Source organism: Streptomyces sp. NPDC033221 (genome assembly GCF_055577005.1).
This window is the reverse complement of record NZ_JBVIQN010000042.1, coordinates 1-56758: the sequence shown is the minus strand read 5'-3', so window position 1 is coordinate 56758 and position 56758 is coordinate 1. Positions and strand designations below refer to the sequence as shown.

The following is a 56758-nucleotide window of genomic DNA, read 5'->3' as shown; positions in this document are numbered from 1 at the left end:
CGCGGCACCGACGGCAAATTCGACCGCGTCAAGATGGTCGAGTACGCGCTGCAGAACTGGGACCAGGAAGACGATGTCGACTTCGGCAACAACTGCACCAACTTCGTCTCCGAATCCCTCGCGCACGCGGGGATGAAGGAGAAGGAGTCCATCTGGGGCACCCGGGCCGACGACACGTGGATGAAGGGCATCCCGACCGGGATCGACCTGCCCGGTTTCCGTGACGTCGACCGGCCCCTGGGTTTCTCCAAAACCTGGGCGGGTGCGGAGAACCAGCAGAATTTCATGCTCGATCCCGGTGGCGAGGAAGTCAGCCGCGAGCACGTACGTCCCGGCGACATCATCTACTACGAGCAGTCCGGCGACAACGACGCGATCGGCAAGGGGAACACCCACCACGCGGCCATCGTCACCGGCGTGATGCCGGACGGCGAGATCAAGTACACCCAGCACAGTGACCCGTACCGCAACGTCAGCCTCGACGGACGCCTGCCCGACACGGAAAAGGCCGAAGGCCGGCAGAACGTACGGATCGTCCGGCCCCACCCGGATTGGTACTGATGAGCGAGCCGACACCCCACACGACAACGCTCCCCGCCGTCGCCCGCCCAGCCCGTACCGCCTTGTGGGTGCCGGCCCTGGTCATCCTCGGCATCGTGGGGATCGTCGCCCATGACGCGGCGGAGAAAGCCCACTGGAAGGCCGAATGGGCCCACTGCGGGGACCTGCCGCTGACCTGGCAGATGTACGCCTCCGCCTACGGGGCACTGGCATGCGGCCTGGGCGCCTTCGTCCTCCTCGTCCTGTTGGTCCTGCGAGGAGAACGACACGACACCACACCGCTGAAGGGCTGGCGCGGCGGTCTCGCGCTTGCCTCCGTACTCCTGGCCTGCTGCCGCTGCTCGCCGAGGCCATCATCGTGTGGAACCTGTATCAGCCGGCTCCCGGCGGCCCCATCAGCTGCGTTTGACCTGTGAGCCGTCCGCCTCATGAGAACGCCTGGTTCCAGCGGTACGACCTGACCTCACCGGACACCAAGGTGCGGGGTGGCAAGACGGAACAGCGAACCGCCCTGTGCGCCGCGCTTCCGAGCCGCGCGCTGCTGTTCTGCACCGCCCATTTCAATGCGGGCGGACCCGCGTACGATGACGCGGACGAAAGTTACCGCAGCGCCCAGGCGAGCGAACTGCTGCACATCGTCGAGCAGCCCACGGATACCGCGCGGTGTTCGGCGGGGACTTCAACGTGGTCCCGCCGGACGCCACCAACGGCGAATCCCGCGGCGTACTGGAATCTGTCTACGCCCCCGAGCGGCTGCACCACGGCGCCTTCACCGTGGACGCGGTCGCAAGCGGCCGCATCGGCCTGACCGGCAAGTCCGGCGGTGGCCTCCGCAAAGGAGACACCGGCAGGCCCGCTTTCCGCGATAGGACGGCCAGTACCAACTCCTCGCCGTCAACAGCAGGTCCTGGCAGGGAGGCCGCTTCGGCGCCGACGACAGCGAAACCCGTAACGGCGCGGTCGCGTTCCGTGTCGACGACATCAACGGGCCCGCTGGATGTGGCCGACCCGTGCGAAGTCCAGCCAGAGGTCCTGGGGGACTCCTGCGGCGGCAGCGCGGGCGGCAACGAAGATGGTCGCGTGCAGCGCGTTGATCTTAGGCGGCTGGGCCGGGTGCCCATGGGTGCGGCTCATCTCGAGTGAGCTGAGTGCGCTGTCGCGCGGGTTGGTGCTGCTAGGCGGAACCGGTGGCGTTGGCCGGCAGAGCCTGCTGATAGAGCGTCACCAACACGCCGTGCACCGGCTGGTCCTCCGCACTCTCCTCGGCCTCGTCGACCAGTTTGGTGAGTACCTCGCCGAGTTCTCTTGCCTTGGCAGGGCTGAGGCGCAGGTGGCGCAGTGTCAGGTGGGTCTCGGCGGGGGAGAGGTCCAGCTCCTGGGCGACCGCGGCGAGCATCGCGGCGGTGCCTGCCGCTTGGGGGTCGGCGACGACCATGTGGCGGGCCGTGCGTTGGTGGTACTGCTCGGTGCCGCCGCGGACCTGGCGGGTCTCGGCGACATGGACCAGCCCGGCTTCGCGGAGCACTTTGAGGTGGTGGGCCACATTGCCCTTCTTCGCGTCGAGCTGCGCGGCAAGCTGGTTGATGGTGGCAGGCCGGTGGCCCAGGACGAAGAGCAACCGCTGACGCAACGGGTGAGAGAGCGCCGCGAACTGCTCAGGCGCACCGAGCTCCAGGACGTCATCAGGAGGCGGCAGGTAGGAAGGCTGATCGCGCATACCGAAAGTGTCTAAACTCTTTGACGCTTTCGCAAGGGTAGTGCTCTACTCCCTGCCATGACCACTCTGACGAAGCTTCCGCCTGTCCCTGTCATAGACGAGATGGCCCGGCTACTGACCGAGCACTACGTTTTCCCCGAGATAGCCGAACAGCTCACCGACTTGCTGCAACGACGTCTCGCCGAGGGGGCCTATCACGTCGACGACGCCGAGGAGCTCGCTCGTCTGGTCACCGCAGACCTGCAGTCCGTCAACGGCGACCGACACCTGAGACTGAAGCACCACACCGACCCGCTCTCCCCGAAGCAGGGGGCGGCCACCCGGGACTCCATGCGCCGCGACTTCGACACCTCGCTGGGCGGTGTACCCCGGGTGGAGTTGCTCGGCGGAGGGGTCGCCGTGGTGGAGCTGGCACCGATGCTGTTTCCGCTGGAGTGGGCCGCCGAACCGCTGACCGCCGCGCTCACTCTGGCCTCCCGCGCCCAGGCGCTGATCGTGGACCTTCGCGCCAACCGGGGCGGCGACCCGGACACGGTCGCCTTCGTCTGCAGTTACCTACTCGACGAGCGCACCCACCTCAACACCATGTACTGGCACGGCGGTCGGCAAAGCGAGCAGTCCTGGAGCCTGCCGCACGTTCCCGGCACGCGCTTCGGCGGCAGCAAGCCGCTGTACGTGCTGTCCAGCAACATCACCTTCTCTGCCGCCGAGGAGCTGGCCTACAACCTCCAGCAGCTCGGCCGCGCGGCAATCGTCGGCGAGAGTACCCGCGGCGGCGCACATCCATGCCAGGGCTGGACCGTGCACCCACACCTGGAAGCCACCGTCCCCGTTGGCCGCGCCATCAACCCTGTCTCCGGCACGAACTGGGAGGGCACCGGCGTGCAGCCGGACATCCCTTGCGCCGCTGCTGACTCGCTCGACCACGCGCACACGCTGGCCCTCGCCCGACTCGCAGACTGACCCGGCCCAGCTCGCCGACAGCACCGTACGCCGTGCCTCCGGTGCCCCCTTCGACGGTTGACTTCGGCGGCGGAGGACCCAGCCTCCGGCGGCCCCGGCGTGCTCACACATCGCACGGCCAGGTTCACCGTCATAGAAACCGAAAGGGCTGGCTTCGCTGTCAAACACCTTGACCGGATGACAGGGGGCAGTTTGACGCTGTAGTCAGCGGTCACACGGCTCTACGTGTCGCTGAAACCCAGCAACGCTGCTGACGCCTTTCACGCGGCCGCAGTCGTACTGGGTGCCGCCCCGCCCGAGAAAAAGCCGACGGCAAGAGCTGCCCCAGGGGGAGGTGTTCAGCGCAGCTCAACGCCAAGGTCGAGCACTTCCCAAAGGTGCACTTACGGTGATCGGATGGCTACACCTTTGTAGCCAATCGGTCATCCAAGGGGCATCGTGCGCGCACATTCCCGGCCTGAACTTTCCTTATGGCCTCCAATCCCACACATCTCCCAAGCGCTCGCCCCGCCGATACCCCCACCCCCGTGCCCCCTCTCGTCCGGTCCGGCTCCCCGCTCCCGAAGGGGCTGCTCCGGACCGTCACCACCGCCGCCATCGGCGCCGTCGCAGGTGCCCTGTCCGCCTACATCGCCATCGTCGGCGACGGGGACGGGAAGACCATCGATGCCGCTTCCCGTCTGGCTTCCGGCTATCTTCCGTACGCAGTGATCGTCTTCGTACTCGGTGTCACCGCCCCCAGCGCCGTACATGCCGTGGCCCGGGCGACGCTCTCCCAGGTGATCATGGTTTTGGCCTACTACACATGGAAGCCGATGATCTCTTTCAGCAGGACCCCCACCATGGCCACGCACTACGCCCAGCAGTGGCTTCTCGTGGCAATCACTGCCGTCCCGCTGGCCGCAATCGCGGCCTACGCCCTCCGCAGAGCACTGAAAACCCTTACCTGAGAGAGGCCGGCCTCGTAGCTGGCCGCGCCTGAGCTGTGACGGGAACAGGACAGACTGCCAGGAGTGCGGTGTCCTGGCCGGCGGGCATTCGTGGCGACCGCTCGGTGCGGCCACTCGTCGCTCGGCGTGCACCAAGACGGGGACTGCCTGCGGCTACTCCTGCTCCTTGAGGAGGGGCAGAACTTCGACCTGCGAGTCTCCGGTCAGTGATCGACCCCAATGGCAGGAGCCCCCCGTCGACCGGTACGCGCCGCCAACCGTCACCGAGCCTGCCGTCACTGCTCGTCCAGCTCTACGGCTGCCCGGTCGGGGGCCCGCTGGACCACGAAGATCGCCAGACCCTGCGCCTCGGCGACCCTTTCTGCGCGAGAAGCCCACTGCGGTCTTTCACGACACCCACACGCCGCGCGCCCGCCCCGCCTCACGGCCGGGGATGATGCGCACCCGAACCGGGTGCCACTCGCGGATACGTACGCGACTTCGGCGCGATCTTCACCCACTGCCTCCGACTCAGCTGCCGCTTCCCGCATGGACCGACGCCGTCGTCGCCCCCCATTGCTCGGCCTCGCCAACTTCGTCCTCGGCCTGCTCCGTGACCTTGGCGCGGTGACAACCGCCCTCGCCCCTCCACTAGAGCTCATGAAATCACCTGCTTCAGTGACCATCGTTGCCATCGTCTCCAACAAAAGCCTTTGCGGGTGCCGGCGTCCGGATGATGAGGTGGCACGGTGATCAACCATGACGAGGCGGCGACTCTCCGACCGTTGACCCTGGCCTGGGTGAGCCGGCACCTGGGGGCCGGCGAGCGGATCCTCAAAACAGAGGCGCTGCACGGCGGCATCACTGCCGAAATGCGGCGGCTGACCATCGGCGCGCGGGACGGAGGTACCCGTGACTTGGTGCTGCGGACCTTCGTCGACCCGTTCTACGTGGAGCGCGCCGAGGACTCGCTGAACCGGGAGGCCGGCGCCCTGACCCAGCTCGCGGGGACCGACGTGTCGGCTCCCGAACTGGTCGCGGTGGATCCGACCGCCGCGCAGTGCGAGTATCCGTCGCTCCTGATGACGCATCTGGCGGGCCGGACAGCCCTCGATGATGAGGGGCTGGAGACACGTATTCACCTGCTGGCCCAGCAACTCGTGGCGATCCACGCGTTGCGACCCACCGAACGGCCCCGGGAGTATGAGGCGCTGACGACCGCCGACACCGTCGTGGTTCCGAAGGGCGCCAACGCGGCGGCATGGGCCGCGGCGATCAACATGATTCGCAAGCCGGCGCCGCCTTATGAAGGGCGGTTCCTGCACCGGGATTTCCAGCCCGGCAACGTACTGTTCGACGTGCCGTCGTCAAGACCGGAGGGTGCCCGGATCACGGGGGTCGTCGACTGGGCGGCGACCTCCTGGGGCCCGGCAGATCTCGATGTGGCGCACTGCTCGACCACCCTCGCGCTGTTGCACGGCCCGGCATGGGGCCTGCGGTTCTCTGAGGCGTACGAGGAGGCCGGCGGCCAGCTGGCCACGGCCGCGAGCGAGCGGTTGTACTGGCAGGTGCGGGACGGACTGGCGTGCTCAGAAGAAGTGCAGCAGGTGGCGCAGCCATGGCGGGAGGCAGGAAGGGCCGAGCTGACGACGCGAGTTGTGGAGGAGCGGCTGGACGCCTATGTCACCGCCCTGATGACCGCGCTGGGCTGAACCAGAGCGGTCTGGAGCTCGGGGGTGGTAGCGAGCGCCGGGCCTGTTGCCATATCCAGTAGCGGAACCGACCGCACATTCGCATTGGGGCGCCGCCGAGTACGAGCTGGCCCGGCCGACAGCTCATCAACACCTATTCTCAAACGACCCAATCGCTAAACGCTGCCCGAAACCATCGATGCACACTGCCCGCTCTCGCTTGCGAAACCGTCCACCTGCTGCAATAGGACAATGGCGACCCGACGCTATCGATGGGAGCCCGCGCGTACTCTACTAGCGTGACCGGAACCGACATGGCCCTGGATTAATCTCTCCAGAACCTCGAATGCTGCACAAGTGGTTCCAAATCCGAAGTCGATGTCCGCCGCGCCTACCAGCCCGGCGCAGCCGTCGACGCCAAGTACGCCGGTCAGCAGAGCGGCTGCCGCTCCCCGCTACGCCTGAACAAGGTCGACAACGTCCCGAGCTATGTCGACGCCTTCACAGAGAAGGGCCAGGCCCGACGAAGTGGTCCGGCACGGGGCGGTGGCCGAGGGCCCGTGGAACAAGGCGCTGGTGGTGTCTTCCGGGTCGGCGGTCTGCGCTTCGGTGGAGGTGCCGCAACCGGATGGACTGCTAGGTTGCGGGCAGGCGAACGTGCGTACGGGGGGGATTGCTGTGATCGGGCTGGGAGCAATAGCAGGGATCGCGGTGGTGGAGCTCGGCATGGTGCTGACTCCGGGCCCGAACATGATCTACCTGGTATCCCGCTCGATCGCCCAGGGCCGCCGGGCGGGTCTGATCTCGCTGGCCGGGGTCGCCCTCGGCTTCCTGGTCTACCTCTTCGCGGTGTCCGCCGGTATCGCCACCGTCTTCGCGCTGGTGCCGCAGATCTATCTGGTGATCAAGCTGGCCGGTGCGGGTTACCTGCTCTGGCTGGCCTGGAAGGCCGTCCGGCCGGGCGGCCGGTCCCCGGTTGAGCCCCGAGAGTTGGCGCAGGACGGCCCCCGCAAGCTCTTCCTGATGGGATTGCTGACCTGCCTGCTCAATCCCAAGGTGGCCATCCTCTACATCTCGCTGCTGCCGCAGTTCGTCGACCCGGAGCGCGGTCATGTCGGCCTGCAGGGAATCCTTCTGGGGCTGACCCAGATCGCGGTGGGGGTCGCGGGCAATGCGTTCTTCATTGTGACGGCCGGCTCCGTCGCCGGGTTCTTCGCCCGGCACCCGCTCTGGCAGCGCCTGCACCGTTATGCGATGGGCACCGCGCTGGCGGGCTTCGCCATCAGGATCGCCACTGAACGAACGGGCGCGACGGTCGCTCTGCGCTGACAGATGGTTGTTGAGGCCGATCGTTGCAGGTGAGCTGGTCGTGGATCATGCGGGTCGTCGACACTGCCGTACTGAGCGGCTGGGCAACCCCGCCGATCCTCCCGGCCTTCCGCGCACGGAGCCGGTGCCGCGAAGCCGCATCCCGGAACGGGTGCTGGAGCTGTCTCGCCTGATCTTCGCCCCCCCCATCGCTGCACGCCCGCTATATCGACAATCGGCTGCGCCGGCAGACCGAACTCTGGGCAGCGAGCGAAGGACGACTCGACCTGGCAGAGCTCCACGATCAGTGCCTCACTGCGGTCCGCGCGGCGGCTGGGAGTCGCCGCTCCATGTGCCCGGACGCATTCGGTCCTTCGCGTTGCCGACGGGGCGCCGCTCGTATGGCCGGTGGCAAGAAAGTCAACGAAGCGCGAAGTGGTCCTCGTTGCCGGCTTCTGGCACGGGAGCTGGTGCTGGAGCCGCGTGGTCGGACAACTCGCCAGCCGTAGCGTCACGTCCGTGCCCGGGGCCTACAGCTCGATCCCTGAGAATCAGAACGAACCGGTGCTCCGCCTTCTGAGGACCACCCGGCCATCCGCGAGACCTTCCACTGCGTCAGCGGCGATCAGCCTCCTGGGCACCGTCAGTCCGCTGGGCCTACCCGCCGAAGCCTTCACCGTGACGGCCGACCGGTACGGCATGGTGCCGCACGCCTACGTGGTCTGCACGAAGGTCAACGTGATCCCGGCAGCCCTGCAACGTCGCTTCATACGCGAGATCGGCACCGTCTCCAATGCGCCGACCACAATCCCCGAACTCGCTCTCGCACTCGCCGTTCCTGGCACAGCCAGCCGACCTCGCAACCGCAATCGCGGACTCTGCGGGCACGTCTGGCACCTGATCTTGAGCCAGGTCAAAGCGGGTACGGACGCGCCTGAGAGCAGACCGCCGCAGCCGCCCGCTCTTCGATGCGCGAGGACCTGACCGTCGACGAGCTTTCCGTCACCTTTCGAGACGGCTATTGACGGAAAGTGATCAGGTGAACCTGGCTGCGGTGTCGGGCCACCGCCGTGCGCTGCGAGGTGCAGTCTGAGGCCTTCGCGTTTTCCCCGGCACAGAGGGGGGCTGGCGACACCATCGACCGTCCCGTTGCCCGGATGGTCCGACAGCCCTCAGGCGACGAGGCTGACTGCATACGGATCCACCAAGCAAAAAGGAAAATCCTCTGTGTTCAGCTCGAAGCCGTCGCGCCGCCGTACCGCCCGCACCGTTGCCGTCGGCGCTCTCGCCGCTGTGGTCTGCGCCACCGTTATGACCGGCAGCGCCGGAGCCATCGTCAACGGGTCGGACTCCGCCGAGAGCTACCCGTTCATGGCGTCCATACCGGAGTCGGCCCCGAAGGCCGGTGTGCACGACGCGAACTGCGGGGCCTCGCTGATCGATCGGCAGTGGGTGCTGACGGCGGCACACTGCGTGAAGGCCGAGGGCCTCAAGCTGGACGGCATCGTGCGTGTCGGCAGCGGCCACCGCAAGTCCGGCGGCACCGTCCGCAAGATTGACCGGGCCTTTGTCCACCCCGGCTATGTGAACGGCGACGACAAGACCGCCAACCACAACGACATCGCGCTGATACGCCTGGACCGCCCGGTCGCCCAGCAGCCCATCGAGATCGCCGAGCAGGCAGGGCCGCCCGGCACACCGACTCGGCTCCTGGGATTCGGTACCACCGTCGACACCGCGTTCACGTTCCCGGACCGGCTGCAGGAGCTGAACACCCGCAGGGGCGCCGAGTCCGAGTGCGCGCCCGGTTACGCGGACCGGACCCGGCTGTGCACGATCACCACCGTGCCCCAGGCCATGGCGTGCTTCGGGGACTCCGGCGGACCGCAGATCCAAAGAGGCCGGAACGGCCGCTGGGAGCTGATCGGCGTCACCTCGGGGCCCGGCGCCCCAGGGGTGCCCTGCTCGCAGGGCCCCGGCCTCTACACCAGCGCGCCCGCCTATGGCGGCTGGATCGACAAGACCATGAAGACCAACAGCGCACCCTCGACTGAGGCCAAGGGACCCGACCTCGCCGAGACCGGCACGAGCGACAACACGCCGACGATCGCCGGTGTGGCCGTCGCGCTGATTGCCGCCGGCGGCGGCACCGCCCTCGCAGTACGCCGCCGCAAGACCCGCCACGCCGTTTGAGCGTAACCGCCGAAACTGTCACCCAACAGTCGGGCCGGGCGAGTGCGAAACTTTCCCCCTTCCCTTGCATGTTTGTGGCTCTGTTCAGTGGCCCCTGCGCGTCGGCCTTTGGCGGTACCGCTGGAATTCGATTCGGACGTATTGAAGTGGCCCCGGCGTTTGGCTTGGGTCGGGGGCACTCCCGCTGCCTGTCGCTGTGGTTCAGGTCGGATGGTCTGTCCGTGCGGGTTGGTCCATCGGCTCCTGGTGGTCTCCCGCGTCCGGATGGACCTGTCGAAGGCAGCGCTGATGACCAAGGTCGGGCCGGCGTCGGGCAGCCGCAGACAGGTGACCGCAGTGATCGGAACGGTGTGAAGGCCGTAGTTTCGCGGCGTGGGCGCGTATGCGGTCAGGGACCGCAGGCGGACGGCTCGCTGGTGTCACCGATGGTGGCGTGAGAGAGGACTGCCCACAGGAGCCGACAGCCATGGGCTGTATGCAGTCGAAAGGCAGGAGGCCCGGGGCGTGGTGGGCGACGTTGCACCCGAGCGCCGTGGCGGCCGCCCCTTCCGTATCGACTGTCACCGCTCGCAAAGCGCCGTCATCGCCGAATACCGGTAGCGCGTCAGCGCCGAACCCGACCAAGCCCGTGGGACGAACGCCGGTCAACCAGGTCAGCGGACCTGTGCGTCGCCCTGTTTCTGAGGGAAAGGCGCAGTCGTCCCAGCAGATCAGAGACCAGCAGCTGACTGTCGGCCCCTAACGGGTTCGTTCCCCCTTACCACCGGCGAAGAGGAGGACAGAGAGCGCCGATGCCGGTTTGTGACCGCAGCCGGCGGCAGCAGCGCCCAGCCGTCAGGTGCCGCGGTCGGCATGAGCGACGTCTGCCGTCTTCGCGCCCGCGTCGATGCCCTGGCCCACCACGGCGATGTCGTCGCGTACCAGTGGCAGGCAGTCATCGATGCGCTGCCCTCCTGTACGAAGCGTCGAGGGGCCCTGTGGTCAGTCCGCCGATGACGCGCTGCCCCCGGTCATAGACTTCCCCTGAGGGCGGGCCCTGGCCGGTGGGATGCCAAGGCCGATCGGTGAACATGGATACGTTCGGGCAGCGACTGGTCGGCCACGGTGATGTCCTGGCTCTGCTGTCGGCCCTGGAGACCAGCCAGCGTCACCTCGACGAGACCGGCACCGAGGTGTTGTGCCACCTCAGCAGCCAGTTCGATGAGGAATGTGAAAGGCATCCCCAGATCCGTCTGGAACCGATCACGCATGGCGAGCCGGGGTTCGAGATCAGGCTCGACAACCACTTCTACGGCGAGCTGTATGTACGGAGCAACGGTCGGCCATCGGTGGTTGCGGTGTGCGGCAAGACAGGTGTGCCCGGTGAGCGGGTCGAACTCGGCGTGCGCCCTCATCACCGCACGCAGCTCCTGCACGCTGTCCACCCGGCGCCCCTCCCCGGCGTGCCGTACTGTCCAGCCCACCACGGTATGAGGCGCCCGCCCAGCCTCCGGGCGAAGCGATTGCGGAAGTATGCACACGGGCCGTGGTGCGATCGCCGGTGCTCCGCGGCCACCAGGGCTCGCACGGGCGGTACGGCGCCCCACCGTCCAGCATCCGCCGCGCCCGCTGACCCGGGCCGGGCGGCGGGGGAGAGGCGCGCGCCGCGGTGTCGGCGGGCCGGGACAGTCCGCCACCGGCGTCCGGCCGCCGCCGGCCCGGGCCCGCCGTACCTCGTACGTCTTCCTCGAGAGCAGGATCTGTACGTCACGGAGCCCCGGACCAGGAGGTCCGGGGCCTCGTCGTCTTTTGGATCAGATCAGGAGGAATGCCGCGGCGGTCATCGCGCCGCAGGATGCGCCGGCCACGGTCTGGGCGATGGTGTGGTAGGTCAGCGCGACCCGGGACCAGCACACCGCGATGGTGAGCAGGTAGGCCAGCAGCCACCAGGGCGAGTGCACGACGGCGAGCAGGGCGGGGACGGCGGAGGCGACGGCGGAGTCCACGGAGATCTTCCAGACCGTGTTGACGGCCAGGAGGACGACGGTCATGGCCCACAGGGCGAGCATGGCGACGAGGATGCCGGTCGGGGCGCGGCCGAGGACCATGACGAGCACCCCGAGTCCGACGGACGCCAGGATCACCAGGAAGATGGGGCCGCGTTTCGTACGGTCGACGACGTGCCGGTCACCCCAGGTGCCGCGCTTACGCTGCCACTCGATGTACCCGGCCGGGACGAGTCCGGCGCACAGTGCGCCGAGCAGGCCCCACGGCAGGCCGGTCCAGTCTCCTGCGGCCGCCAGGCCGATGCCCGACATGCCCACCACGAGGACGTTGCGGGGCTGGAATATGTCGGTCACGGCGCGCGCGGCCGGCGTGGTCGAGGTGGTGGTCGTCATACGGCTGTCTCCGCGGTGTTAAGCAGTTCCTGCACCGAATCGGTCTGCCTGCACGCCTTGGCGACGCGCAGGTCCGGCTGGAGCCACCAGCACGCTCGGTGCCCGGCGCCCCGGTCACGGCCGCCCTGGTACTCGGTGCGACCGTCGGCGTGGTCCGGGCGCGCCATCACCGGCACGTACGTCCTGGCGCCGCCGTCGTAGACGTACAGGACCGGCTGGTCGCCGGGCGGCCGGCACCACTCCCGCGGCTCGGGTCTGTGTTCGGGCCGCCAGGGCGGGACCTGCTTGGGGTCGTTGATGTGCTCACTCACGTGTCCATTGTGCGAGGAGCCCCGAAAGTGGGTGTCTGCCGGTCTACAAGGCGGGGGCCTGGTGCCGTCCGCGATGTCGACAGGGGGCGACCGATACTTCTCCTTCGGGACCGAAGGGGCCTGGCCCAAGGGATTGACTGAGCATAACCTGGTCGGTCACTACGATCGGCTCGCCCTCCGGGCAACTGGAATTGAAGGCAGACGGCACGACCCGAGCCATTGACTGGCCGAAGTACAACGCCTTGGGCGACCACCTCAAGCCCGACCAGCAAGAGAGCCAGAAGGGCACCCGGCGAATCCGGCCCGGCTCGCACAAGGCGCCGCATGGAAGTCTCGCTGAGGATGATTTTGAGCTACCAGGCGGAGATTTCGCCGTCTCAGAAAGCCGAGAGAACCCCCACTTGTACAGGAGCGTCGGCGACCCCGACAGCTGCCACTCGGACCTACAGTTCGGTCCTCTGAAGAATCGGCCGGTTCCCCGGGGCGGTGGAGAGCCATGCCTGCTGATGTCGGCGGCCTCGCCGCCTGGGGCGGCGAGGCGCCGTGGCATCAGTCTCAAAGACGGTCGAGTGGAAGCCGCAGGGCGTACAGACCGCCGGGGCCTCCGATGGCCAACTGACCATTCGGCGTCAGGGAGAGGCTGCTGCACCGGTACAGCAGGGGCAAGGGATGGGCTTCTCCGCTGAGCAGGTGCCCGACGTGCACCTTTGCGTCGTTCCACGCAGCGGCGAGGATCGGGCTGGCGGGCGTGCTGGCGGCAGCCAGCGTGGTGACGAGAGCGGGACGGGGGCCGGCGGGGTTCTCCATCGGTTCCTGAGTGGTCTCCCACATCCGGATGGACCCGTCGAAGGCGGCGCTGATGACCAAGGTCGGGCCTTCGCCGGGCAGCCGCAGGCAGGTGAGGGCCGTGATCGGAACGGTGTGCAGGCGGGAGCTTCGCGGCGTGGGCGCGTATGCGGTCGAGAACCACAGATGGACGGCTCCGCTGGTGTCACCGACGGCGGCCTGGAATCACTGCGCACAGGACCCGAAAGCTGTGGGCTGTATGCCGTCGGAAGACGGGAGAGTCCGGGAGTGGTGGGCGGCGATGTGCCCGAGCACCGTGGCGGCTGCCCCTTCCGTATCGGCCGTCACCGCTTGCAGAGCACCGCCATCGCCGAGTACCAGTAGCGCCTCAGCGGCGGCCCCGGCCATGCCCGCGGGGCGAATGCCAATCAGCGCGGGCTGCGACATGCAGCCGTCGCCATCTCGCGACTCACCTTCTGAGGTGGCCGATCATGCCGCTGGCGCGGACCTCGTCCCGTAATGAGAGCAGGTGATCCACCAGCGCATCGTACGCGCCAAGTTGTGGTCACCGGCGGTGGCACAGCGGGTCTGGCCGAGTGCCTCGGGGCTCCGGCGCCCGGCCTGCTTCGGTGACGAAGCGACGGCCTCGGCACCACTTCGACGCGGGGTGGGTGATGGTCACGCGTCGAGCCCCTTCGACTCGCGATGAGCCTTGAAGGCGGCTTCCCTTACATCAGTTGAGCGCTGGCGGTGCAGGACGCTACGGTTGGCACCTGCGCGCTGTCAACTGGCGGGTTTGTCTCCACAGTTGCCCATCGCACCAAAGTGCAGCTCAAACGCCAGAACGGAGATGGCTATGGACAGCGACGGCAGTCCGGCGGGGCGCACCCTGGCCAACAAGTTGGAGCACTTGTTCCGGACAGTCATCCCGCCTGGGCACGGGCCGTACAGCACAGAGGAAGTAGCCCAGGCCATCACGGCAAGTGGAGTGCCGATCTCCGGCAGCTACGTCTGGCTGCTGCGCAAAGGCCAGCGGGACAATCCCACCATGCGGCATCTGCAAGGGATCGCGGATTTTTTCGGAGTGCCTGCGGCGTATTTTTTCGATGACCAGGTGGCAGCGGACGTCGACGCGGATTTGGGGCTGCTTGTCGCGCTCAAGGACGCAGGCGTACAGAACGTCGCACTACGAGCGGCCGGCCTGTCGTCCAAGAGTTTGCACTCGATCAGCGAGGTGATTGAGCGGGTCCGCGAACTGGAGGGATTGCTGAAGGACGCGCCGGGTCACCGCGCCGCGGAACGGGGCGACCAAAAAAGAAGGTGGCCATCCCCGTCTGGCGGCGCAGTGCCCGATGAGAGAAATGGGGAGGGCGCGTGAGCCTGAGTACCTTACAGCGGCGGTGCAAGGCTCTCATCAGTCTGAGTACCCTGCATCGGCGGTGCAAGGCTCTCATCAGTAGCTTGGACGTACCGAGCCCGTTCGACGTGCATGTGTTGTGCCGAAGCATCGCACAACAGCAGGGGCGACCTATCCAGTTGAAGGCTATCGCGATGCCGGCGGGTAGTCCCTGTGGACTGTGGGTGGCCACGGCCCATGCCGATTACATCTTCTATGAGGAAAAGGCCAGTCCGCTCCATCAGGAGCACATCATCGTCCATGAGCTCGGCCATCTGCTGTGCGGCCACACCACTGCGACAGCAATGAGTGACGCGACATCGCGCTTGCTCATGCCAACCCTGAATCCGAATATGGTTGAGCGAATGTTGCAGCGCACCCACTACAGCACCCCAGAAGAACGAGAAGCGGAAACGATCGCGACATTGCTTCTCCAAGGCGCCGACCGGGATCCGTCAGGTCTGAACAAACCTGAGCGAGAAGCCGACGAGGCCGTCAGAAGAGTGGAAAGCTCGCTGGTACACCGTCATGGGCGCCGACCATGAACTCGATACTGCATCCCGTCTTTGCATCCCGCGCATGTGTCGAATTGATCGGCAAGTTGGGTAATTCACGTCGCGTGACTCGTGGGGTGTGCTCAAGTTGCTGCTGAGCGGAGCAGTTGAAGTATGCACGACGCGATTATTGCCCGGGATAGCCGGTGGCTGTCGTGGAAGCGGCTCCAGCGGTCTTCCATGATGGATTTCGGGTGGGAAGAGTGAGTGACGGCAGACCATGGCCAGATCACTCGACGCGTTTGCCGGGTGCAGCGCAAGCGGTCGGCACAGCTGCTGGAGAACTGCCTGCAGAGGCCGGCGAGCTCAGGGCGCCCAAGGGCAGTTGACAGCAGGCGTTGATTCCCCAACCAGCACATCATGAAGGCGACCCGGTCGCTGACCTACCTGCCCTTGGAGTTGCTGTGACCGGAGCCAAAAGCATCGTCTTCCCTCTGCTTGCCGCGCTATGTTGGGCGGCGTTCCTCTACACGTCCCGCGGCCTGAGGTCGGAGCGGCGTGCCCCAGCGTTGCTCGCACTATTGGCCGCTTTCGCCCTGAAGGGCACGGCGTTCGTGCTCGCAACCCCCGCAGTGGCTCTGGCCGTTGATCGGCAACTTGCTATACCTGACATAGCGGCACTGGCCATACATCTCCTCGGCGGCGTGGCTTTCAGTGTTGCGGTGCTCGTAGTGCTCGTGTTCTGGACGTATACGCCCGAACAGGCGTGGCCGAGAGCTCGGTGGCGACTTGTTGTCGCCATGGCCACGATGCTGGCAATGCTGTGCCTGTGGCTCGTGGGTGCATCCGAATCGTCGGGGCGTTCAACGCACTACCTCATGCAGAATGTACATCGCCCCGTGGTAGCCGCGTATTCGCTCCTGTACGTGGCAGCCTTGCTGGTGGCACTTGCCGAGACCGCCCGTCTGTGTTGGAGGTACGCCGGAGCTGCTGGGTATCCTTGGCTGCGCCGCGGCTTGCGTATCACCGCAGTGGGCGCGCTGGTCTATTCGATCAACTTTTTGAACCGGGCTTCTGCTGTCGTCAGCGTGCAGTTCGACCTTCACCCGCTGAAGCGGGAGGCATTGACATTGCTGGGCGCGGGAATTGGAATACCGCTCATTGTCGGCGGCCTCACCATGCCTTCCTGGGGTCCCCGGCTGTCTGCCCTGGTTACCTGGTGGAACAACTACCGCACCTACCGAAGCCTTGCACCCTTATGGCTCGCGTTGTACCAAGAACTGCCCGAGGTCGTATTGCATTCCCCAGTTTCGACCTTCTCGAATCTGAACTATCGCTTGTACCGTCGGATCATCGAGATCCGTGACGGGCAGTTCGCGCTGCGTCCCTACATGAGCTCTGAGGTGGCAGTGAGGGCGGCCGAACTGGGGGAGGCGGCCGGACTGACCGGCAACGACCTTCGAGCAGTAGTCGAAGCGGCCCAGCTCAAGGTGGCGTTGCGGGTCAAGATGAACGGAACTGCCCCTCCGATTGAGTCAAGCGCCGGTTGTGACCGTCCCGTTTTACCTGAACTGTCCGGTGGTGACGATCTGGTCAGTGAGGCTGTTTGGCTGTTGCGGATCGCGAGAGCCTTCGCACATTCACTGATTGTCGCGGCATCGGTGAACGACTACCGAAGTGAGCGGTTACCGAGTGGTGAGGAGGAACAGTCGAGTGGTTGTCAGCAGTGAACCACAACACGAGCAGAGTCGGGGGATCTGGGCGGTACGCGCGGCGCGGCTTTTCGACGGGCACGCATGGCGATCGGGGCGCCCACTTGTCCTCATCGATGGATCGCGCATTGTAGGTGTCGACATGACGGGAGCGTTACCTTCCGCAGATCTGCGCGTTCTGGATCTCGGTGACGCTACGCTGCTGCCCGGGCTCATCGACTCCCATGTACACCTTGCCTTCGACCCCGACGACAAGTCGAAGCAGGCGATGGTCGATGAAGAGGCCCACACCATCCTGGCACGTATGCGCATCCACGCCGGGCAACAGCTGCGGGCGGGGGTCACCACCGTACGGGACCTCGGCGATCGTGATTTTCTTGCCGTATCGCTGCGTGACCACTACACGGCAGGGACGGAGGTGGGTCCGGAGATTCTCGCCGCTGGACCACCCATCACGCGAACTCGCGGACATTGCTGGTTCTTGGGCGGCGAAGCCGATGGCATCCCGGCCATGGAGGCCGCGGTCAAGGAGCGCATTGCACGCGGCGCCGACGTAGTCAAGATCATGGCAACCGGTGGCGTAATCACCCCTGGGTGGGGGCCGCATCAGTCGCAGTACACACTCGACGAACTTGCAGCGGTGGTCCGGGCGACCCATGCACACGGCAGACCGGTCACCGTACATGCTCACGGGCGGCAGGGAATGGCTGATGCCGTCGCAGCTGGAGTCGATGGCATCGAGCATGCCTCCTTTTTTACCGAGGACGGTGTCGAACCCGACTGGCGGACCGTTGCTGCCGTGGTGGAGGCCGGCACCTTCATCGGCGCCACCGAAGCATGGCTCCCGACAGGCTCGATGGTTGCGCCACACATGGCCGAGCGCGTAGAGCAGCGAAGTGCGAATTTCGCACGGATGCACCGCGAAGGAGCGCGGCTGGTCTGCTGCTCCGATGCTGGTGCAGGCCCCCGCAAACCCCACGGCGTGCTCCCTTACGGGATCATCCGGTTGGGCTCTCTCGGCCTCACCAACACCGAAGCCCTGACTTCGGCCACCGGCCTCGCCGCCCAAGCCTGTGGGTTGGCTGACCGCAAAGGAAGGATCGCCATCGGCTACGACGCCGACCTCATCGCTGTAGCCGGCGATCCCCTCCACCGTCTGGACACCCTGCTCGACACCAGAACGGTGATCCGCGCTGGGAGGATCTACAAGAACTGATGCGACATCGGAGGGGGAGTCCAAGTCGACAGGCCGGTCAGCGGGCGTCACCGAGATCGACACTCCTCACCCAACGAACTTTCATGGTCGATGCGTCGGCGCGCTCTCAGCCGAACCACGCGCGTCGGCCACGGAGCCCCTCCATCCCACACGTGATCTACACTCCCGTGGCATGTCGAACTCCCATGGGTCCCATATCAGTTGACGCCGTGAGTCAAACGGAAGTAGCATCCAGCGCGATCAGGCTATCAACTGGTATGTGAACGCTAGCCTTCAATCCTCGCCACAAGTTGATGCGCGTCGGTGCATGGACCCCCACTGTCTCGACCGGAGGCTGCATGCGGACGGAGAGCCGACCGAATCCGCTCGCTCCTCCCAGGAGTGGCCGAAGGGCTGGGTGGTGACGCGGCGGATCACGTTGGGAGGGGTTTTCGATGCGCCCTGTTCGCTGACTTCGTGCGCCCGAACCGGGGTGGGCAGTATCTCGTTGTGTGCGCGAATCGGATCACTGGGGCCGGTTCGAGCGACGCGCGGCACGGTGGATGAGCACTGTTCGGGACCAGCAGGAAGGTACGTCCGAGAGCGTGATCGACATCGAACAGCTACCGACGGAATCTCTACTTCTTGACGACCTGAATGTCTCGTGGGAGTCCCCCCGTCTGTCGGGACGGAACGACGAACACGCGCGCATGCTCTACGAGTTACAGGTCGAGCTGCCTCCCATCATCGTCCACCGGACCACGATGAGAGTCATCGACGGTGTACATCGTGTGCACGCTGCCAGACTCCGAGGCGACACGGTGGTCCGAGCCCGTGTGTTCGACGGCGCCGAGCGGGATGCGTTCGTCCTCGCCGTGCGTGCGAACATCTCCCACGGACTTCCCTTGACCCTTGCCGAGCGCATGAACGCTGCCGCGCGGATCGTCGACTCCCATCCGCACTGGTCCGACCGGGCCATCGGGAGCGAGGCCGGGGTCTCCGAGCACACGGTGGCCACGCTGCGCACACGTGCAACTGCGCGTGAACCGCAGTTGCACACCCGTTTGCCGTCCGCACGGGCTTCGGCCGCCAGACTGGGGCGGGATGGACGGTTACGGCCTACCGATGGCGCCCGTCGCAGAAGGCTGGCCGGTCAGCTCTTCACGGAACGGCCTGACGCGACGCTCCGCGAAGTGGCACGGCTCGCGGGCATCTCGCCGGCGACCGCGCGGGATGTGCGTGTGCGCATCAACCGGGGTGAGGATCCTGTGCCGCCGCGGCAGCGCAGAAGCCAGGACGCAAAGGGGGCCGGGTCCATCCCGGACGGGGCGCCCTCGGCAGACGAAGACGACCAGGGTGCCATCAGGGCCGACGGGATCGTCGAGCAGTTGATGAGAGATCCCACGATCAGACTCAGCGGATCGGGCCGTTCGTTGCTCTCCTGGCTCGGGAAGCATCTGGTGAAGCACACCGACTGCGTCGAGGTCGTGGCCCACGTGCCGCCTCACCGCAGCGCCCAGGTGGCTCAGCTCGCGCGCGAATGCGCGCAGAATTGGCGTCGGATCGCCAATCGGCTGGAGGAGCTCTCCGCCTCGGCCGAATGAGTCGGAGTTCGCCCTGGTGCGACGTGTGAAGGATTCCCGGAAAACGGCACGAGGCTCCTGTGCAGGTGACGCGTCTTGTCTCCTTGCCGTATCCGGGAAACAGATTTCGCGAGTGAGTGCGAGGATCTGGTTCCGCAGGTGATGAAAAAATACTTCTTGCGGCCCCAGTGGAGGATTCGTAACCTGAAGTGGTCCTGATCGAGACGAGAAAGGAATTCTCATGAACTCTCAGTTCACCGACCCGTCGACCACGCAGATCAACCAGCTTGCCGCGGACGTGGAGAACCTGGACGCGTCGCTCTTCGAGATCGACATCGAGGAGGTCGAAATGGTTCCGACTCTCCTCAAGCAGGGTTGCATCTGCTAACCATGAAAAATGGGTGCCCGGCGGAGTGTTCCGTCGGGCACCCGCCCAGCTCCGGACAGAGTGGATCTACTGCACATGGATCGATATGACTGGGTCTCGTCCAGTGACCGGCAGGCTCAGGAGGACGACGCCGGACGGATCGCGGAGATTCAAGTTGCCGCATGGCGCAAGGCGTACGCCGGTATTCTGCCGGCAGTGGAGCTCGCCGGTCTCGATACCGCGGCCCTCGCTGATTTTTGGCGGGCCCAGATCGCGACGGCGGCCCGGTCGGGTGCCCATGTACTCGTCCACGACGACGGAGAGGGCCCGGTGGGTTTCTCCGCCTTCGGCCCTGCCCGTGATGAAGACCTTCAGCGGCCGGACATCGAGGAAATCTACGCCTTTTACGCCCGGCCTCAGCGGTGGGGCAGCGGAGTCGGACGCAGCCTGATGCGCTCGACCCTGTCCGTCTGGTCCGCCCAGGGCACCCGTTACGCCTACCTGTGGGTGTTGGAGCGCAACGGGCTGGGGCGTTCCTTCTACGAGAAGTGCGGTTGGCGGCCGGACGCCGAGGTCGCCCCTGCCGGGTCTCATTCCGATGCCCTGGAGATCCGTTACGCACTGTCCGAGCCGCTCTCGCCCCACGTGGACGGCACCGGATCCAACCCCCGGACGAAAGGACGGTGACGCTGTGCGCGTCCGCTGTGCGATGGACCTTCAGTTACGGCGCGTGGGCAACGACATGTACGTCCAGAGCCCTTGTGGGCTGCGGTCGTACAGTGCGCGTCTCGTGCGGGACCACCGTCTGCTCACTCTCCTGACGCGGCTGGACGAGTGGACGCCGAGTGCCGAGGTGGTGCGTTGGATCGCGGACGAGGGCGAGGTGTCCGGCGAGGTGGCCCAGCGGGAGCTGACACGCCTGCTGGATCTGGGTGTCCTCGTGGGTGACGACGCGCCGGGCCAACGGGACCTGTTCGCCGGACGGGAACTGTGGCATCGGTATGGCTGGGCGGATGCCTTCAGCTATCAGGCTGCCACGGACGCCATCCCACGGGTGGACTACGGTGATCAGAACGGTCAACGGCACGATGTCGCGCTCATGCGGGAGTACCTGCGTGAGGAGGAGCAGCCGCCGGTCCACATGCCGCCGGTCTCCGCCCGCGTCATCCCCCTGCCCCCGCCGCGTACGACCACAGGCCTCTCGGTCGCGGATGTGCTCGAAGGCCCGGGGCACGGTACGGGCGGCGGTACGGCCCGGCACACTCTCCAGGATCTGGTCCAGGTTCTCTGGTTCGGTGCGGGGAAGACCGGCACGAAGAGACTTCCGGTGACGGGCGAGCACGTCCGCAAGGCCAGTCCTTCCGGTGGGAGCCGGCACCCTACCGAGGCATATGTAATTTCCTTGGACATCGAGGGTCTCGACAGCGGGATCTACCACTACTCGGTCAAGGATCACGTTCTGGAATGCATTCCTGGCGGAACGGATCGGGAATGGGTCGAGAAGAAGATCGTCGGGGTGGCCCGCTGGAACATGGCGGCACCTTCGGTGGTGCTTGTTTTGACGAGCCGCGTCGAACTCAGCATGTACCGCTATCGGGAGAGTCATTCCTATCGGGTTTTGCATTACGACGCCGGGCACGTTCTGGAGACAATGGCGTTGGTTGCCTCAGGTATGGGATGGCGGTCACTGCGGGCCTTCTCAATGGATGAGGGGGCGGTCGCCCAGGCTCTGCGGAACGAGCGATTGCTCAATCCTTCCCTCGCCTTCATGGCGCTCGCCTAGAAACAGGAAAGGTGGAAGTCGTGGCGTCGTACACCCTCAATTCCCTGATGCGGGTGCGGCTTGAAGAGCCGCTTGTCTGTGACCTGTTACTGGAGGGTAAATCCGTCCGTCTGCCCGATGTCCGGCTGCTCGCCTTTCTCGGTCGGATCACGGATCCACAAGGCGAGGAGAATCTGGTCGAACTGTGTACCGACGTGACCGGATGGTCCCGGCTGAAGTGCCGGGACGTCGTCATGCGGCTTGTCTCGTCGGGAGTGCTGAGGGACGCGTCCTCCGAGCATGTTCTTCTTGACGAGGCCAGGCGCTGGCAGAAATACGGGTGGCTGGACGCGCTCATCCTCCACTGCCGCACCGAGGGGCAGCCCTACGCCGATGTGCTGGACGCTGCCCGTCCGAGCGACCCCGACGCGGTGCTGCGGGAACGCATGGCATCGCACGGTACGCCGTCCTTCTGGAAGCATGTCGAAACCGACGTGCACCTGCCGCTTCCGGAGCCGGACCCCTACCCCGAACGTGATCTCGGCGAGGTGCTGTTGGCGCGTCGTACCCACGTCCCGTGGTCTGAGCGGGCCATGACGCCGGCCTTGCTGAGCCGGGTGCTGCTGGATGCGAATCGTCCGCTCGTGGAACTGCGCAGGCGGGCCGAGCAGGAATACCTCACACGTCCGTCCGTGCTGCTGGAGAACACCTACGGGGACATTGAGAGCTATGTCGCCGCCTTCGACGTGCAGGGCATCGAGCCCGGCCTCTACCACTACGACCCGGACGGCCACCGGCTCTGTCTGGTTCGGCGAGGTGTGCTCAGGGAAGAGGTTCGCGACGCCTTCAGTGGCCAGGAGCGGGCGGGCGGGGGCTCGTTCGCCCTGTTGCTGTCGGTGGTGTGGGAACGTCACATGTTCCGGTACGCGCATGACGCGCGCGCCTATCGGACGGTGATGACGATCCTCGGGCAGTTCGCCCAGCGCTACCTGGTGACACTGACGGCGCTGGGGTTCACGACGTTTCCCACGCCTGCGCACCTGCCGGAATCGGTGGACGTTCTGCTGGGCACGCAGCGCTTCGACGAGTCGGGCGTCTACCTGGTCGCGGCCGGTTAGGGGCGGAGTCATGAGCGCGACGGAGGCCGTGGACGTGGAATTGCCCGCGGAGTGGTTCGTCCAGGCGGCGCTGGGCTTCCACCGGATCAGCACCTTCGGGAACTTCCCCGAGCCGTGTCCTGCCGACCTGCTGCCCGGGCCAGGGTCGCAAGCGCCGGACGCTGCGGACGATCCGCCTGCCGGTGCCCCCGGCCGGCAAGGACTGGAGGAGCTGGTACGGGTGACCGCGGGGCGCCGTTCCGGCCGGGAGAGAGCCGGGAGGCTGGAGGCGCTGTCGCTGGAACAGGCCCTTGGGGCTGCTCTATCACCGGATCCGGGCTCCGGCCGGTACCCCTACCCCAGTGCTGGGGGCTGCTACGCGGTGTCCCTGGATGCCGTCGTGCAAGACGTCGACGGCATGACTTCCGCTGTGTATGAGTGGGGCCGCGACGGCACTCTCGTGTCCCGAAAGGGTGGGGCCGGCGCCGATGTGTCCGCGCTGCTCAGGACTACGGTCATCCGCCCGGCTGAGGTGCGTGCGCTGCTGATGCTGACCGCCGATTTGGCGGTCTACGGTGCCCGGTACGGGGAGCGGGGGTATAGATACGCGCTCCTGGAAGCGGGGCACATGGGGCAAAACCTCACCCTTGCCTTGAATCTCTTGGGTGTCGCGAACTGCCCGGTGGGCGGCTTCCTCGACGACCGTGCGGCCCGCCTGCTCCACCCGGACCAACCGCTCCGGCTTCCCGTGTACGGGGTGGTGTTGCCATGACGGCGGTCGGCCACGCGGCACGACACAGCGCTCCGGGCGCCGGGCCCGGAGCCGCGTCCTGGGGGCTGAGCCTCCCCGTTTCGTCCTGTGGGACATGCCGTTCCCTGTGGAGGGCGGAACAGGATGTCTTGAAGAAGGGGCTTCCCGGGGCCGGGCAGGATCAGCCGGAGCTGACCACGGGCCCCGGCCGCCCTGTTGCCGAGAACGCGTTCGTGGTCCTGCACCCGTTCTGCCCCCGGCACCCGGGCGGCACCCATGACCGGATCGGGGCCCGAATGGAGCTGGGCGGGCCGGACAACGCCACGCCGCCCGATGGGCCGCTGCTGGGGCAGCAGGTTGTCCACGACGCAGGAGTCGGGCTGTGGCTGTCGGATGTCGTCCTGACCGTCCCCCCTGGTACCCGCGGCTATCCGGCCGTGGTCGGCGGTGGCGCCGCCGACACGCCAGAGGAGGCTGTGACGGTGGGCTGGGTGGAGGCGCTGGAGCGCCGGTGCACCTTGGGACGGCCCCGCGAACGGACCCGTTTCACAGTGCGCCCGACAGGCGCCGGGCACGTCGTACTAGGGGAGTCCAACGGCGAGCCGTGCTGGTGGGTGTCGGCCCGCGACACATGTGACGGACAGGCCGCCTGGCTGCCACTCGACCATACTGTGATCGACTCGCAGCGCCGTCACCCCGGTTCGGACGTCCGGACGGACTCCACCGGGATGGCAGCCCATCCGGTCAGGGAGTCCGCCCTGTTCCGCGGCGCCCGCGAGCAGCTGGAACGGACCGCGCTGTACACGTGGTGGACCGGCCGGGGAAGCCGCCGGTGCGCCGGGCACAGCGCGCGTGCCCATGCTTGGCTGCGCGACGGCAGGCAGGCATTGCCCGCCAGTTCCGTGGAGGTGTGGCACATCCGCCAGGGCGGCTGGTACGTGGCCGGCTGTCTCGTCCTGACTCCGGGGCATGGCCGGAGCGCGACGGCGGCATTCGGAAGCGGCGCGGCGGTCGATATGGAGAGCGCGGTTCGTGCTGCCTTCCGCGAGGCATACCAGATGCACACGGCGCCCCGTATCTCGTTCACCCCAGCGGGCGACGCCAAGTTCGGTCCGGTCACTGGGCACACCGCGGTGCCCGGCGACTTCGGTGCACGTTTCCACCGGGCATTTCCTGTCGACGACGTATGCACGCCGGGCGGGGAGCTCGCGGCGGCGGACCCGTCCCATCGCAGTCGCGGCGAGGACCGACCGGATGGCGAGTCAATTGCCTCGGTGCTGGACGCTCTCGGGACCCGCACGGCGTACTGCGACTGCGGCGATCAGCTCACCGACGCCCTGGGACTGCATGTTGTCCGGGTGGTCCTGCCGGGGGCACGGCATTTCTCTCCCCAGTGTCGTTCCGCCGAGGGCGGACTGACACCCGAGTTCCTGGGGGGCGGGGCATGACGACCACACAGACCGGGAATCGCCCGCAGGATCTGTGGGCAGTGCCGGGTTCGGGTGCGCTCATCCATTGGGACGGTCGCTGGCTCGCCGATGTCGCCGGACGTGGCGGTGCCCGTGGTGTCGTGATCAGGAACAGCGCATTGTGGCAGCTCATCGGTGCGCTGGCCCGGCGGCGAGTGGTCGACCGCGCCGGTCTGGAGCGGCTGGCGCTCGATGCCGGGGTACCGGACTCAGCCGTCGCCGGGTGTCTTGCCTCACTACAGGCCGCCGGGCTGCTGGGCCCGGCGGAGCCGGCCGACTGCGCCGGATACCGAACTCCGGCCCTGCAGGACTGGGACCTGGCCAACATGGCGAGGCCGGTCGACTACCGTGATCCTGACCTGATCGGCGACGACATCGCGCTCATGGGGTCGTACGCCCGTGACGAGCGTCCCCCTTCGGCACTGCCCGAATTCCCGCAGGACGCCCGCCGGGTGTGGTTGCCCCATCCGTTCATCGACCATGGTGGGCACCTACTGGAGGCACTCGGCGGGGTGCTGTATTTCGCTCATGCCATGGTCGACGATGCCGCGATCGGGTCTCTGCCGCGCAGCAGAAGGATGCCGCCGTCCCACGGCGCGGCGCATCCCTTCGACCTCTCCGTCGTCTGCCGCTGGGCCGACGATGCCCTCTCGGCGCACACGTACGACCCGGATCGTCACGAGCTGGTGGCGCTCACCGACGACGAGCGGCCGGATGTCACTGCTGTGGGGCGCGCCCTGGCTCAGGACTCCGTCCTGGTACCGGGCGACGCGGCAGTCGTGGTGCACCTGGCGGTCCGCCGGGTGCAATGGCGCTACCGCACCAGTGCCGCGTACCCCACCATCCTCCTCGACCTGGGCCATCTGCTGGAGGTCATGCGCGTCGCCGCCGAACGATTCGGTGCAACGGCGCACGAGGCGGACACACCCGGGGGAAGCCTCGTCAGCTTCGGGCGTGCCGGCGTGCCCGGGACGATCCTCGCCACGCGCGTCCTGCGTGCCGCCGTCCGTGAGGGGAGCTGAGCGGTGCGGCCATTGGCAGGCGACAGTGTGACGGTGGCGGCCCTGCGCCATGCGGAGCGGGCGTTGCGTGCGGGCGGCAGTGACGCTGAGGCCGCGGTGGCCGAACTGGCCGAGGTCGCGGGTCCGGCGCTGAGCCGCAGCACGCTGGAAGCCCTCCGGCAAGGGGTCGACTCCGGCCGGTGGCGTCCGGCGTGGGGCGACGGCTTCCGCACCGTCCGTACGGCGTCGCAGCCGTGGATCGTGGCGGTACCGGATTCCGCGGGCACGCCCTTGCCCCGCTTGGTGTGGACCGAGCCGTGGCATGAGGGCGCGCGATACGTCACCTGGGCGCGTCGGCAAGTGCCGTCGGCGACAGCCCGACTCTACGGCTACGCCGGCGATCCGGATCCGACCGCAGTACTGGTGGCGCGGCGGCTGCGGTATCCCGCTCGGGCCGAACTGCTGCATCCACTGGGGCGGCTCGCCCTTTCCCCCTGTGGTAGTGCTCATGGCTGCGCCTGCTGTCCGGGAACCGAGGTGCTGCTCGCGCATCCGGACGGTGCCATGCCGCCCGGGTGGGCACGGTGGGTCGCCCTGGCGGGTCCACTCGGCAGGGAGGGCGCCCTGCACAGAGCCCGGCACACCTCCCGTGCCGGCCCGGCCGCCGACAGGAACAAGGCCGCGGTGCTGACCGGACTGACCGCGGCGTGGCTGCACCTGTCGACGGGTGGGTTCCCGGACATGCCCGCCACGGTTCCGTGCTGTGGCACACCGAGCAGCGCGGCTGTGCGAGACGAACCGGACCGGGCTTACGAGCAGACACTCGCCGTGTGGCGTTCTTACGTCGGGACGGATCTGTCCCAGGCTCCTCCCGGTCAGCTGAGAGACGGAACACGGCTGCTGCTGAGACACGCCGTCGGCGTTCTCAAGGGCCCGCAAGGCACGAAGCTTTTCGGTTCCTGGCTCGAACAGGCCGCGGGTCCGGCCCTGTCCGGTGCTCGGCAGGAGACCGCGATGAAGGAGGAGAGGTGAGCATGGCAGAACAGCGACCGGAGATCCGTCTTTCCCAGGGCCGGGTGCTCGTCGTGGTGACGGGAGCCCTTCCGGCGGCCTTCGTGCCGAGCTGGATTCTCTGTCTGCGTGAGTGGTACCGGTGGGACATAAGGGTGTGTGTCACGCACACCGCGACCCGTCTGGTATCAGCCGATGCTCTCGCCACTACCAGCGGCCATCCTGTACTGGGGCCGGACTGGTACCCCGGCACGGGACGGGTCGACCACCGTGAGGCCGCTGAATGGGCCGAAGTCGTCCTCGTCCTGCCCGCGACCGCCAACTGGATAGCGAAGCACGCGCACGGCATCACCGACTCGCTCGCCCTCGCCATCACAGCGTTCACCGCGGCGCCGATCGTCGTGGCACCGTCTCTCGGGCCGTTGGAGGCCAGGCCCGCGACACGGCGGAACCTGGTGACACTCAAGGAGGACGGCATCCACCTGGTGCCCACGGGCAGCGGTGTCTCGGCGCACAGCGGAACGCGGGAGAACGGCGCCATGCCCTCGATCACCGCAGTCCTGGGCGTCCTGGCGCGGGTCGCTACGCAGGGCAGGGGCACGCGGCGGTGCGCGTCGTGAAGAGTGCCGGAAACGGGGCGGACAGGATTGTGCCAAGGCTCGGCGCCGTCCAGGAGTCGCTGCTCGTCCCGCTCTACGCGCGGGCGCTGGAGACCCGCAGCGGCGGTGCTCTGTTGAACGACCCGTATGCGGTGGACGTGGTCTCCCGGCTCGACTACGACTTCGGCCGGCTGGCAGGCTACAGAAATGTCTTCGGCGTAAATCTGCGCACACTTGTGTTCGACAGCTGGGTCCGGGAGTTCATGGACCGCTCGCCCGGGGGCACGGTGGTCGAGCTCGGAGCCGGACTCACCACGCGCTTTGAGAGGTTGGACGACGGGCGGGTGCACTGGCTCGATGTGGACCTTCCCGATGTGATCGGTCTGCGCAGGACGTTTTTCCCGGACACCGGCCGCCGTCGGGCCATGGCGCTTTCGGTCACCGACCCTTCCTGGACGGCACGGGTGGCGCAACTGCCGCCGCCGTATCTGCTCATCGCCGAAGCCGTTCTCGCCTTTCTCCCCGAGGACGCCGTACGGCGGGTGTTCACGCTGGCGTGCGAAGAACTCCCGGGCTCAGCTCTCGCGATGGACAGCGTGGGGCGGGAGCTGGCTGCGGAACAGAACGATCCAGAGGTGCTGGGGCGGCTGTCCGCACGCGTCACCTGGCACAACGACGATCCGCGGTCGCCGGAGCGCTGGCACCCGGGCGTACGGCTGGAATGTTCCACGCACTTCGGATGCCTTCCCCCGGCGGTGGCCGCGAGGCTCGGCCCGGAGCACCGCCGGGCCGTCGCTGCGTACAGCGAGCGGGCCTCGGAGCGGACACGGGCGTATCGGATCAACCGCTACCGGTGCGACGGCCCGCTGGGCCGACGGGCCGCGGCGGGCGGCGGGGGCTCTGCTCCGGCGGGGGCGCCTCACGGCGCGGTCCCCTCCTCACCGTGAAGAGGATCGGAGCGATGTCCACCTGGGGCTATCCCGCCATGCGGGGCCACCGGCGTCTGCTGGTCGCGGTGGCGGTCGACACCCTGGGCACCGGAACCTGGATGCCGGTGTCCTTGCTCTACTTTCTGCGCAGCACCCCGCTGTCGCTCGCGGAAGTGGGACTGGCTCTGTCGGCCGCCTCACTGCTGGCGCTGCCACTGACGGCCGTGGCCGGACAGTGCGTCGACCGCTACGGGGCCAAGCAGGTGCTCCAGGCGGGCAACGTGCTGCAGCTGGTGGGGTTCGCCGCCCATCCCTTTGTCGACTCGTTCGCCGGGGTGACGCTGGTGGCCGCTCTGGCGGCCGTGGGGCGGGCGGCGTTCTGGACCTCCTTCGGCCCGCTGGTGGCGGGGTCGAGCCCACCGGGAGAGCGGGAGCGGTGGTTCGGGTTCCTCGCGGCCGTCCGCAACGTGGGTTTCGCCGTCGGCGCCCTGCTCGGTGGCACGGCCATCTCCTTGGACCATGCCATGGCCTTCCAGGCCGTCGTGATGGTCAACGCCCTGTCCTATCTGGTCTCCTTCCTCGTCATGGTGGGTGTGCGCAGCCCCGGCCGATCGCCGGCAGCCCTTCAGCAGGACGGTGGCGGGTGGCGGACGGTACTGGGCGACCGGGGCTACCGGTGGCTGCTTGCGTACGCTTTCTGCTCGACGCTGGCGAGCATGGCGTTTGCGGTGGCCGTGCCTTTCCACGTGGTGGAGCAACTGGGTCTGCCCGGCTGGCTCTCCGGGGCGGTTCTGGTCGTCAACACCCTCCTGGTCAGTCTGGGGCAGGGGCGCCTGATCAGTGCGATGACCGGTGCGACGCGGTCCCTGTTGCTGGTGGTGGCGGCCTGGCTGGTGGCGGGGTCCTACGCGGTCTTCTGGGCTGCCGGGACGCTGGGGACCACAACGGGTGTGGTTCTCGTCCTGCTGGCCGCGGTGGTGTTCACCGTCGGAGAGATGACGGCGGATCCGGTACTGGACGCCCTCGCCGCGGAGACTCCGCCGATCGGACTGCGAGGCCGGTACCTGGCCTCCTTCCAGCTGACCTCGGCCGTGGCCACAGCTCTCGCACCCGCGTTGTACGGCTGGCTGCTGGGGACGGGGAGCACCGCGCTGTGGTGGACGCTCATGGTGTTCGCCTTGGCGGCGGCCGCGTGCTGTGTGCCTCTGCACCGCTTCCTGCCCCGGGCGGCGACGCGGATCACCAATGCCGTGGAGCCGGACGCGGCCACGCCGGCGGGGAACGCATGAGCGCGCTGCCGGGACAGGCGGGGACGGACTGCACGCGGCGCAGTGCCCGGTGGCGGCGGGCGCCCGTGCGGGCGCCGCCGCAGTGGGAAGCCGTCCGGGCCGGGCACGCGCGAAAGGACGGTTGCCGTACTGCCCGGCGGCCATGGGCAGATGGGCCGCCGGATTATCCGAAGGGCTCGGTATGCCTCGCCCTGTGATCTGACCGGAGGTGCACCACCATGGCAGGAGCCAGAAACGGCGTTTTCGCCGAGAAGATATCTCCCTATCTGCGACAGAAGATCTCCGAGGGAAGGGACAGCGGGGAAGACCTGTCCTTCCTGGACTTGCAGTACGTCGTGGATCCTGCGGAAGCCGTCGACCGTTCCCATGAGGTCGCCCGGCACTATCAGTCCGAGGTGCGTACGGCATTCGAAGGCGTGGAGCTGGCGGGCGTCGAGAAGCTCTACCGCCGGACTCTTCTGGTGGAACCCACGACCGTGTGCGCCGCGCACTGCCGCTGGTGCATCCGCGGGCAGTACCAGACGCGGACTCTGTCCACCGATCAACTGGAGCGCATCGCCCGTTACACCGGTTGCGCGCCCGAGAATGCCGAGGTCCGCGAAATCCTGGTGACGGGAGGCGATCCGCTGATTCTCGTCGACCGTCTGGACTTCTTCCTTGACGCGGTCGAGCGGCACGCACCGCAAGTCGAAGTCGTGCGCATCGGGACCCGGGTGCCTCTCCAGGACCCTGGTCGCGTTGACGCGCGCATGATCCGCGCGCTGCGTCCCCGTACGACATTCCGTGTCGAGATCGCCACCCATGTCAATCATCCGGGAGAACTGTTCCCGGAGGTGCGGCGGGCATACGCAGATCTTCAGACGGGCGGGGTGCGGATCTACGACCAGACGGTACTGCTGCGCGGCGTCAATGACGACCTGCCGACACTGGTGACCCTTTACGACGAGCTGCGCCATCTCGACATCGAGGCGCACTATCTGTTCCATTGCGTTCCGATCCGGGGCATGGACCACCACCGGACCTCGATTGCGCGGGGTCTGGACCTTTTTCGCCGGCTGGCGGCCTCCGGGTCGACCTCCGGGCGGGCGAAACCTCAGTTCACGTTGATGACCGACGTGGGGAAGGTTTCCCTGTACGAGGGCTCGCTCATCGGCCGGGACGGCGACCGGGTCCTGGTCCAGACCGGCTATTCCTACGAGGACCGCAAGAGCTGGGTGCCCGGATGGTCGCTCCCGGCCTCGGCGCGGGTCGATGAGAACGGACTTCTCCAGGTCTGGTACCTGGACAGCAACGGCGCAAAAGAGGAGGCATGATGCCAAGGCTCTGGCTGGGCAACCTGTACAGCGACTCCCTCATCGACCGGGTGGACCTCCTCCCCGAGGAAGAGTGCCGCGGCATCGCCTTCGTGCTGAACCGGCTGGCCTGGATGCTGAAGGACGGCGACGCCGTCGTGGTGCCCCGCCCCATTCCCCAGGCCTTCCTCGCATACGTCGCGCGCCACACGGGTCTGAACCCATCGAGCGTCCACGTCGTGAGCCCGGACAGTGGCCTTTTCACACAGGAGCACCTGCGCAGCGAGCACATGCTGGGCCCCTTGCGGAGTCTGGTCGGCCCGGAGTGGGAGTTCCGGCCTTTCGTCCATGACCGTGGGGCCGAGGCGTTCGCTCGAGCGGTCGGTCTCAGCGATGACGGCGTGCCCTCGTTTTTGTCGGAAGGCGGCGCCGAACTGTTCAACAGCAAAGGCGTATTCCGGGCCCTCGCGGCCGGGGCGGGACTCGCCATTCCTGCGGGCATGCCGTGCGGGACCATCACCGACCTCACGCACACGGTGAAGCGGCTGCTGGAACACACCACCGCAGTGATCATCAAGCAGGACCGCGGGGTCGCCGGTCATGGGAACCTCGTGGTGACCACCGACCCCGGTCTCCAGGCCACCGGAGCCGTGTCGAAGGCAGTCCTCACCGACCCGGGAGACCTGCCGGATGTGCTCGCCGCCGCCGGTCCCGCCCTCGCCGGCGCTTTTCACGGCGACCTGGTGGTCGAGGAGTTCATTCCCTCATGCCGATCGATCTATGCCGAGGTCAACTGTCCCGGGGGCGGCACCGCGCCATCCATCGTGAACGCCGGTGAACTGCGCATGGGCGGGGATCCCCCGATCCTCGTCGGTCTCACGCTGCCCCAACAGACGGTTCCCGAGAACGTATGGAAGGAATTCTCGACAGGGGCACTGTCGCTGGCACGTCTGATGCAGCAGTGCGGATACGTAGGTCTGGCCAGCATCGACGCGGTGGTCTCACCGTCGGAGGACGTGTGGTTCAACGAGGTCAACGCCCGGCTCGGGGGGAGTACTCATCTGCAGAGCATCGCCGAGACCCTGGTCGGGCCGGACTGGGCCGACAGCCACATCCTGCTGAGCCGCAGCGGCGTCCTCGCCCCTTCGTTCCGTTCCCTCATCCGGCTTCTTGAGACGAACGGGCTCGCCTGGGATGCCGTGACCCGCCGGGGTATCGCCATCTGCTCGGACGGCACCGGGGACAACGGCACCGTCGAGTATGCCGTTCTGGCACCCACCTGGGAGGAAGGGCTTTCCCTGGAGTCCGGGCTGGAACGAGCCTTGGCCTCCGAAGGGGGCGGCCTCCGCCATCCCTGACCGTTCGCTCGCCCGGCAGAGGAGTGCCCATGTCGTACCGCGGTCTGATCAGCCGGCACATGGCCGTCTGGTCATTCACCGTGGCCGCGAGCAGACTACCGGTGGCGATGGCACCGCTGGCGTTCGTGTTCCTTGCCCGGGAGACATCCGGCGGATACGCGTCCGGCGCGGTCATCGCCGCAGCGTTCACGGCGGCGGAGGCAGTCGGAGCGCCGCTGCTGGGGATCCGCTTACGGACCCGTCCTTTCCGGAGAGAGATCGCCGCCGGGACCGTCATCAGCGCGGTGGGCTTCGCAGTGCTCGCCCTGGTGCCCGGCGCTCCGATCGCCTTGACCGCCCTACTGGCGGCACTCGCCGGGGCGGCGAGTGCCGCAGTCCCGGGGGCGCTGCGTGCCATGGTGGTGGACCTGGTTCCCAGCAAGGATCTGAACTCCGCGCTCAGCTGGGAATCGTCGCTGAACATGACAGTGTGGGCGGTCTCACCGGCTCTCGTGGCGGCGACCGCAGTGCACTGGTCGGCGACCGTGCCGTTCGTCATCGCCGCCATGGCGACGGCGGCGGGCGCGGTCTGTGCGTTCCTGCTCCCGGAGAAGACCGGGCGGCCGGACCGGGACAGAGCGCCGCGAGGGACCGCCGCACAACTGGGCTCCGCCTGGCGGATCTATTGCACCAGTACCGCTGCCATGTTCCTGCTGGCGACGGTCGAACTTGCCCTGCCCGCGCTGCTCGAACAGCGGAATCTGCCCGTCTCGTACAGCGGGCCGCTCCTCACGGGGTTCGCTCTGGCCAGCATCCTCGGAGGGCTGGTCTATGGGGTGCGGACCTGGCCGGGAGGCACCGAGTACCACAGCACCCTGCTGTTGTGCGTGACGATCGCGGCGGTGGCCGTGTTCGCCGTGGTCCCAGCGCTCGGCGCCATGGCAGCCCTGCTGCTGGCCGCAGGCCTCAGTCAGGCCATGGTGCTGATTGCCCGGAACATGTCCCTCCAGCGAGCCTTGCCCGTCGACCTGCACCCCGTCGGCTACTCCCTCCAGTACGCCGGCAGCGGCATCGGCTACGGGGTCAGCGCGGTCCTCACCGGTGTTCTCCTCTCCCACGTCCGGCCTTCCACCGCCGTGCTGATCGCCGCTGCAGTGGTGCTCGCGCTAACGGCCCTCACCTTCGCGGGCCGTCCACGACCGGGGACGGCGGACGGCATCAGCGAACGTCAGCAGGCCGAACCCCGCCCCCTGCAGGGCCGGGACGCCGCGTCAGCCGAGGCCGTGAGCGTCACAGAGTGCCAGCTGCTGAAGCCCGGCGACGGCTCGCCGGAGTGCGGGCGCGGGGCGTTCGGTCAGGAGCCCGGGTAGTGCAGAACGGCGAGGACCCGTCGGCTGCGACCCCGTCATATGTGAGCCGAGCGCACTGCCGCAGAAGCACGGATGGGCCCGTTCCTGACGGCCGCGAGGGCTGCGGGTTTGCCGCGCGTGGTCGTCCTTCCACGCCTGTGATTTCAGGGGGTGTAGTTGGGGTGTGGTGCCGGTCGGGGTCAGTGGTGGGTGGGGGCGGAGGTGGGGTGGGCCCAGTTGCCGACTCGCGGCCCAGTGTCCGTAAGTCTCTCATTTCCGTGTCCTAGCGGTGGGCTCTCTGACGTGCACAGATGAGGGGGTGTGTGGCGCAGCGAGCGCGAGAGCGGACGCCATTCACGCGCCCGTGCTGAGCGATGTGTACTGCGTGGGGCGGGAGATCAGGCTGTCTTCACCGACGTTGTGCCCGCGTACGCGTGGTCGTCCACTGCCAGCCCTGGGTCACCGGCCAGCGTCGTCGGAGTCATTCCGGTGAACGCCACAACCTCCCGGTGGAGATGGGACTGGTCGGCGTAGCCGCACTCCGCCGCGACCCGGATCGGGTTGTCGCCTGCGGCCAAGCGGTGGGCGGCATGCCTGAAGCGGACCAGCGTCGCAGCGCGCTTGGGGGGCAGGCCGATCTGCGGCCGGAACCGGGACCACAGGCGCCTGCGGCTCCACCCGACCTCGCTCGCGAGATCGTCGATCCTGACCCGGCCCCGGCTGATGACGATCCGGTCCCAGACGCGGACCACCTCCGGGTCCACCCGTGGCCCTGTCTCACGTCGACGGGCGAGCAGGGTCTCCGTCAGCGCGAAACGGTCCTCCCACGACGGGGCATCGGCCAGTCGCTCCCGGATCCGTGACACATCCCGGCCCCACAGGTCGTCGAGGGCGACCATGGTGCGGTCCAGCTCCGCCGGACAGACGCCCAGCACGGGGTAAGCGACCACGGGAGACAGGCGCACCTCCACGCACGTGACGTTCTCGCCCTGCAGGCGAACGGCACCGGGTGCGAGGCCGGCAAGGAAACTTCCGCGCTGTTGTCGGCCGGTGGCGTCGCCCACGGCGAACGGGCCGTCACCGAACTCCAGGACCAACGTGACGGCCGGGTGCGGGACCACTGGCACGTCGACCGGGCCCGCGTTGCGGTCACGGAATCCGGCCAGGCTGACGCCAGCCGTCCGGCTGGGCCGTGGCGGCCTCGTGACGTCCCACCTGGCCACCGCCTCACGCTCGCGCACGGGGGCTCGCATCTCCCCATGGTATGAGGAGATCGGTCGGAACATTTGTCCAAGACACCGGCGTGCACTGACGGCGACAGTGGGTTCATGAACCGCAGCATCATCGAGAAAGCCTTCCAGGCGCTTGCCAGTTGCGACCCGGGCCGGATCTCCGCGGTCCTCACCGAGGATGCCGAATGGCTGTCGCAGCCCGGGAACCCCACCGCGGTCGCGCTTGGGGGGACCCACCACATGGTGGGCAGGGAGGCGATCGTGCGCTTCTTCGCCCAGGACTTCCCCCGTTTGTACGCGCGTGACGTCACCGTCACCTTCCACGGCCTCCACGCCGACGGCGAGTGGGCGGTCGTGGAGGCGACCATGACGGCAACGCTCGCCAACAGCAACCACTACAGCAACGACTTCTGCTTCGTACTCGAACTTCGGGACGGGCTGATCCACCGGGCCCGCGAGTACGTGGACACCGCCCGCGGTCTCCGCATGGTCTCGGGTGAAGTTCCACAGAATCTGTCAGTAGTTGTCCCCGATCCGGTCGTGAACCGGTCAGCCCGATGAACAACGGACCTGGGCCGGTGAACCTGAGTCGGCGCCTCCGTCGCACGTCCAGCAGGACGCCCACCGTCGACAACCACAACACCGAGTGATCGCTGGCGGCCAGATACCTCCCCGCCAACCGGCCGCCAGTGGGGAATTCCAACTGGCCACTGACACGTTCTCAACAGCAGCCCGCCGCGCCTATCTCGCCGATGTGTGAGCGGGGCCGGAACAGCAGGGAGAAGCATCGCCAGACGCATCATCACCGGCATGGCAGTGGTCGCCGTGGTGCACAACCACAGCTGGCTGAGCGCCGCCTACCCCGATGACCGCCTGGCGGGGCAGGAACAGATCACGCTGGATGAGGTGTTCGACGCCGCGTATGAGCGCACCGGACGGCCCGAGAGCCGGGTGACGGTGCCCTCGTCGTTCCTGAGCGGCTGGGACCAGGCGCTGATGGCCCCTTTCGCGGTGGCCACCATCGACCAGGCGCTGATGGCGGTGCTGTCGGTGCGCTACGACGCGCTGCGCATGCTGGCCCTGTGCGGGCGCACCGTCGTCATCGACGAGGCCCACGACTACACCCCCCCTACCTGCAACACCTGCTGGAGCGCCTGCTGCACTGGCTCGGCGCCTGTCGCGCCCGGGTCGCCGTCCTGTCCGCCGCGCTGTCGGCCGGCGTGGCCCAGGACCTGGTGCGCGCACTCGTCCTGGCTGACCGCGGTCAGCTCGACCTGGACGCGCCGGTGGCCCGGTACTGGCCGGAGTTCGCCACGGCGGGCAAGGACAGGGTGCTGGTACGGCACCTGCTTGCGCACACTGCGGGCCTGCCCCACTGGGACGGCCCGGTCGAGGAGCTCTACGACTGGCCGTCCGCCACGGCGCGGCTCGCAGCCCAGGCTCCGCGGTGGGAGCCGGGCACGGCGGCCGGATACCACTCGTTGACCCACGGCACCTGGTGTACATATCGGTCATCGGCGCGGGCCGGATTCCGCTGGCCTACTTCCGTGCGAAGCTGGGCGCGGAACGGGCCGTCGCCGATTCGGGAATTCCGTGGACGACGTTGAGGGCGGCCCAATTCCACGACCTGGCGCTGACGGTGGCGGAGAAGATGGGGAAGCTGCCCGTCGTACCGGCACCGGGCGGAATGCGCTGGCAGCCGGTGGACGCCCGCGAGGTCGCGGCCTGCATGGCGGAGCTGACGTTGAGCGAACCGGCGGGCATGGTCCCCGAACTCTCGGGACCGACGGTGTACGAACTGGGCGAACTGGTCAGCGGCTACCTGAAGGCGACCGGAAAACGGCGCCCGTTGCTGCCGGTCCGCATGCCCGGAAAGGTCGGCCGCGTGTATCGGGCCGGGGAGAATCTGGCCGCTCACGGCGGCGTGTCGGGCACCCGCACCTGGGAGGCGTTCTTGGCCGAGCGGACTGGCTGAACCTTTCGCGTGCGCCCGAAGGTTCCGGTTTTCGCGGGCCCAGGAGTGGATCTACACCTGACAGCCGGGCCGGCCCGCCACCTGACAGGCTGGGCCAGCGCAGGCCGACCCAGCCCAGGAGCGGGCACTGGAACAGCCGTGACCCGACTGCCCGTCACCCGCCCTACTGTGAGCGCGGACACGGTCGAGGTCTTGGTGAACAGGAGCGCGGTGATCATTGCCGAGCACGCCCGCGTCCAGTGGGCCCAGGGGGTGCAGCTCCCTGGGCCCACTGGTTACGGGAAAGGCACGGGACTGGAGCGCCCCGCCCGGGACCGGCTACCGCCTGTCGAAGGCCCGCGGAGCAACTGGGTCGGCTCTCACCGGCCACCGCGTGGCATGGCCTCCAGGCGGCAGACTCGACACTGTCGGAAGGACGAGTCCATGAGTGCACAGCCGGTACACCACGGTGATGGCGAGCCGCCGTCGCTGCCCCGTACCCAGCACGCGGTGGCCGCGGCCCTGCCGCCGGCCGACCGTATGGAGTTCTACCGGGAGATGGGCGAGGCCGACGAGTCCGAGAGCCAGGCCGACGGCTCTGTTCCGGCGGCCCAGCCGGCGGATGTCGTCCAGCAGGTCAGCGGCGAAGCGTTCAACGAGTCGCGCACGGATCCCAAGGTCGTCGCGGCCTTCACGAAGTGGTCCGGCTGCATGAAGGCCAAGGGCTACTCGTACAAGGCGCCGATGGAGGCCAACGACGACCCCGCCTTCGCTTAGGCTGTTTGTTCCTCTTACCAGCCGCCACAGTTCACTCTCATGTGCTTGCTGTGGCGGCTGGCCCTGTTTGGCGCGCCGCCCGTCGTCGGCCTTTCTCACGTCTGAAGCCCGCGGTACGCAAGGTCACCCACACCATCAAGTTCCTCGGCCCGGTATCGAACTGCCACGCCTTCGTGGCCAAGGCCAGCCGTCGTCGACCGCCACATCCTCGCGGTGCGGGCGGCTGGCTCACGGCCCTTGCGGGAAGTGCTGCGGGCCGTACCGCCGCCTCGAAAACCGCCTCCCCTCTCCTGACCACCGTGCGGGCGGCCAGGACCACCGTGGCCGGCACACGCGACGCTGCGGCTGGGGACGGCAGCCCGGACCCATGGATCGGGCCCTGCTGCGGCAGTCAGCCCGCGCGGCGGCCGCCGGTCGCCTTCTTCTTCGCCGGGGTCTTCTTCGCCTTGGCGGTGGTCTTCTTGCCGCTGGCCTCCTTCGGCGTGTGGGTGCTCTTGCGGGCGGAGGAGCGCTTGGTGGTCCCGGTGACCTCGTCCTCGATGGCGCGCAGCGGCGTCACCGAGGCCTGCGTACCGTCGGCGTCTTTCCCGCGGGCGCTCTTGGCGGCCCGGACGCTGTCCTCCAGGGCGGCCATCAGGTCCAGGACCTGCCCGCGAGGCTGGGGAACCTCACCAGTAGCCTCGGGCTCCCGGTCCTCCTGCTTGGCCGCCACAATCTCCTCGACCTGCTCGCGGTAGTGGTCGCGCAGGTCCTCCTGGTCCAGCGGGCCGTAGCCGTCCATGAGCTCCTCGGCGGCGGCGAGTTCGTCTTCGCTGATGTCGACCGGCCGGTCGGGGACCATGCCGGCGGGGGTGCGGATCTGGTCGGGCCAGCGCAGCGAGTGCAGCACCAGCACATCCCCCATCGGCCGCACCAGCGCGAGGGTCTCCTTGCTGCGCAGGGCGATCTTGCCGATGGCGACCGAGCCGTGGTCCTCCATGGCGTCGCGCAGCAGGACGTAGGGCTTGTTGGCGGCCGGGCCGGTGTGGGCGACGTAGTAGCCGCGTTCGATCTGCAGCGGTTCGACGTCACCGGCCGGCACGAAGGCGAGGATGGTGTGGGTCTTGGCGGTGGGCAGCGGGAGCTGGGCGAGGTCGTCGTCGGTGAGCGGGACGACGCGCTCGCCGGTCTCGTAGCCGCGGCCGATTTCCTTGGTCGGCACTTCGGCCTCTGCCAGGGAGCAGGTGGGCTGGTTGCGTACGCGCCCGCCGTCGGCCTTGAGCACGCGGACGAACGAGACGGACGGCCCGCTGTCGGTGGCGGCGTGCAGGGAGATCGGCACGGTGACCAGCCCGAAGCTCAAGGCTCCCTGCCAGAGCGAGTGCGGCATAGCTGACCTGCCCTTCCGCGGGGCTTTTCAGCGTAGAACGACGACCGCTCTGGAGCATCTGCGACCTGCTTCGACGGGGAGGCACGCTTCAGGCCGGCCGGGCGCCAGCCTGTTCAGAGCCTGTGTCTCTTCCCTGATGTGGATCTGTAGGGCGGACTAATCTGGTCGTGTGTTCGGAGTGGTCTCGTTGCCGGTTCAGCGGTGTTGGCCGGTGTGCGACTCGCCGCTGAGGCAGGGGGTCGCGCCAGCGGCGGTGTACTGCTCGGAAGATGCCGGTCCCGCTGGGGGCGCCTCGCGGCCCGGATGCGTCGGCGCCAGGCGCCGCGGGAGGACCGTACGCAGGCCCTGGGCGAGCCGCGGCACGAACTGCGGGACGCGGCCTACCGGCAGTGGCCCGGTGTGTGGCTGCCTCGACGCTGTTGACGTGGCGAAGTCGGTACAGGTGGATACCTTGCTGCCTGATCTGCGCAGTCAGCCCTTCTCCGGGATCGTGTCCGTATGTGACCTGGCCTGGCCAGTTTCCGCCGGGGCCAGATTGACAGCGTGGTCCCGGTGTCGGTTTCTGCAGTACACCTGGGCAGTTGAGGCGCCGGTAGGGTGCTCTGCACATCCGATTTCAGGGGGCGAAGTGGGCGACCATTTCCAGTGTGAGATCCACGACCTTGACCGGCTGCTGAGCCAACTGCATGACAGTCAGACCGAGATGCGTACGGCTTTGGCGGCGCTCAAGGACGTAGGTCCCAAGAGCACGGGCAGCGAGGCCTTGGACAACTCGTGCGATGAGTTCCACGACAGCTGGGACAACGCGATCAAGAAGATCGCTGACGGAACTCAGCAGATCGAGGAGAAGCTCAGGACGACGAAGTAGAACTACGAGGCGACCGAAGACGCCATCCGCGGGGCTCTGACCAAAGGAGGCAAACCGGCGGCTCAGCCCAGGCCCAGCGCCTCGAACCCGTCGGCACCGCCAGGTTCAGGTACGCCGCCGACGCCCCGCCCCTCTCCGCAGCCCAGCCCCAGTGGAGCAGCACAATGAGCGCTGACGCCTTCCCCACCATCGGGTTCAACCCGGCACCGGGCCGCGTCGAGAGCGTGGCCGACCTGACGCACAAGCTGACCAAAGCGGCCTCGAGCGTCGAAGGGGCTCACCGAACCCTCAAGAGCATCGGTAAGGGCGGGAAGACCTGGGAAGGGGAGGCTGCGAACGCTTTCGCCGAGAAGGTCGGTGACCTTCCCCGGTACCTGGACGACAGCCTGGAAGCGCTCCGCTCCGCCGCGAATCAGCTGAATTCATGGCACAGCAAGCTGTCTGAATACCAGACCAAAGCGCGCCAGTACGAAGCCGATGCCAAAGCGGCCAAAGGACGCGTCGATGGAGGCCGCGAAAGGCCGCGCCACGTCCGCATACAACCAAGCGGCCGGTAACCCCGATCTCAGGCTGGCGGGTCAGACGTTCTCGTCCCAGGGCGCGCTCAACAGTGCTCAGTCGAAACTCGATGCGGCGAGCAACCGGCTCCGCTCTGCGGGAGATTCTCTGGATGTGGCGGGCAAGGGGTTGAACGACGCCCAGCATCATCAAGCAGGCGGAAAAGCTGCTGGGAAGTCACCAGGCGGACGCAAGGGATATAGCGGAACGGCTACGCAAGGCGAACGACAAGGCGCCTGACCCAGGTTTTTGGGAAGGGCTCTCGGACGCTTTTACCAAGCTCGGCCGCAGCATTCAGAATTGGTGCACGAAGCACGCGGATATGCTGAAGAAAATCGGCGATATCCTGAGTGCCGTGTCCGGCGTCCTGGCGGTCGCGTCGCTGCTCACGATGTGGTGCCCGCCCCTGTCGGGCGCCCTGGCCCTGGCCGGCGGCGTGACCGCACTGGGGGCCCTGGGTGCGCATGGTGCGGCGAAGATCGGAGGGGCCGACGTCGGCTGGAAGGACATCGGCCTGGACGCCCTGGGGGCGATTCCGGGAGGGAAATTCCTGGCCATCGGAGCGACAGGTAAGGTGGGGAAGGCCTTCAATGCGGTCAAGACCGACGCGGCGATCACAGGCGGGTTGAAGTTCACTCTTGCCGGGAAAATGCCGGTGCAAGGCGCCACTAAAGCTGCAAACTGGCTGGCTGACAGCAGCGCTCTGAAGTTCGCCGAAGGGCCGTTGAGCAAGGTGGCCGGCAATCTGGGGAACGTGAAAATGGAACCACAGCAATGGTGGTACCGAGGGTTCTGGGCCGGGATCACAGGAGGCGGAAACGTCTTGAAGGTGCCCGGACTGATGAATCCTGATCCTCCGGCCGCGGGAGCCCGACTGTGAGCACACCGACGAACTCCGTCGCCATCGGAGACCTGCCCGAACAGCCGCAAGGGACAGGGCCGCCAGGCGAAGCCTCCGGGCACGGCACCGTACGGGATGTGTTCGGATGACCGGAACAGCACATGCCGGCCGGCGGCGGGGCAGAGCGGGACTGCTCATCCAGTTCGTTGCCCAATGGGTGTACCTGCCTGTCTGGGCCGCAGCGTCGCTGGCCCTGTGCGTGGTGGTCGCATTGGCCTCGGCCGGCCTGAATCCGCCCAAGAGCTGGTTCAACCCCGCCCGCGGGCTGTTGAGCTGGTCACGGCTGAAGGCCGAGTGGTCCCGCGACCCTGAAGCCTGGCGTACATACGCGGACGACAGGCTGAGGCGACGCCTGCGAAAGGCGACGAACAACCAGGCGCTCTACACCAGCCACCCGTCAGAAGGAAAGCAGCGGGAAATCTCCGTTGTCCTGCCAGACAGATCCTTCCGTGGAGTGGGGGCGGAGCACGCTGTCGACGTGGCGCAGTCCCTGGGGTGGACGGCTGAAGTACTACCGTCGGACCGCGGGCAATGGCAACCGGGCGCTGTGCGAGCCTTTCGAAGCTTGGAACCTGGGGCAGCGACGGGTAACGCATAGAACCGGCCCCAGGCGGTCGGTCGACTGCCATTCACGACCTGGCCTGCGACGACGCGGTCGCGGCCGTGGTGACAACCGACTTCCTGCGCCAGCCGACGGGCGCCTCGAAGGCCATGGCTCACAGAGGCACCGCCCGGCACGCGGTCAACGAAGCACAGTTCGACCGCTTCCGCCAGGACGTGCAGTTCACCCGGTTCTCAGCCAGCTGTTGCCCGGCTCATCGCCCGCGGCTTCGTGGAGCGGGTGGACGCGACGTACGTGTCCGTCGCGCTGATACTCGGCATCATCGAGCGCGCCGACCTGACTCTTCCAAGAGGGGTTCGCGCAGGTCCCCCAAATGGGGGCTGTTGTTGCTCAGGAGCACGTCGATGGTCGCGTTGCGCACCTGCCAGGGCAGCAGGTGGGTGGAGTTGCGCCAGGCGGTCAGGGTCTCTGCGATGGCGTCGACCGCGGGCTGGATGGCCTGCGGGCCGAAGACGAGGTCCGCGAGCCGGGCCAGGCTGGTGATGCCGGCGGTGCCGTGCAGGCGGTGGTGGCCACCGAGCCGGTGGCCCAGAGCCGCCACATGGAACCGGAAGGCCCCGGCCTTCGCTGCGGCCTCTGCCCAGGTTTCCTCGTCCCGGGTCCAGTACGGCCTCTGCTGTCAGTGGACCTCCTTCAGCAGGCGAAGCCGCGCCGAGCGTGCCTTCTGCGGATCCCAGGCGGAGGTGACCTTGTCGATCGGGATGATCAGGTGTGCCAGGTCCACTGCCGCTCGGGCGTGGATGGCATTCAACGGGGCGATGTGTTCCAGGGCGGTCACCGCCTTCGGTATGAGGTCGGGTAGCAGGTGCATGGTCAGCCGGTGGTCGGGGGTGTGGTTCACGGTGTCTCCAGAAGACGTGCGAGGAGCCGCTCGCGGTCGGCGCATGGAGGGTGGTATTGGCCCGGTGGAAGCGTGCCGCGAGCTCACGGCCGGACAGGTGGATGTAGCGCATGGTCGTAGCCGGGTCGCGGTGGCCGGCGTGCTGGGCGATCTGGTCGATGGTCCAGTCGGCCCGGGCCAGGTCCGTCAGCCGCAGGTGCCGGAACGTGTGCTTAGAAAGGCGGTTGACACGGACGTGCTGCTGAGGCGTTCGACGATCTTCGACCAGCTCGATGCTCCGAGCGGACCACCCGGATTCCGGTTCGACGTCGACCGCAGCCGCGGCCCGCCGATCCTGCCGACCGAACTGCGTCGATAGGCCAGGTAGACCATGAACAGCCGGCCGGTCGCCTCTCCGTAGGTGACTTCCCGCGACCGCTTGGACTTCGTCGTCTCCGCCCTCAGCCGGCTCAGGCTGTAGGCAGGATCGAAGTCATCCCCGGAAAGTGGGACAAGTTCCTCGCGTCGCAGAGCGCCGTCATAGGCGAGCGAGACCATCAGGCGGTTCCGCAGCGGCTCGGCACGAGCCGCCTCCAGGATCCGCTGCCAATCAGCCTCCGTCGGTATCCACGGTGCCTGTTCGATACGCCGCACCAGGTCCGCTTGGGCGGGCGCCCCGTCTACCTGCCTGCCCGCGCCGAACCGGGTTTCGCTCCCGCAGCCCGTCCTCCACCAGGAACTCGTAGAAGGAACGGACTGCCACGAGCCGCTGCTGCACCGTCGCGTTCGCCAGCCCCCGGACCCGGCCGACTCGCGCCTTTCCGCCGTGGCCGGCCAGGTGGGCGCTCCGTCATCTCCCCGACCCACGCCGTCACCGTGTCCGCCTTCGCGTACAGCGGTTCCGTACCCTCCGTGGCGCAGAACCGCAGATGGTCCTCCACCGCGCGGCCGTATGCGTCGATCGTGTTCGGCGCCCGCCCGATGTTGGCCATGAACTGCAGCCACCTGCGGGCTTCTTGATCCGCTGCCAGGGTAGGGAACCTGCCCCATGAGACATCGACTATGGCTCCAAGCTAGCCCCAGCCGATTCCACACAAGGCGGTTCCTGCACGGGACGGAGTGGCGTGCTCAGAAGAAGTGCAGCAGGTGGCGCAGCCATGGCGGGAGGCAGGAAGGGCCGAGCTGACGACGCGAGTTGTGGAGGAGCGGCTGGACGCCTATGTCACCACCCTGATGGCCACGCTGGGCTGAACCAGAGCGGCCGCAGGCGTGGGCGTGGTACTGGCCAAGCGTCTGGCGAGCCGGCGGGGTACCCGACTGGCCGCGGCGACGCTGCCGCGACGGTCGGCCCACCTGCCCACCTGGCCCACCTGGCCCACCCGGCCCGGCTCGGCTGGCGCACGGTGCTCGGCGGGCCGCGTGCCGCGTTCGCGGTTGCCACCTTCGCGGGCGCGATGGCGCTGGCGATCCGTGCCCTGACCGTGCAGGACCTCACCGCGCGGTACGCGGCGGTCGTCCTGCTCACCGGGCTGTGCTGCGGGGTCGCGGTCGGCATGGTTGTCCAACTGCGCCATATCCTGACGGACCCGGTCGTGGCCGACGACGAGGTCTCGCTGACCGCCGACGTCATCATGCGGGTCGAGGACGCCTGCGACGTCGCCACTGGGCCCGCCACTGGGAGGCCCGCGTCGGCCAGAGTCCGGCGAGCCGGCACGACCAGCGGCAGACCGGGCGGATCGCTCTCCTTCGCCGCCAGTTCAAGGCCAATTGGCAGGAAAGAGGGCGTCTCCAGGGTCAGGCTGACGCCGCGGCCACTGTCATCGCGCCCTGCCCGCCGAGAACACCGCTCTCCGGGATCAGGCTGCCGAGCGATCGGCTGTCGTTGTGCCGCTTGCCAGGTCTCAAGCCACCTGCGAGTGAGCCGGGCTGTCAGGTCTCCTGCGATCCGGTGTTGCCGGGCAGGAGCTCGGCCAGCAAGTCCCGGATCCTGTGTTCGATCTCGTTCCGGATCGGCCGGACCGCCTCAACGCCCTGCCCGGCCGGGTCGGCGAGTTTCCAGTCCAGGTACTGCTTGCCGGGGAAGACGGGGCAGGCGTCCCCGCACCCCATGGTGATCACGACGTCGGATGCCCGCACCGCCTCGGTGGTCAGCACCTTCGGACGCTGGGCGGAGAGGTCGATGCCGGCTTCGGCCATCGCTTCGACGACGGCCGGGTTGACGGTGTCGGCCGGGGCGGACCCGGCGGAGCGGACCTCGATCTGGTCTGCGGCGAGATGGGTGAGGAAGGCGGCGGCCATCTGCGAGCGTCCGGCGTTGTGGACGCACACGAACAGCACCGACGGCTTGGATGCGGTGTCAGGCACGGGCGGAACCTTCTTCGGCGGCAGGTGCAGGGGCTGACAGGCACTCCGAGCCGGGGAAGTACCGGCGGGTGGCGAGGGCGACATGGACCAGGCCGATCAGCACGGGCACCTCGATGAGCGGGCCGACGACTCCGGCCAGGGTCTGCCCGGAGGCGGCTCCGAACGTGGCGATGGCCACGGCGATGGCCAGTTCGAAGTTGTTGCCGGCGGCGGTGAACGCCAGTGTGGTGGCCCGCGGATAGTCGAGACCGGCGGCTTTGCCCAGGGCCATGGAGCCGGCCCACATGAGGGCGAAGTACACCAGCAGCGGCAGCGCGATCCGGGCGACGTCCCAGGGCTGGGAGGTGATCGCGTCCCCCTGGAGGGCGAACAGGACGACGATCGTGAACAGCAGCCCATAGAGGGCGAACGGGCCGATCCGGGGGATCAGCTTGGTCTCGTACCAGATGTGGCCCATGGCCTTCTCGCCCAGGCGGCGGGTGAGGAATCCGGCGACCAGCGGGATGCCGAGGAAGATCAGCACACTGCGGGCGATCTCCCACACCGACACGTCCAGACCGGTGGTCCCCAGCCCGAGCCAGCCGGGCAGCACTTGGAGATAGAACCAGCCCAGCGCGGCGAAGGCGATCACCTGGAACACCGAGTTCAGGGCGACGAGGACGGCGGCGGCCTCGCGGTCGCCGCAGGCCAGGTCGTTCCAGATGATGACCATGGCGATGCAGCGGGCCAGTCCGACGATGATCAGGCCGGTCCGGTATTCCGGCAGGTCGGGCAGGAAGATCCAGGCCAGAGCGAACATCACCGCGGGACCGATGATCCAGTTGATCACCAGGGAGGGGAGCAGCAGGCGGCGGTCGCGGGTGACGGTGTCCAGGCGGTCGTAGCGGACCTTGGCCAGCACCGGATACATCATCACCAGCAGGCCGAGCGCGATCGGCAGCGAGACGCCGGTAACGGTCACCTTGGCCAGAGCGTCGCCCAGGCCGGGGATGAGACGGCCCAGCCCGAGGCCGGCGGCCATGGCCAGCAGGATCCATACGGCCAGAAAACGGTCCAGGAAGGACAGTCGGCCGGCCACCGGCACGGCGGCCGCGGGGGCGGCCTCGGCGGTCACGAGGCGGCCCTGGCGGGCTCGGGCAGGGGCTGTCCGGCCGGGCGGGCCAGGATGCCGGCGAGCCGGTTGGTCATCTCGGGCAGCAGCCAGTAGTACACCCATGTCCCGCGGCGTTCGCAGTCGATGAGCCCGGCCTGCCGCAGGAGTTTGAGGTGGTGGGAGATCGTCGGCTGGGACAGGTCGAAGGCCGGGGTCAGGTCGCACACGCACACCTCGCCGCCGGCGCGGGAGGCGATCATCGACAGCAGCCGCAGCCGCACCGGGTCCCCAAGAGCCTTGAAGATTTTCGCCAGTTCGGTGGCCTGCTCCTCGTCCAGCGGGGCAGTCAGCAGCCCCGGGCAGCAGGATTCGGTCTGTCCGAGCACCTGGAGTTCTTGTTTCGACACACTTCTATGTTGACGAACGTCGATCCAGGACGCAAGCTGGCCTGTATCGAAGTTTGTCGATGCAATGAGATCAGGGAGGACGTCATGTCCCGTGTTCAGCTCGCCCTCAACGTCGCCGACCTGGAGGCGTCGGTGGAGTTCTACTCCAAGCTCTTCGGCGTCGAGCCGGCCAAGCGCCGCCCCGGATACGCCAACTTCGCCATCACCGAGCCGCCGCTGAAGCTCGTCCTCATCGAGGGCGAGGCAGGCCAGGAGACCCGGCTCGACCACCTCGGCGTCGAGGTCACCTCCACCGGGCAGGTCACTGCGGCCACCGACCGTCTCAAAGAGGCGGGCCTGGCGACCTTCGAGGAAAACGACACCTCCTGCTGCTACGCCCTCCAGGACAAGGTCTGGGTGACCGGCCCCGGCAAGGAGCCCTGGGAGGTCTACGTGGTCAAGGCCGACGCCGACCGGATGGGCAGGAGCCCTGCCCTCGTCGGCGACGCCTGCCGCGGCAGCGAACCCACAGCTGCCGAGCCCGCCCAGGCACCGACTGGTTGTGCCTGCGGCGGCAGCTGACACCCCGGCTCAGGATCACCTCGTCGGCTTCGGAGACGGCCGGAACCACGGCAAGGAGCTGACCCCGCGCCTTCAGCGATGTGACGGAGGTGGCCGCCCGGGAACAGTCGGACTGTGCTTTGGACGGTGAGCTGCCGGCCGTGACGGATGCGGGGGAGACCTCCTTCGGGTGGCTGTAGACCCGGGCCGGGCGCGGCCCGACACCTGGCCCCGAGCACCGCAGCCTCCTGCACACTCACGGCAGCTGGGTCATCATCCAAGGCGTGCGTCGTCGCGCCGACCGGATGCGGTTCACTTCGCAGAGCCTGGCCCGCAGCCGCGGGCACATGCTGTCCGTGACCGCCTTCCTCACCCGGACCTCCCAGACGGGCCGCGGCCTCAACGCCGTCACCCAGCGCGACATCGACGAGTGGCTGGATGCCGGCGGGCCCTCCCGGCGCTCCGTCCGTGGCTCCTTGCAGTGGACCGGCCGCCACGGCATCACAGCCGACCTCGACGTGCCGGGCCCCGCCGCCCGCCGGAACCGTGCAACTGGCATACGCCTGAGGAACGCTGGCCTCTGCTGGCGGCGCCTGAGCGACGACGTCCTTCCACTCGACACCCGTGCGGCCGGGCGCCTGGCCCTGCTCTACGGGACCAGCGGCCAGCGGATCACCGAACCCGCAACTCACCACCTCACCGGCGGCCGGCAACCCACCATTCCACTCGGGCCGCACCCAGCCGCCCTGCCCCCGACGGTGTTCGAACTGCTGACACGGCAAGCCGGACTCGCGGGCACCGCCGCGGCCATCGCACGCAGCGGCATCCGCGCCGGGGTGCCGTGGCTCTTCCCCGGCCAGATCGCCGACCGGCCCGTCCCCGCACCACAGCCCCGTAGGCACCGATCTTCTCCTTGACGGCCGCAAAGTGGCGGCCATCGCCTGCATCACGGGCGCCGAACACCTTCCTGCCGAAGCTGTAGGCCTTGCGGAGCAGGGAGAAATGCGGATGCGTCTGCGCACTCCGGGCGGCTGGTGGGGCGGGTCACGGGTGGTAGACGGTGCCGGGCTGCGGGCTGGCCGGGGCCAGGAGTTGGGGGACGGTGACGAAGGTGTATCCCCGGGCGCGGAGCTCGTCGATGATCCTGGGCACGGCGGGGACGGTGCCGTCGTAGATGTCGTGGAGCAGGATGATGCCGTCGCGGGATGCCTGGTCGAGGATGCGGTCGCCGATCAGGCGGGTGTCAGTGGTGGCGTAGTCGCTCGCCGTGGCGCTCCACAGGATTTCGGACAGGCCCAGTGCGCGGGTGGCCGATCCCACCGACTCGTCCGTGCCGCCCTGCGGCGGTCGCATGAGGGTGGGGGCCTTGCCGGTGATCTTCTGGATCGCGTCCTGGGTGCGGACCAGCTCGTCGCGTATCCGGTCGGGGGTGAGGTCGTCGAGGCGCTGGTGGGTCCAGGTGTGGTTGCCGATCTCGTGCCCTTCGGCTGCTTCCCGGCGTACCAGGTCAGGGTGGGCGAGGACATGATTTTTGCCGAGGAGGAAGAAGGTGGCGTGCACCTTCTTCTCTTTGAGGATGTCCAGGAGCTCCGGGGTGTGGGGCCCGGGGCCGGCGTCGAAGGTCAGCGCGATGCACTTCGCCTTCCGGCAGTCCACCGGTGCTTCTGCGGACTTGCCCGCGGAGGCTGCCGGGGAGAGTGCGCTCTTGTCCGCTTGCCCGCGCGCCTGGGCCGGCGTGACGCGTTGTTGCCCGCATCCGGTCACCAGGGCTGTCCCGGTGAGGAGGCAGAGCGCAGCGGTCGCTGCGCGACGCCGGCGGGCGATGCCGCGGTGGCCCGGGCGGAGGAGACGGACGAGACGGGTGGTGGGGCTGGGCATGAGGGCAGCTTTCTGAGGGGCCAGGTACGTAGGAGGGCCAGGCCGGCGCGGGCCCGTCGAACCCTGCTCGACCGCGAGCAGGCAGGCGCTTCGTCGTCCGGCGTGGTGGAGACACACCCTGCAGGAGCCAGCCCAAAGATGATCTAAAGAACCCAAAGATCGCCTTCAGGGAAAAAGGCGGGCGGCGTGAAAGTCTTGACCGCGTGAAAGGCATCCTGGTCGTCGAGGACGATCCGCAGCTCGGGCCCGCCCTACGGCGCGGGCTGACGGCAGAGGGCTACCGCGTCGACCTCGTCCGCGACGGCAACAGCGGACTGGAGCGGGCCCTGACCGGCGACCATGCGGTCATCGTGCTGGACATCATGCTTCCCGGCCTGAACGGCTACCGGGTCTGCTCCGCTCTACGCGCCGCGGGTCTGAATACGCCCGTACTGATGCTGACCGCGAAGGGCGGCGAGTACGACGAGGCGGAGGGCCTGGACACCGGTGCCGATGACTACCTGGTCAAGCCGTTCTCCTCGGTGGTCCTGCTCGCGCGGCTGCGGGCCCTGCTGCGCCGGGACGGCGCCGCCGCGGCCAGCCGGTCCGTACTGCGCGCCGGCGACCTGTGGGCGGACCTGTCCTCCCGCCGCGCGGGACGGGCCGGCACCGAGTTCGCCCTGACGCCCAAAGAGTTCGCCATCCTCACCTGTCTGCTGCGCGTACCGGACCGCCCGGTGTCGAAGGAGGCAATCCTGGACGAGGTCTGGGACCCGGCGTACACCGGGGGCACCGCCATCGTGGAGGTCTACATCTCCGCACTGCGCAAGAAGGTCGACGCCCCCTTCGCCGCCCACAGCATCGAGACCGTCCGCGGATACGGCTACCGCCTCACGGCCCGGGAACAGCCGTGACAGCCAGCCGGAAGCATCTCTTGCGCCGCCCACCGGCCCTGCTCCGTGTCCTGCCCGGGCACCTTCGTATCGCCTGCGTGGCGGGGCTCGCCGCCCTCGTACTGTTCGGCAGCGGGGCATGGTGGCTGTTCCGGCACGTCAGCGCCGACGCTTACGGGAAGACGGAGAACCGGGCATTCGAGCTGTCCATCCAACTCGCCGCCCAGGCAGCCGCCGGCAAAGAAGACCTCGCCGATCCCCTGCTCCACTGGCCCCTCATCCAGATCGACCGAACAGGCCGCATCGTCACCGCGGCCGACGGCACCATGGACCTCGCCGGCCTGACTGCGCTGCTCCCTCCGCCCCCCGCCCAGCCTTCCCGCCGGGCAACCGCTTCCCCGGAGCGGGGCACGGTCCACGTCGGCGCGGTCGACGAACGCGAGCACGACCGCTTCCACCGGTCCGACGGGACGCTGAAGCCGCCCCCCAGCCACGGCACCACTGCCCAGCAGAAGGCTCTCCTCGACCACCGGCAAGCTCACGATCTCGCACACCGCACCATGACCGTCTTCGCCACCGCCGTGCACACCCCGGCGAAAGAGTGCCACCGGCCCACCGAAACCGACGGCTCGTGCCGCTCCACCCTCTACGTCTTCACACCCCCCTACGTCGCCGAGTATTCGACCGCCGCCCTGCGCATCCCGCTCACTGCGGGTGTCCCCCTCGCCGCGCTGCTGGTCGCCGCCCTTGCCTGGGCCGCCGCACGCCGCTCCCTGCGTCCGGTCGAAGCCATCCGGCAGGAGGTCGCCGAGATCTCCCACAGCAGCCTCGAACGCCGAGTCCCCGTTCCCGACGCCCGCGACCACGTGCGCCGCCTGGCACTGACCACCAACACCACCCTGGACCGGCTGGAGACCTCCGTAGAACGCCAACGCCGCTTCGTCGCGGACGCCTCGCACGAACTACGCTCCCCCGTCGCCGCCCTGCGCTACGAACTCGAAACCGCTCTCGCCCATCCCGACACCATCGACCCGTACCAGACACTCCACGACGCCCTCGCCGCCACCCGGCGCATCCACACCCTCACCGAAGACCTGCTTCTGCTGGCCCGGCCCGACCACCCCGCCGCCCACTCCCTCGTCGACCTGGCTGGCCTCACCACGGAACTCGTCCACGAGTACCAGCACCGCAGCCACCCTGTCTCGCTGCGCAGCAGCCCCGGTCAGGCCCCCGTCCGCGGCGACGGCGCACAGCTCCACCGGCTGCTGCGCAACCTCCTCGACAACGCCGTACGGCACGCACACACCACCGTCGTCCTGGACGTCACCGACGACGGCCACACACGCACGGTCACCGTCCACAATGACGGCACGCCGCTGCCCCCGGCCGAGTACGAGCACATCTTCGAACGGTTCACCCGCCTCGACGAGGCCCGCGCCCGCGACATGGGCGGCAGCGGCCTCGGGCTCGCCATCGCCCGCGATATCGCCGAACGCCACCACGGCACCCTCACGGCCCACTCCGACCACCCCCGCCCCGGCACCACCTTCACCCTGACCCTCCCCGGCCCACCGGACACGACGTCGTGAATGCGGACCAGAGGCGGGGCGAAGACGGCGGCAGTGGTGTCATGACCGCCGGACCGCAGGCCGACCCGGTGCACCAGCCGATCTGAGTGTGGCGACCTTGGACCGGCACATCAGCGACTTGGCGCTCGTACCGGCTATGGACCGATGGCGAGCCGACAGCGTGCACTTGTCACGGTCGGCCGGTTCCGAGGAATCTCCGAATGCTGGTCCTTCTCCACGGACAGGGCCTCCGTCGCGGTCTCCGGGCGACACGCAGGCCTCAACGCAGTGGGTGTGCGTGTCGACGTCGGTGATCATACTCGTCGGCAGGCGCATAGCCTCCCGGCGTCAGTGAGAACCGCGACCGCGTTACCGATGAGAGCTTCGTGGTGGGCCTCCTGCTGGTGGCGGACAGCGCGTGCGGCGGCGAGGCCGTCGTACCGGTCGCTGTCCGTCATGCCGGTCTCCCCGCATCCCGACCGTTCGCAGGTCCAGCGGGACCAGGCATCCCGCCCCTCCACCGTGTAGCGCCTGTTCCACGGGGACACGCGCAGCTCCTCCCGTGGGCTTGAGGGGCAAGTACACCAGCGAACGAAGAGAAGCCGGTGATATACGGCCCGTCCATTCCCGGGTTCGGAGTTTTCACGTCGGGCGATGTCACCGGATGTGAGCTCTTCGACGTGTGGCTGAGGGGTACACGCAGTGAGTCTTGCGCCATCGGGGGAGACGTCTGGGCGGTTGGTGATGATGCCGTCGATGCCCCAGGCCGTCGCGGCCTGCCAGGCGTATTCGCGGTCGACGGTCCAGACGAAGACATCGATGCCGGCGGCCTTGAACTGGTCGAGTGCGATGGGGCGGGCGGCCGGGGCCTTGAACGGCACCGAGGAGACCGTGACGGAGAACTCGCGGGCCGCGGCCACCGGGTCCGGGTCGAGGAATCACCCGTGCGTACCAGAGCGGGCGTTGCCGACCTGGCGGGGCTGTTCGCGAGCTCGTGGGGCTGTGCGGCAGCCGGACACGGCGGTGCGCCGCAGCCCCTCGGCTGCGGCGCACCTGGAGTCCGGGCCGCTGGTGGCGGCCCCGCGGGCTCAGTGGCGGCCCCAGCGCTTGGTGTCGACCACCCGGTGGTGGTCATTGCGCAGGGTGGCGGTGTCGCGGCGGTTGTCCCACACGTAGGTGCGGCGGTCCTGGTAGACGTCACGCCAGGTGTCACGCCCGTGGCCGGTGTGGACGCGTACCTCCTGGCGGCCGTTGAGGCGCAGGTTGTTGAAGCGGTAGGTCTTGTGGGTGCGCGCGCTGGTCAGGGTCCAGTTCTTGAGGTTGACCGCGCGGTGGCCGGTGTTCTTGACGGTGACCCACTCGCCGTTCAGCGAGCGGTTGGAGCCGTCGTCGCGGCCGGGGCTGTCGGCCTGCACCGCGCCGATGACGATGGGGGAGCGGGGGGCGGGCAGAGTGTGCGCGCCGGTGGCGGCGGCGGGCAGGGCCGCGGCGGTGGCCAGGGCGGCCGAGCCGAGCGCGACGGCCGCGAGACGGGCAGAACGGGACATGACAAACCTCCTGCGTACAGCCCCGCCTGCGGCGGAGCCGATCGGATGAGATGCCCGGAACTCCCGGGCGGACCTCACTGTGCGCCCGCCACACAGGTGGTGGTTGAAGATGCGACGGCTCATTACAGAATCCGGACATTTGCACACCCGCGCCGCGCCCGTCGTGTACGCCTCCGCGTATGCCGGACGGTCACGCGCCCCTCGGGCCGCCTCATCGGGTACGCCGCTGACCTGGGGATTCGACGAGCCCGAATGTCCTGGGAATGGCGGCTCGCACGGGCGTGCCCGGATGCCCACTACTGTGGCGTGCCGGCGCCTTCTTCCGTCCGGTGCATCCTCCTGCTGGGCAACGAGGCGCCGCAGCCGCCGGGCACGCACCGTTGCAATTACTTCACTCGATGGTCACAGTCGGTGACTGTAGTGGGGCTGCGGTGACGGCCACGTAAAACTTCGATCTTTCCGTGGCCGAACGGAAACCAGCCCCGACGCGTCCGGCGGCGGGCGGAACGGTTGGTCGCGGCAGTGCTGGAGGTAAGCGGCCAGTGGCGGTACGGGGGAGCGCCGATTACCGGTGAGGTGCCGACCTTCGGCAAAATGGTGCCATGATCGAGATCCGCACCCCCCGCCTTCTGCTCCGTCGGTGGCACGACGACGACCTCGCGCCCATGGCGGACATCAACGCGGACCCGCGGGTCATGCGTTGGATCGGCGACGGCTCGGTGCGCGACCTGGACGGCACGGCTGAGGCCATCGAGCGCTGGGAGGAGGAGTGGGACGAGGAGGGCTTCGGGCTCTTCGCCGTTGAGCTGCTGGCTTCGGGGGAACTGGCCGGCTGTACGGGTCTGTCCGTGCCCGAGTTCCTGCCGGAGGTACTGCCCGCCGTGGCGATCAACTGGCAGCTCGCGCCGCAGTTCTGGGACCAGGGGTACGCCTCCGAAGCCGCCCACGCCACACTGGAGTTCGCACTCCAGGACCGTGGCCTCGACCGTGTCATCAGCATCAGCCAGGTGGGCGACAACGCCTCCGGGAACATCGCGCGCAAGCTCGGCATGGAGCTGGAACGCGAAACGGCACATCCGGTCCACGGCCGTCCGCTGCGCGTGCACGCCATCGATCTCACCGAGTTCCAGGCGTGAACCGGTTCCAGGCCGAAAGCTTGGTCCGCTGTACCTGAGTCCGATGCGACAGAGCCGACAAGGCGCCACGTCATCCCGCTCCGGTCGACCGTGCGCAGCGGTCTGCCGGGCGGGACACCACGCCGTGCCAAGCGTCGGCGGGACACGTGCCGGTGCCGCGGTCGGCTCGACCAAGTGCCCGGCGTGTCCGCGGACGCGGCATCAGCGCCGCGCTGGTGAACGGACCCCGCCATGAATCCGCGGCTCTGCTGCGCGCTCGTGGCGCGGTCAGCCTTCAAGCGGTGCGTTCGCTGTCGTACGGCCCTGCTTCTGCGCCGCACCGGTACGGAGCAGACCGCTCTCGCCTGACCCGGAATGCGGGTGAGGCGAGAGCGGGGCACCCTTCCAAAAAGCGGCACGAAGGGCACGCACCTTCCGGACACGCGCAGAAGGCTCCGACGCCAGAGGCGCCTGCTGCCCCATTGGCGGGAGTCCCGCGTGCAATTGCAAGGAGAACCCGGAACTTCGCCCCCTACGGGCGGGCATTACGCCCTAGCGGCCGTCCCGTTGGGGGCCAAGCGGTACCTTGCCCCGCCTCCACGGCCCGGTCATTGTTCCGCGATCTCATGATCACATGGCGTGATCGCTTGATTCCGCTCCATGCTGGCGTCCGGTTCCTCCATGACGCGTCGGCACCGCCGGGAGGAATTGTCCGGACACATCCCCGTGGAAAGGTTCTTGATGATCAGAAAGCACTCCCTTGCCGTGCTCACACCGCTGACCGTCTCTTCCCGGAACACGGTGCCGGCCGCGATCGAACAGGTCGCCGCCATCGGCACGTTCACCCCGTTCCTTGACTTCGCGCAACAGGCCGTCGAAGCCCTGCATGACAGCGGCAGCCGGCGCTCCGCCGCCCACGCGCCGGGGGCTCGGGATGAGGAGCGCGCCGGATGACTCCGCACCCCGTCCCGCCTCGGCCACCCAAAGGCGTTCCACCCGGTAAGCCGGGGCGAAAGCCGGGACCGATCGCCGACGGCGTTGGCGCTGCCCACCGTGCCTGGCTGGAGCCACTGCGAGCGAAGTTCACGACCAGTGGCCTGACGGTCACCGAGCTGAGCGAGCGCTCCGGCTGGGCGAAGTCGAAGGTCTCCGAGCTGCTGCGCGGCACCGGCCTCTACCCGCGCTGGGAAATCACCCACAGCCTGCTGCGGGTTCTGGATGTCCCCGCCTGGCCGGTACGGCGGCTGTGGATGGCCGCGGCCCGCGAGGCGCACAAGAAGGACGAGTGGATCGACGGGTGCCTGCAGAAGGTGGCTCTGACCACGGGCCCAACCGATCCGCCCCTGGACCTGCAGGCGTTCAAGGACCTCAACGAGTCCGCCTACCTCGGCTATGCCCGAACGTTTTTGTCCGGAGAGGACGAGGTGCATGAGGTGATCAACGAAGCATTCAACATCCTTTGGCTGTGTTGGCCGGAGGCTACGCACAGCCCGGACGTCATGCGGTTCGCCTGGAATGTGCTGCGCCGAGGCGTGATGTCCCGAGCCTGCCACACCGACGGCTGCCCCGACCTGACCACGGCTGCCTTCGACACGGTGGCTCTGAGCGAGGTGACCTGCCTCGAAGATCGGTTCGCCCAGGTCGAGGAATCGATGTCCCTGTTCCAGGCCATCGGCCGGCTGCCTGCGCAGCAACTCGATGTCATGGTCCTCAGGCGCCTGCGCGGCATGGATTTCACCGCCGTGGCCGATGTGCTGGGCATACCTCTCGCCTCGGTACGCCTGGCTGACCGGTACGCCCAGCAGCATCTGACCTCCGTTCTCCAGCCCAAGAACACCCCAGGAGGCACGACCGCATGACTCCGATCGAACAGCTCCTCGCCCGCGCCTTGCTTCTCGACGCCCCGGCCGTGCCGCGCGACATCGTGCCTCGCAGAGAGCCCGATGCCGCCTTCATGCCGCGGGCCGCTGAGGCCGTGGCCGTGTCGGATGCCTACAGCCGCAACGGGGCTGACCGGATGGCGGCGCGGGACCTGCGGACCCTGTGCGAGACGGTGCTGGCTCACACTACGACCGCATGCCTGCAAGGATTCGTCACCGACCATCTGCCGGAGCCCCCCGGCGCCAGGGTCCTGGGCTGCATTCTTCAGCTGACCGACGATGAGGACAGCGCACGTGCCTGGTGGCAGTACGCCGCCGGCGCCGGGGACGAGACCGCTTCCTACTGCCTCTATCTCCAGCATCTGACACTCGGGGACACCGAAGCAGCCGCCTGGTGGCATCAGCAGACCCCGCTCGGCACCCGCCCCAAGCCGGGAGGCGTTTCTCACTCTCCCGGCAGCCCAGAGCCGATCGAAAATCTGGACGACAGCTTCCCGACCGTGCTGCGTGTGCTGACACGGCTGGCCCGGGCCGAACGGCCACGGCCTGAGGCTGTCGACGCGGTCATGCACTACGTTCCGGGTGCCATCGCGCTCGGCTACATCGACAACCCGGATTTCGAGCTTCCGCTGCCCAGCGACTTCGCCGATCACATCACCATTCTCCTGGCCGCCACGTCGGCTGCCCCCACCTGGCTGGAGACCCGCCCGCGACGGAACAGGCCACGGCTTCCCGGCCGAGCACCCACCCGCGCGAAACGCTGCACCGCCGGACCGACAGCACGCGGCCCACGATGAGCCGCACACCGAGATGCGCGTTGGGCGAGCTCTGCGGATCTGAGTGGGGGTGGCATCGGTCTGTGCGGATGGCATCTGGCAGGCTTGTGGGCTGGTCTGGGGGTATGTGGCCGGGGTGTCATGGAG

57 protein-coding genes and 3 pseudogenes (1 of these 60 cut by a window edge) are annotated in these 56758 nt (G+C 68.1%); 43 read left to right on the top strand and 17 right to left on the bottom strand.

Features of this window, described 5'->3' with window-relative positions:
* Positions 1-561, top strand: partial view of an amidase domain-containing protein gene (locus ACZ53K_RS37020; RefSeq protein WP_468845810.1) — the 3' portion only. It extends 66 nt beyond the left edge of the window; the window shows 561 of its 627 coding nt (coding positions 67-627); the start codon falls outside the window, past its left edge; its stop codon occupies positions 559-561.
* A complete protein-coding gene (locus ACZ53K_RS37015; protein ID WP_468845807.1) occupies positions 561-977 on the top strand; it encodes a hypothetical protein in 417 nt (138 codons plus the stop codon). Before ACZ53K_RS37020 ends, ACZ53K_RS37015 begins: the two co-directional genes overlap by 1 nt.
* Positions 978-1542: 565 nt before the next feature.
* Here the strand turns inward: ACZ53K_RS37015 and ACZ53K_RS37010 are convergent.
* Together ACZ53K_RS37010 and ACZ53K_RS37005 are read right to left on the bottom strand one after the other, a co-directional pair.
* Positions 1543-1695, bottom strand: a complete 153-nt coding sequence (locus tag ACZ53K_RS37010) for a hypothetical protein (RefSeq protein WP_468845804.1) — start codon at positions 1693-1695, stop codon at positions 1543-1545.
* A gap of 40 nt (positions 1696-1735) precedes the next feature.
* On the bottom strand, positions 1736-2278 hold the full coding sequence (locus ACZ53K_RS37005) for an ArsR/SmtB family transcription factor (RefSeq protein WP_468845801.1): 543 nt from the start codon (positions 2276-2278) through the stop codon (positions 1736-1738).
* A gap of 57 nt (positions 2279-2335) precedes the next feature.
* Between ACZ53K_RS37005 and ACZ53K_RS37000 the strand changes: the two genes are divergently transcribed.
* The 5 genes from ACZ53K_RS37000 (at position 2336) to ACZ53K_RS36980 (ending at position 9362) form a co-directional block, all read left to right on the top strand.
* A complete protein-coding gene (locus ACZ53K_RS37000) occupies positions 2336-3241 on the top strand; it encodes a S41 family peptidase (RefSeq protein ID WP_468845798.1) in 906 nt (301 codons plus the stop codon).
* A 527-nt stretch (positions 3242-3768) separates the two neighbouring features.
* Complete coding sequence (locus ACZ53K_RS36995; RefSeq protein WP_468845795.1) at positions 3769-4191, top strand: hypothetical protein; 423 nt, start codon at positions 3769-3771, stop codon at positions 4189-4191.
* 779 nt (positions 4192-4970) lie between these two features.
* Complete coding sequence (locus tag ACZ53K_RS36990; protein ID WP_468845792.1) at positions 4971-5882, top strand: phosphotransferase family protein; 912 nt, start codon at positions 4971-4973, stop codon at positions 5880-5882.
* Between the two features lie 657 nt (positions 5883-6539).
* Positions 6540-7190 carry a LysE family translocator gene (locus ACZ53K_RS36985; protein WP_468845851.1) on the top strand — a complete coding sequence of 217 codons (651 nt, stop codon included), beginning with the start codon at positions 6540-6542 and terminating at the stop codon, positions 7188-7190.
* Between the two features lie 1206 nt (positions 7191-8396).
* Positions 8397-9362 (top strand): trypsin-like serine protease, encoded by a 966-nt coding sequence (locus ACZ53K_RS36980; RefSeq protein ID WP_468845789.1) that lies wholly within the window; start codon positions 8397-8399, stop codon positions 9360-9362.
* A gap of 1010 nt (positions 9363-10372) precedes the next feature.
* Here ACZ53K_RS36980 and ACZ53K_RS36975 read toward each other — a convergent pair.
* From ACZ53K_RS36975 to ACZ53K_RS36960, 4 genes are all read right to left on the bottom strand, one after another.
* Positions 10373-10786 carry a hypothetical protein gene (locus ACZ53K_RS36975; protein WP_468845786.1) on the bottom strand — a complete coding sequence of 138 codons (414 nt, stop codon included), beginning with the start codon at positions 10784-10786 and terminating at the stop codon, positions 10373-10375.
* 369 nt (positions 10787-11155) lie between these two features.
* Entirely contained in the window at positions 11156-11740 is a 585-nt protein-coding gene (locus ACZ53K_RS36970; RefSeq protein WP_468845783.1) for a hypothetical protein, read from the bottom strand.
* Positions 11737-12051, bottom strand: coding sequence for a hypothetical protein (locus ACZ53K_RS36965; protein ID WP_468845780.1), 315 nt, complete (start codon positions 12049-12051; stop codon positions 11737-11739). The genes ACZ53K_RS36970 and ACZ53K_RS36965 overlap by 4 nt, the downstream gene beginning before the upstream one ends.
* A 555-nt stretch (positions 12052-12606) precedes the next feature.
* On the bottom strand, positions 12607-12918 hold the full coding sequence (locus tag ACZ53K_RS36960) for a hypothetical protein (protein ID WP_468845778.1): 312 nt from the start codon (positions 12916-12918) through the stop codon (positions 12607-12609).
* A gap of 775 nt (positions 12919-13693) precedes the next feature.
* Here ACZ53K_RS36960 and ACZ53K_RS36955 point away from each other — a divergent pair.
* The 19 genes from ACZ53K_RS36955 to ACZ53K_RS36865 all read left to right on the top strand — a co-directional run bounded on the left by ACZ53K_RS36955 (position 13694) and on the right by ACZ53K_RS36865 (position 33491).
* Positions 13694-14215, top strand: coding sequence for an XRE family transcriptional regulator (locus tag ACZ53K_RS36955; RefSeq protein ID WP_468845776.1), 522 nt, complete (start codon positions 13694-13696; stop codon positions 14213-14215).
* Positions 14216-14298: 83 nt separating this feature from the next.
* Entirely contained in the window at positions 14299-14778 is a 480-nt protein-coding gene (locus ACZ53K_RS36950; RefSeq protein ID WP_468845774.1) for a hypothetical protein, read from the top strand.
* Between the two features lie 413 nt (positions 14779-15191).
* The gene (locus ACZ53K_RS36945; protein WP_468845772.1) at positions 15192-16457 is read left to right on the top strand and encodes an MAB_1171c family putative transporter; all 1266 of its coding nucleotides are present in this window, start codon (positions 15192-15194) and stop codon (positions 16455-16457) included.
* A 124-nt stretch (positions 16458-16581) separates the two neighbouring features.
* Positions 16582-17655 (top strand): metal-dependent hydrolase family protein, encoded by a 1074-nt coding sequence (locus tag ACZ53K_RS36940; protein ID WP_468845769.1) that lies wholly within the window; start codon positions 16582-16584, stop codon positions 17653-17655.
* A gap of 584 nt (positions 17656-18239) precedes the next feature.
* On the top strand, positions 18240-19238 hold the full coding sequence (locus tag ACZ53K_RS36935; protein WP_468845767.1) for a ParB/RepB/Spo0J family partition protein: 999 nt from the start codon (positions 18240-18242) through the stop codon (positions 19236-19238).
* 220 nt (positions 19239-19458) lie between these two features.
* The gene (locus tag ACZ53K_RS36930; protein WP_468845764.1) at positions 19459-19605 is read left to right on the top strand and encodes a hypothetical protein; all 147 of its coding nucleotides are present in this window, start codon (positions 19459-19461) and stop codon (positions 19603-19605) included.
* Between the two features lie 60 nt (positions 19606-19665).
* Complete coding sequence (locus ACZ53K_RS36925) at positions 19666-20271, top strand: GNAT family N-acetyltransferase (protein ID WP_468845762.1); 606 nt, start codon at positions 19666-19668, stop codon at positions 20269-20271.
* A gap of 103 nt (positions 20272-20374) precedes the next feature.
* Positions 20375-21367, top strand: a complete 993-nt coding sequence (locus tag ACZ53K_RS36920) for a SagB/ThcOx family dehydrogenase (RefSeq protein ID WP_468845759.1) — start codon at positions 20375-20377, stop codon at positions 21365-21367.
* Positions 21368-21387: 20 nt separating this feature from the next.
* Positions 21388-22464, top strand: coding sequence for a SagB/ThcOx family dehydrogenase (locus tag ACZ53K_RS36915; protein ID WP_468845756.1), 1077 nt, complete (start codon positions 21388-21390; stop codon positions 22462-22464).
* 10 nt (positions 22465-22474) lie between these two features.
* Complete coding sequence (locus ACZ53K_RS36910) at positions 22475-23215, top strand: SagB/ThcOx family dehydrogenase (RefSeq protein ID WP_468845753.1); 741 nt, start codon at positions 22475-22477, stop codon at positions 23213-23215.
* Between the two features lie 128 nt (positions 23216-23343).
* A complete protein-coding gene (locus ACZ53K_RS36905; protein ID WP_468845751.1) occupies positions 23344-24642 on the top strand; it encodes a YcaO-like family protein in 1299 nt (432 codons plus the stop codon).
* Positions 24639-25685, top strand: coding sequence for a nitroreductase family protein (locus ACZ53K_RS36900; protein ID WP_468845748.1), 1047 nt, complete (start codon positions 24639-24641; stop codon positions 25683-25685). The genes ACZ53K_RS36905 and ACZ53K_RS36900 overlap by 4 nt, the downstream gene beginning before the upstream one ends.
* Positions 25686-25688: 3 nt before the next feature.
* Complete coding sequence (locus tag ACZ53K_RS36895) at positions 25689-26696, top strand: hypothetical protein (protein WP_468845745.1); 1008 nt, start codon at positions 25689-25691, stop codon at positions 26694-26696.
* A 2-nt stretch (positions 26697-26698) separates the two neighbouring features.
* The gene (locus ACZ53K_RS36890) at positions 26699-27295 is read left to right on the top strand and encodes a flavoprotein (protein WP_468845742.1); all 597 of its coding nucleotides are present in this window, start codon (positions 26699-26701) and stop codon (positions 27293-27295) included.
* Positions 27296-27324: 29 nt separating this feature from the next.
* Positions 27325-28221 carry a class I SAM-dependent methyltransferase gene (locus ACZ53K_RS36885; RefSeq protein WP_468845739.1) on the top strand — a complete coding sequence of 299 codons (897 nt, stop codon included), beginning with the start codon at positions 27325-27327 and terminating at the stop codon, positions 28219-28221.
* Positions 28218-29492, top strand: a complete 1275-nt coding sequence (locus tag ACZ53K_RS36880) for an MFS transporter (protein WP_468845737.1) — start codon at positions 28218-28220, stop codon at positions 29490-29492. Before ACZ53K_RS36885 ends, ACZ53K_RS36880 begins: the two co-directional genes overlap by 4 nt.
* Positions 29493-29710: 218 nt before the next feature.
* Positions 29711-30805 carry a radical SAM protein gene (locus tag ACZ53K_RS36875; RefSeq protein WP_468845736.1) on the top strand — a complete coding sequence of 365 codons (1095 nt, stop codon included), beginning with the start codon at positions 29711-29713 and terminating at the stop codon, positions 30803-30805.
* 50 nt (positions 30806-30855) lie between these two features.
* A complete protein-coding gene (locus ACZ53K_RS36870) occupies positions 30856-32142 on the top strand; it encodes a preATP grasp domain-containing protein (RefSeq protein WP_468845733.1) in 1287 nt (428 codons plus the stop codon).
* A gap of 29 nt (positions 32143-32171) precedes the next feature.
* Entirely contained in the window at positions 32172-33491 is a 1320-nt protein-coding gene (locus tag ACZ53K_RS36865) for an MFS transporter (protein ID WP_468845730.1), read from the top strand.
* Between the two features lie 377 nt (positions 33492-33868).
* Here the strand turns inward: ACZ53K_RS36865 and ACZ53K_RS36860 are convergent, their stop codons facing one another.
* Positions 33869-34723, bottom strand: a complete 855-nt coding sequence (locus ACZ53K_RS36860; protein ID WP_468845727.1) for a helix-turn-helix domain-containing protein — start codon at positions 34721-34723, stop codon at positions 33869-33871.
* Between the two features lie 75 nt (positions 34724-34798).
* Between ACZ53K_RS36860 and ACZ53K_RS36855 the strand changes: the two genes are divergently transcribed.
* From ACZ53K_RS36855 to ACZ53K_RS36840, 4 genes and pseudogenes are all read left to right on the top strand, one after another.
* The gene (locus ACZ53K_RS36855) at positions 34799-35263 is read left to right on the top strand and encodes a nuclear transport factor 2 family protein (RefSeq protein ID WP_468845724.1); all 465 of its coding nucleotides are present in this window, start codon (positions 34799-34801) and stop codon (positions 35261-35263) included.
* 680 nt (positions 35264-35943) lie between these two features.
* Positions 35944-36195 (top strand): annotated as a pseudogene (locus ACZ53K_RS36850) (serine hydrolase domain-containing protein); the annotation flags it as partial.
* Between the two features lie 5 nt (positions 36196-36200).
* Positions 36201-36677 (top strand): SDR family oxidoreductase, encoded by a 477-nt coding sequence (locus ACZ53K_RS36845; protein WP_468845856.1) that lies wholly within the window; start codon positions 36201-36203, stop codon positions 36675-36677.
* 423 nt (positions 36678-37100) lie between these two features.
* On the top strand, positions 37101-37433 hold the full coding sequence (locus ACZ53K_RS36840) for a hypothetical protein (protein WP_468845721.1): 333 nt from the start codon (positions 37101-37103) through the stop codon (positions 37431-37433).
* A gap of 391 nt (positions 37434-37824) precedes the next feature.
* Here ACZ53K_RS36840 and ku read toward each other — a convergent pair whose 3' ends face one another.
* The gene (gene ku, locus ACZ53K_RS36835) at positions 37825-38802 is read right to left on the bottom strand and encodes a non-homologous end joining protein Ku (RefSeq protein WP_468845718.1); all 978 of its coding nucleotides are present in this window, start codon (positions 38800-38802) and stop codon (positions 37825-37827) included.
* A 424-nt stretch (positions 38803-39226) separates the two neighbouring features.
* Here ku and ACZ53K_RS36830 point away from each other — a divergent pair, with 424 nt between their 5' ends.
* The 4 genes and pseudogenes from ACZ53K_RS36830 to ACZ53K_RS36815 all read left to right on the top strand — a co-directional run.
* Positions 39227-39670, top strand: coding sequence for a hypothetical protein (locus ACZ53K_RS36830; protein ID WP_468845715.1), 444 nt, complete (start codon positions 39227-39229; stop codon positions 39668-39670).
* Between the two features lie 164 nt (positions 39671-39834).
* Positions 39835-40227, top strand: coding sequence for a putative T7SS-secreted protein (locus ACZ53K_RS36825; protein ID WP_468845713.1), 393 nt, complete (start codon positions 39835-39837; stop codon positions 40225-40227).
* A gap of 323 nt (positions 40228-40550) precedes the next feature.
* Entirely contained in the window at positions 40551-41108 is a 558-nt protein-coding gene (locus tag ACZ53K_RS36820) for a hypothetical protein (protein WP_468845710.1), read from the top strand.
* A gap of 615 nt (positions 41109-41723) precedes the next feature.
* Positions 41724-41933 (top strand): annotated as a pseudogene (locus ACZ53K_RS36815) (DUF6192 family protein); the annotation flags it as partial.
* 77 nt (positions 41934-42010) lie between these two features.
* Here the strand turns inward: ACZ53K_RS36815 and ACZ53K_RS36810 are convergent.
* From ACZ53K_RS36810 to ACZ53K_RS36800, 3 genes are all read right to left on the bottom strand, one after another.
* Positions 42011-42292: a hypothetical protein gene (locus ACZ53K_RS36810; protein ID WP_468845708.1), complete on the bottom strand. Its 282-nt coding sequence runs from the start codon at positions 42290-42292 to the stop codon at positions 42011-42013.
* Positions 42293-42370: 78 nt separating this feature from the next.
* On the bottom strand, positions 42371-42592 hold the full coding sequence (locus ACZ53K_RS36805; protein WP_468845705.1) for a hypothetical protein: 222 nt from the start codon (positions 42590-42592) through the stop codon (positions 42371-42373).
* A 186-nt stretch (positions 42593-42778) separates the two neighbouring features.
* The gene (locus tag ACZ53K_RS36800; protein WP_468845702.1) at positions 42779-43225 is read right to left on the bottom strand and encodes a site-specific integrase; all 447 of its coding nucleotides are present in this window, start codon (positions 43223-43225) and stop codon (positions 42779-42781) included.
* Between the two features lie 456 nt (positions 43226-43681).
* Here ACZ53K_RS36800 and ACZ53K_RS36795 point away from each other — a divergent pair.
* Positions 43682-43822: pseudogene (locus ACZ53K_RS36795) on the top strand (aminoglycoside phosphotransferase); the annotation flags it as partial.
* 678 nt (positions 43823-44500) lie between these two features.
* Here the strand turns inward: ACZ53K_RS36795 and ACZ53K_RS36790 are convergent.
* The 3 genes from ACZ53K_RS36790 to ACZ53K_RS36780 are packed head-to-tail and all read right to left on the bottom strand — an operon-like array spanning position 44501 to position 46435.
* On the bottom strand, positions 44501-44935 hold the full coding sequence (locus ACZ53K_RS36790) for an arsenate reductase ArsC (protein WP_468845700.1): 435 nt from the start codon (positions 44933-44935) through the stop codon (positions 44501-44503).
* On the bottom strand, positions 44928-46049 hold the full coding sequence (gene arsB / locus ACZ53K_RS36785) for an ACR3 family arsenite efflux transporter (protein WP_468845698.1): 1122 nt from the start codon (positions 46047-46049) through the stop codon (positions 44928-44930). Before arsB ends, ACZ53K_RS36790 begins: the two co-directional genes overlap by 8 nt.
* Positions 46046-46435, bottom strand: a complete 390-nt coding sequence (locus tag ACZ53K_RS36780; protein WP_468845696.1) for an ArsR/SmtB family transcription factor — start codon at positions 46433-46435, stop codon at positions 46046-46048. Before ACZ53K_RS36780 ends, arsB begins: the two co-directional genes overlap by 4 nt.
* 84 nt (positions 46436-46519) lie before the next feature.
* On the opposite strand from ACZ53K_RS36780, the gene ACZ53K_RS36775 reads away from it, so the two are divergent.
* Together ACZ53K_RS36775 and ACZ53K_RS36770 are read left to right on the top strand one after the other, a co-directional pair.
* Positions 46520-46996, top strand: a complete 477-nt coding sequence (locus tag ACZ53K_RS36775) for an ArsI/CadI family heavy metal resistance metalloenzyme (protein ID WP_468845693.1) — start codon at positions 46520-46522, stop codon at positions 46994-46996.
* A 263-nt stretch (positions 46997-47259) separates the two neighbouring features.
* Positions 47260-47892 (top strand): hypothetical protein, encoded by a 633-nt coding sequence (locus ACZ53K_RS36770; protein WP_468845691.1) that lies wholly within the window; start codon positions 47260-47262, stop codon positions 47890-47892.
* A 127-nt stretch (positions 47893-48019) separates the two neighbouring features.
* Here ACZ53K_RS36770 and ACZ53K_RS36765 read toward each other — a convergent pair whose 3' ends face one another.
* Positions 48020-48853, bottom strand: coding sequence for a polysaccharide deacetylase family protein (locus tag ACZ53K_RS36765; RefSeq protein ID WP_468845689.1), 834 nt, complete (start codon positions 48851-48853; stop codon positions 48020-48022).
* Positions 48854-49056: 203 nt separating this feature from the next.
* On the opposite strand from ACZ53K_RS36765, the gene ACZ53K_RS36760 reads away from it, so the two are divergent.
* Positions 49057-49746 carry a response regulator transcription factor gene (locus ACZ53K_RS36760; protein ID WP_468845686.1) on the top strand — a complete coding sequence of 230 codons (690 nt, stop codon included), beginning with the start codon at positions 49057-49059 and terminating at the stop codon, positions 49744-49746.
* Positions 49743-51314: a sensor histidine kinase gene (locus ACZ53K_RS36755; protein ID WP_468845684.1), complete on the top strand. Its 1572-nt coding sequence runs from the start codon at positions 49743-49745 to the stop codon at positions 51312-51314. Before ACZ53K_RS36760 ends, ACZ53K_RS36755 begins: the two co-directional genes overlap by 4 nt.
* 293 nt (positions 51315-51607) lie before the next feature.
* On the opposite strand, the gene ACZ53K_RS36750 is transcribed toward ACZ53K_RS36755, so the two are convergent.
* Both ACZ53K_RS36750 and ACZ53K_RS36745 read right to left on the bottom strand, forming a co-directional pair.
* Positions 51608-52213, bottom strand: a complete 606-nt coding sequence (locus tag ACZ53K_RS36750; protein ID WP_468845681.1) for a glycerophosphodiester phosphodiesterase family protein — start codon at positions 52211-52213, stop codon at positions 51608-51610.
* 168 nt (positions 52214-52381) lie between these two features.
* On the bottom strand, positions 52382-52840 hold the full coding sequence (locus ACZ53K_RS36745) for a lamin tail domain-containing protein (protein WP_468845679.1): 459 nt from the start codon (positions 52838-52840) through the stop codon (positions 52382-52384).
* 602 nt (positions 52841-53442) lie between these two features.
* On the opposite strand from ACZ53K_RS36745, the gene ACZ53K_RS36740 reads away from it, so the two are divergent.
* The 4 genes from ACZ53K_RS36740 to ACZ53K_RS36725 all read left to right on the top strand — a co-directional run bounded on the left by ACZ53K_RS36740 (position 53443) and on the right by ACZ53K_RS36725 (position 56632).
* Positions 53443-53976 carry a GNAT family N-acetyltransferase gene (locus tag ACZ53K_RS36740; RefSeq protein ID WP_468845676.1) on the top strand — a complete coding sequence of 178 codons (534 nt, stop codon included), beginning with the start codon at positions 53443-53445 and terminating at the stop codon, positions 53974-53976.
* Between the two features lie 639 nt (positions 53977-54615).
* Complete coding sequence (locus ACZ53K_RS36735; protein WP_468845673.1) at positions 54616-54909, top strand: hypothetical protein; 294 nt, start codon at positions 54616-54618, stop codon at positions 54907-54909.
* Positions 54906-55814: an RNA polymerase subunit sigma gene (locus ACZ53K_RS36730; RefSeq protein ID WP_468845670.1), complete on the top strand. Its 909-nt coding sequence runs from the start codon at positions 54906-54908 to the stop codon at positions 55812-55814. Before ACZ53K_RS36735 ends, ACZ53K_RS36730 begins: the two co-directional genes overlap by 4 nt.
* Positions 55811-56632, top strand: coding sequence for a hypothetical protein (locus ACZ53K_RS36725; RefSeq protein WP_468845668.1), 822 nt, complete (start codon positions 55811-55813; stop codon positions 56630-56632). Before ACZ53K_RS36730 ends, ACZ53K_RS36725 begins: the two co-directional genes overlap by 4 nt.
* The last annotated feature ends 126 nt before the right edge of the window (positions 56633-56758 follow it).

Excerpts from the sequence above, each read along its gene's own strand:
- ACZ53K_RS36740 (WP_468845676.1), top strand. The coding sequence starts at position 53,443 with ATGATCGAGATCCGCACCCCCCGCCTTCTGCTCCGTCGGTGGCACGAC.
- ACZ53K_RS36910 (WP_468845753.1), top strand. The coding sequence starts at position 22,475 with ATGAGCGCGACGGAGGCCGTGGACGTGGAATTGCCCGCGGAGTGGTTC.
- ACZ53K_RS36955 (WP_468845776.1), top strand. The coding sequence starts at position 13,694 with ATGGACAGCGACGGCAGTCCGGCGGGGCGCACCCTGGCCAACAAGTTG.
- ACZ53K_RS36940 (WP_468845769.1), top strand. The coding sequence starts at position 16,582 with ATGACGGGAGCGTTACCTTCCGCAGATCTGCGCGTTCTGGATCTCGGT.
- ACZ53K_RS36890 (WP_468845742.1), top strand. The coding sequence starts at position 26,699 with ATGGCAGAACAGCGACCGGAGATCCGTCTTTCCCAGGGCCGGGTGCTC.
- ACZ53K_RS36855 (WP_468845724.1), top strand. The coding sequence starts at position 34,799 with ATGAACCGCAGCATCATCGAGAAAGCCTTCCAGGCGCTTGCCAGTTGC.
- ACZ53K_RS37000 (WP_468845798.1), top strand. The coding sequence starts at position 2,336 with ATGACCACTCTGACGAAGCTTCCGCCTGTCCCTGTCATAGACGAGATG.
- ACZ53K_RS36970 (WP_468845783.1), bottom strand. The coding sequence starts at position 11,740 with ATGACGACCACCACCTCGACCACGCCGGCCGCGCGCGCCGTGACCGAC.
- ACZ53K_RS36865 (WP_468845730.1), top strand. The coding sequence starts at position 32,172 with ATGTCGTACCGCGGTCTGATCAGCCGGCACATGGCCGTCTGGTCATTC.
- ku (WP_468845718.1), bottom strand. The coding sequence starts at position 38,802 with ATGCCGCACTCGCTCTGGCAGGGAGCCTTGAGCTTCGGGCTGGTCACC.
- ACZ53K_RS36775 (WP_468845693.1), top strand. The coding sequence starts at position 46,520 with ATGTCCCGTGTTCAGCTCGCCCTCAACGTCGCCGACCTGGAGGCGTCG.
- ACZ53K_RS37005 (WP_468845801.1), bottom strand. The coding sequence starts at position 2,278 with ATGCGCGATCAGCCTTCCTACCTGCCGCCTCCTGATGACGTCCTGGAG.
- ACZ53K_RS36840 (WP_468845721.1), top strand. The coding sequence starts at position 37,101 with ATGAGTGCACAGCCGGTACACCACGGTGATGGCGAGCCGCCGTCGCTG.
- ACZ53K_RS36765 (WP_468845689.1), bottom strand. The coding sequence starts at position 48,853 with ATGCCCAGCCCCACCACCCGTCTCGTCCGTCTCCTCCGCCCGGGCCAC.
- ACZ53K_RS36820 (WP_468845710.1), top strand. The coding sequence starts at position 40,551 with ATGCTGAAGAAAATCGGCGATATCCTGAGTGCCGTGTCCGGCGTCCTG.
- ACZ53K_RS36860 (WP_468845727.1), bottom strand. The coding sequence starts at position 34,723 with ATGCGAGCCCCCGTGCGCGAGCGTGAGGCGGTGGCCAGGTGGGACGTC.
- ACZ53K_RS36900 (WP_468845748.1), top strand. The coding sequence starts at position 24,639 with ATGACGACCACACAGACCGGGAATCGCCCGCAGGATCTGTGGGCAGTG.
- ACZ53K_RS36745 (WP_468845679.1), bottom strand. The coding sequence starts at position 52,840 with ATGTCCCGTTCTGCCCGTCTCGCGGCCGTCGCGCTCGGCTCGGCCGCC.
- ACZ53K_RS36930 (WP_468845764.1), top strand. The coding sequence starts at position 19,459 with ATGAACTCTCAGTTCACCGACCCGTCGACCACGCAGATCAACCAGCTT.
- ACZ53K_RS36875 (WP_468845736.1), top strand. The coding sequence starts at position 29,711 with ATGGCAGGAGCCAGAAACGGCGTTTTCGCCGAGAAGATATCTCCCTAT.
- ACZ53K_RS36730 (WP_468845670.1), top strand. The coding sequence starts at position 54,906 with ATGACTCCGCACCCCGTCCCGCCTCGGCCACCCAAAGGCGTTCCACCC.
- ACZ53K_RS36725 (WP_468845668.1), top strand. The coding sequence starts at position 55,811 with ATGACTCCGATCGAACAGCTCCTCGCCCGCGCCTTGCTTCTCGACGCC.
- ACZ53K_RS36825 (WP_468845713.1), top strand. The coding sequence starts at position 39,835 with ATGAGCGCTGACGCCTTCCCCACCATCGGGTTCAACCCGGCACCGGGC.
- ACZ53K_RS37010 (WP_468845804.1), bottom strand. The coding sequence starts at position 1,695 with ATGAGCCGCACCCATGGGCACCCGGCCCAGCCGCCTAAGATCAACGCG.
- ACZ53K_RS37015 (WP_468845807.1), top strand. The coding sequence starts at position 561 with ATGAGCGAGCCGACACCCCACACGACAACGCTCCCCGCCGTCGCCCGC.
- ACZ53K_RS36735 (WP_468845673.1), top strand. The coding sequence starts at position 54,616 with ATGCTGGCGTCCGGTTCCTCCATGACGCGTCGGCACCGCCGGGAGGAA.